This is a genomic window from Sorangium sp. So ce590 (assembly GCF_051521365.1).
Lineage (GTDB): Bacteria > Myxococcota_A > Polyangia > Polyangiales > Polyangiaceae > Sorangium.
The window spans coordinates 4,815,953-4,873,623 of sequence record NZ_CP150346.1; the positions used below are offsets into that span (position 1 = coordinate 4,815,953).

Below are 57,671 nucleotides of genomic sequence, written 5' to 3' on the forward strand. Positions count from 1 at the left end.
TGCTCGACGTGGGCGCGGGCGACGGGACGGTCGCGCTCGAGGTCGCGCGCCGGGTGGGCGCGCAGCGCGTCGTCGGCGTGGACGTGAAGGCGCGCCCCGGGGCGGCGCTGCCGGTCGTCGCGTACGATGGCGAGCGCCTCCCCTTCCCCGACGGGGCGTTCGATGCGGTGCTCCTCTCCGACGTGCTGCACCACTGCGCGCGCCCCGGCGCGCTGCTCGCGGAGGCGCTCCGGGTCGCGTCGCGCGTCGTCGCGCTCAAGGATCACTTCCGGTTCGGCCCTGTCTCGGAGAAGGTCCTGCTCTGGATGGATCTCGTCGGGAACGCCGCGCCGGGCGTCGAGGTGCGCGGCACCTACTTCACGCCGGGCGAGCTCGCCGAGCTCGTGCGCGGCGCGGGCGGGCGCATCACCGGCCTCGAGTGGCCGCTCAGGATCCACGACATGCCGTTCCGTCTCGTGACGCAGGATCGCCTGCAGTTCGCGGCGCGGGTCGAGCGCCTGGCCGCGGGAGGCGGGCGATGACCGGGCTCAGGTCGTTCGTCGTCGGCGGCGCCGGGTTCATCGGGAGCCACCTCACGGATCGCCTTGTCGAGCGCGGCCCCGTGACGCTGTACGACAACCTCTCGGTCGGGCGCCGCGCGTTCGTCGCCCCGCACCTCGCCTCCGGGCGCGCGACGCTCGTCGAGGCGGACGCCCTCGATCTGGATCGCCTCACCGAGGCCATGGCGGGCCACGACCTCGTCGTGCACCTCGCGGCGAACCCGGAGGCGCGCTGGGGGCTCGCGCGGACGCGGCTCGACCTCGATCAGGGGACGATCGCGACGTACAACGTGCTCGAGGCGATGCGCCGCGCGGGGGTGGGCCGGCTGATCTTCTCGTCCTCCGGGACGGTCTACGGCGACACGGCGCGGCGGTGCGCGGAGGGCGATCTCGGCGCCTTGCCGATCTCGCTCTACGGCGCGAGCAAGCTCGCGGGCGAGGCGCTCATCAGCGCCTATGTCGAGTGCTTCGGCCTCACCGCGTGGATCTACCGCTTCGGCAACGTGGTCGGGCCGCGCGGGACGCACGGCGCGGCGCTCGATTTCCTGAAGAAGCTGCGCGCCCTTCGCACGGAGCTCGAGGTGCTCGGCGACGGGCGCCAGTCGAAGCCGTACCTCGATGTCCGGGACTGCGCGGAGGGCATCCTGTTCGGCTTCGACCGGGCCGGAGAGCGGTTGAACCTCTTCAACCTCGCGCCCGAGGACGCGACCCGCGTCTCCCGCATCGCGGAGCTGTGCGTGGCGGCGTCGCCCTATCCCGACGCGGTGATCCGGTATCAGGGCGGCGAGCGCGGGTGGCCCGGCGACGTGCCGGTATCGCGGATGGATCCGGGCAAGCTGGCGACGCTGGGCTTCCGGGTGCGGCACACGAGCGACGAGGCGGTGCGCATGGCGGTGGAGGCGCTGGCGAGCGAGGTGTTCGGGGGCGAGCCGGCGGGGTGAGGGGCCGGGCGCGCTGCCGCCCGGGGGGGGGCGACGGTGGCGGGCTCTGCACATGGCTGAGCGCACTCTCTACATTGGAAACAGGTCCTCTTCGTCGTGGTCGCTCCGGCCCTGGCTCGTCCTGAATCGCGCGGGCGGCGAGCGCCGAGATGGTGAGCGGCTTCGCCGCCCTCCGCACCGCGCTGCCGATGAACGTGCGGCGGAAGATCCAGGGCGTGGCGCTCACCGAGGCCGCGTCGCAGGACATCGCGCGCATTCAATCGACCTGGAACGACTGCCGATCTCGCTTCGGCCAGGGGGCGAGTTCCTGCTTGGCCGCTTCAGCGTCGCCGACGCGATGTACGCGCCGGTCGCGGCGCGGGCGCGGATCCGGGGCGCGCGCGGCGCGGCCGACGAGGTCGCACGTCCTTCGTCGCCCCGTCGCGCGGTAGCGGCTGCGGTCGGTGAAGAGAAGCGCTACTAGTGCCGAAATGCCGCACGACCTCGACCTCATCCTCACGCTCACGGGCGGCTTCACCGCTGCGCTCGCGTTCGGTTTCATCACCCAGCGCCTGAGGCTGTCGCCCATCGTCGGCTACCTGCTGGCCGGGATCCTCGTCGGACCGTTCACGCCGGGGTTCGTGGCGGACAAGGGGCTCGCCGACCAGCTCGCGGAGATCGGGGTCATCCTGCTGATGTTCGGGGTTGGCATGCAGTTCCACGTCCGCGAGCTCCTCGCCGTGCGGAAGATCGCCGTGCCAGGCGCCCTCGTCCAGATCGCCGTCGCCACCGCGCTCGGGGTCGTGGTCGGCCGCGCCGCGGGCTGGACGTGGGCCGCGTCGGCCGTCTTCGGCATCGCCATCTCGGTGGCGAGCACCGTCGTGCTCACGCGCGTCCTCAGCGACAGCCACGTCCTGCACACCCCCGCTGGCCACCTCGCCATCGGCTGGCTCGTGCTCGAGGACGTCTTCACCGTGCTGGTGCTCGTGCTGCTCCCCGCCCTGGTGGGCGGGGACGGCAGCGCGGGCGCGACGGGGATCGCCGTATCCGTGGGCCTCGCGGTCCTGAAGCTCGCCGGGCTCGTGGCCTTCGTGTTCATCGTCGGGCAGCGCGTCATCCCCGCGCTGCTCGGGTATGTGGCGAAGACCGGCTCGCGGGAGCTCTTCACGCTGACGGTGCTCGTCGTCGCGCTCGGCGTCGCCGTCGGCTCGGCGAAGCTCTTCGGCTCGTCGATGGCGCTCGGCGCCTTCCTGGGCGGCCTGGTCGTCGGCCAGTCCGACTTCAGCTCGCGCGCCGCCTCGGAGGCGCTCCCGATGCGCGACGCGTTCGCCGTGCTGTTCTTCGTCTCGGTCGGCATGCTCTTCGACCCGACGCAGTTCGTCGCGAGCTGGCCGGTCGCCGTGGCGACGCTCGCGGTCGTGCTGATCGGCAAGCCCCTCGCCGCGCTCCTCGTGGTGGTGATGCTCCGCCGCCCCTTCCAGACCGCCTTCGCCGTCGCGCTCTCGCTCGCGCAGATCGGGGAGTTCTCGTTCATCCTGGCGACGCTCGGCCGGCAGCTCGGGATCGTGCCGGACGAGGCCTCGCAGGCGCTCGTCGTCGCGTCGATCGTGTCGATCACCCTGAATCCCCTGCTCTTCAGCATCCGGGATCGCCTCGCGCGGTCGACGTCGGCGCTCTTCCTGCGGCGCGGCGCCGCGGCGGACGCCGTCGCCGAGGCCGCTCCGGTGGACGAGCCCGCCCACCGCACGGTCGTGGTGGGCTACGGCCCGGTCGGGCGGACGCTGACGCGGCTGCTCCGGGAGAACGGTATCGAGGTCACGGTCGTCGAGCTCAACCTCGACACGGTGAGGCAGCTGCATGACCAGGGCATCCACGCGATCTACGGCGACGCGACGCAGCGGGAGATCCTCGATCGCGCCGGGGTCGGGAAGGCCGACAGCCTGCTGTTCACGTCGGCGGGCGCGCCCGGAGACGGGGTCATCGAGCAGGCGAAGGGCATCAATCCGCGGCTGTTCGTCCTCGCCCGCGCCTTTTATCTGCGCGAGGTGGGCGCGCTGAAGAAGGCGGGCGCGGACGTCGTCGTGACCGGCGAGGCGGAGGTCGCGTTCTCGATGACCGAGCGCCTCCTCGTGCGGCTCGGCGCGACGGCCGAGCAGGTGGAGCGCGAGCGCGAGCGCGTCCGGGGCGAGTTCTTCGGCACCGGCGCGCCGGAGCCTCACCGCGCGACGTCGGCCGGGTGACCTCACGGGCGGGCGCCGAGCTCGATCTCAGCGCGATTTGCCGAGCCAGGTCACGCCGCCCACGACGAGCGCGAGCCCGACGACCTGCTGCCACGCGAACGGCTCCCCCAGGATGACCCATGAGAAGGCGATCGTGAGCACCGGGCCGAGCGTCGAGAACGTCGCGGCCCGGCCCGCGCCGAGCCGCCGGATCGCCTCTGCGAGCAGGACGATGGGGAGCACCGTGCTGATCGTCGCCATCGCCGCCGCGTACCCCCACACCGAGGCCGGGATCTCCCCCAGCCTGGCGGGGCTCCCCGTCGCCGCGTAGTGCGCCAGCACCATCAGGCACGAGGTCGCCCCGCAGTACGCGGCGAGGCGCGTCGAGCCGACCCTGGACGCGAGCTTGCCGACACCGATGTAGTAAAGCGCGTAGGTCACCGAGCTCGCGAACACCCACGCTCCGCCGACGGCGACGGTCCGCACGTCCCCGGTCTGCACGAGATCGTGCCAGACGGCCGCAGCGAGGCCGAGATAGCACACGGCGAGCGCGCCCCAGGCCTTGGCGCGCACCGGCTGCTTCAGCCACACCGCGCCGATCATGAGGACGAGCGTCGGATACACGAACAGGATCAGGCGCTCGAGGCCGGTGCTGATGTACGTGAGCCCGATGAAGTCGAACAGGCTGGACAGGTAGTACCCGAGGAACCCGACGAGCAGCACGCCCCCCCAGAGGCGGGGCGTCATGGGCTCGGCGGCCTCTCCGCGCTCCCTCCGGGCGAGCCACAGGAAGAACGGCAGCGCGATGCCCATCCGCAGCGCGAGCAGCGACACCGCGTCGATCGGGTGCGCGGCGTACGCGAGCTTCACGAAGATCGCCTTCAGCGCGAACGTCGCGGCGGAGAGGACGGCGAACGTCTGCCCATCGTCGAGCAGGCCAGTCGGGAGCCCGCCTGTCATGGCGCGCACGGGCGCGCGATGGGCCGTGGGATCCGCTTTTCTTTTCGTCACGGGCTCGATCCGCTGTCGACCGGACGTCGTCACCAGCGGCGCCCTCCCCGGCCGGCGCTCCTTCGGCGGCGTCCGGCGGCCTCCGGCGTGAGACGCGCCAGCATTACCTGTGGAAGTCCGCGTTTACCATCGCACAGGACGGCTTCGAAGCGAGGCATGCGCTTTTCAGATAGAGGACGATCTCCTGCTTGGGTAGCTGCCGGGGCCGCTGCGCACGCCGGATCGCAGCGGATCGGGCCGCGCTCCCCGGGAGCCTTGGGCTAAGCTCCCTGTTCCGATGACGTCTCCTGCTGGCCCAGGCACCGCCGCGCGCGTCCCGGGTGCGCTCCCCGCGCCCGGCGGGCCGCCCGCGCGGCGGCTGCGCGCGCCGATCGCGCAGGAGCCCACCGGGGTGCACCAGGTCGGCGCCACGTTCCTGCAGATCGCCGCCACGGTGGGCGGCATGGCCGTGCTCGCGGGGCAGATCGCGACGCGCGTGGCCACGCTCCGCGTCGACGGCGCCGAGTTCATGCGCAACCTCTACAAGATGGGCGTCAAGTCGATGCCCATCGTCGCCGTGACCGCGCTCTTCACCGGCGCGATCATGGTCATCCAGGCGGCGCCGCTGGTCGAGCGCTTCGGCGCGCACGGCCTGCTCGGCTGGGGCGCGGGCTTCGGCACGCTCCGCGAGATCGCCCCGCTGCTCACGGCGCTCATGATCAACGGCCGCGTCGGCGCCAACAACACCGCCGAGCTCGGCACCATGGTCGTCACCGAGCAGATCGACGCCCTCCGCGTCCTCGCGATCGACCCGGTGAGCTTCCTCATCGCCCCGCGCTTCCTCGCGATGGTGCTGACGCTGTTCCTCTCGGTGATCTTCGCCGACGCGCTCGCCCTGCTCGGCGCGGCCTTCACCGGCGATCTCCTGCTCGGCGTCGCCCCGGCGGTCTTCTACAACGGCCTCACGAGCGGGCTCCTCGGCATCGGCGACGTCATGAGCGGCCTCGTCAAGAGCGTCGTCTTCGGCGTCGTCCTCGCGCTCTCGAGCTGCCAGTACGGCCTCGGCGTGACCGGCGGCGCCCCCGGCGTCGGCCGCGCCGTCAACGCGACCGTCGTCGCCTCGGCCGCCGGCATCTTCATCCTCGACTACTTCGTCTCGTTCACGCTCGACTGATCGACGGCGCCGCGCATGCCCCCCTCCCACCCGAGCTTCCCGGACCGCGCGAGCGCGGGCCCCCCCTCGAGCGAGCTCCGGGATCTCGCGCCCGAGCAGTCCGGCGTCGCCGCGATCGGCAGCGCCGCGCTGTCCCTCTTCGCGTCGGCGCGCGAGCTCTACTCGCTATTTGTAAGGACGCTTTACTACTGCGCGAAGGGCCGCCACGAGCCGGGCGCCGTGCTCGTCCAGATGTACGAGATCGGCAACAAATCGCTGTTCTTCCTGACGGTCGTGATGGGCTTCATCGGGATGATCATGGTCTTCCAGGCCGGCCAGCAGGCGAAGCGGGTCATCCCGGATCTGACCATGCTGGGCGCGACCTACCTCGAGCTGCTCATCCGCGATCTCGCCGCCTCGATCGGCGCGCTGATGCTCGCCACGCGGGTCGGCGCGGGCATCGCCGCCGAGATCGGCTCGATGGTGGTGACCGAGCAGGTCGACGCGCTCCGCATGTGCGCGGCCGATCCGATCGACTACCTCATCAAGCCGCGGTTCATCGCGAGCCTCCTCATGACCACGTGCCTCATCGTCTGGAGCGCCGCGGTCGCGTTCACCACGGGGATGGTCACCGCCTACAGCATGTTCGACGTGAGCCCCGAGACGTTCATGAACGTGAGCCTCGTCGACGCCGGCGACCTCGCGACCGGCCTCGCCAAGTGCCTGGCTTACGGCGCCGCGATCCCGATCGTCTCCGGCCACTCCGGCCTCTCGACCTTCGGCGGCAGCGAGGGCGTGGGCTGGGCGACGACGCGCGCGGTCGTGAACTCCTCGCTCGCGGTCATCGTCCTCAACATGCTGATCTCGGCGGCTGCCTTCGTGATCTTCCGCTAGCCAGGCCGCCTGCCGCGTCGCCGCGCGCCGCGCGGCGCCTCACTCGATCGGCCCCTCGGCGCTCCCGGTGATGAACTGCTGGACGATCGCGTCCTGCGAGCCCTCGAACACCCCGCGATCTCCGAGCAGGCGGACGAGCCCTTGATAGAGCATGACGATGCGGTCGGCGATCGTGAAGATGCTCACGAGATCATGGCTCACGACGATGCTCGTCACGCCGAGCGTGTCGCTCAGCTCGCGGATCAGCTTGTCGACGCGCCGCGCGCTCACCGGGTCGAGGCTCGTGGTCGGCTCGTCGAAGAGCACGTAGCGCGGGTCGAGCGTGAGCGCGCGGGCGATGGCGACGCGCTTGCGCATCCCGTCGCCGAGCTCCGGCGGGAAGCGGTCCCCGAACTCGCGCATGTGCACCTGCTCGAGCCGCCGCCGCGCCTCCGCGAGCGCCTCCTTCGGCTTGAGCCCCTTGTGCTTGCGGAGCGGGAGCGCGACGTTCTCGGCGCACGTCATCGAGTCGAACAGCGTCGAGTGCTGGAACACCATCGCGCACTTCATCCGGACCGGGTACATCCGGGCCTCGTCGAAGCGGCTCACCTCCTCGCCGTCCAGCCAGATCTCCCCGCCGTCCGGGTAGAGCAGGCCGACGAGGTGCTTGATGAGCACGCTCTTCCCGACGCCCGACTGCCCGATGATGAAGAACACCTCGCCGTCCTCGACGTCGAACGAGACGTCCTTGAGGACCTCTTTGGGCCCAAAGGATTTTCTGACATTTCGGAACGAAATCATCGCGGCCTGGGAGGCAAGTACGGTTGCGTCAGGGCAAAGGCAGCGCGAAGCGTCACGACGCGCGCCGGAGACGATGCGTCAGGGCAGCTGGATCCTGGCCTATTTCCCTCACCTCCCCGCCGCCAGATCGGAGAAGATGAAGACCCCATGGCAAGCCCGCGATCGATCGAGGTCAAGGTCGGGATCCTCATACTCACGGCGCTCGGGCTCCTCGCCACGTTCATCCTCGTGATGGGCGGAGTCAACTTTCAGCCGAAGTACTCCATCTACGTCGAGTTCGATAACCCGGGCGGCCTGCAGACCGGGGCGCCGGTGAAGATCGCCGGGGTGGAGGTCGGCAAGCTCAGCGAGATCCACTTCCGCGGCGGCCAGGTCGGCAAGGACGGCAGGCGCGAGCCGCTCGTGCGGATCCAGCTGCGCGTCGAGGAGCGCTACCAGCAGAGCATCCATGACAATGCCACGTTCTACGTCACGACGCAGGGCGTGCTCGGCGAGCAGTTCCTCGCGATCGAGCCCGGCTCGACCGATCGGCCGGTGCTCCCCGCGAACGCGGTCGTCCGGGGGCTGGATCCGCCGCGCCTCGACATGCTCCTCGCCGAGGGCTACGAGCTCCTGCACGCGACCGTCACCGCGATGCGCGAGCACCGGGAGGAGGTCGGCGAGGCGTTCGACGGGCTCCGGAAGACGCTGAAGGGCACCGGCGAGTTCATGCACCGGAACCAGGACCGGCTCGATCGCATCGCCGAGAACGTCGAGCAGATGAGCCTCGACGGCACGGATCTCGTGAAGGACGCCCGGCAGAAGTACGTGAACAACCCGCAGATCGACCGGATCCTCGCGAACGCCGATCAGGTGAGCAGCACGGCCGCGCGCGATCTGCCGCCGCTCATGACGGACGCGCGCGAGACGCTGGCCAACGCGCGCCGGCTGTCGACCACGGTGGGCGGCGAGACGGAGCAGGCGAAGATCAAGAAGACGCTCGACGACATCGCCGAGATCGCGGGCAGGGCGAGGTCGGCGACCGCCGACGCCCAGGAGGTCCTCGCCCACGTCAAGCGCGGCAAGGGGACGGTGGGCGCGCTGGTGATGGACGAGCAGCTGTTCGACGACCTGCAGGAGCTCGCCCGCGACCTCAAGCACAACCCCTGGAAATTCTTCTGGCGCGAGTGATCGGCGCCGCGCCCTCGGGGGCGCGGCCGGGCCCCGCGGCCGTCCTGGCGGCGGCGCGTCGGCGCGGGGCGAGTCCGTGAAAGCGCGGACGCTGGCCGGCCCGGGCGGTCAGGCCAGCTTGATCAGCGGGGCGCCTTCGGTGACCGAGGCCCCCTCGGTGACGAGGATCTCCTCGACGATCCCCTCTTCCTCGGCCTCGACGGGCATCTCCATCTTCATGGACTCGAGAATGACGACCACGGTCCCCTCTTCGACCTTGTCGCCCGGCTTGACCTCGATCTTCCAGACCGTACCGGTGATGTGCGCCTTGATGACGTTTGCCATGGGCGCGCGAACCTACCGGAGAGCCACCGAGAATCCAACGGGAGCGTGGGGCGCGGCGCGGCCTCTGGCGGTCCGTGCTCGGGCGTCCCCCAGGCACCCTCTCCGGACGGTCGAGGTCGCCCGGTGGCGCGGGCACGCGGGACGGCGCGGCTGGGCAGGTGCGCGCGCAACGGACGAGGGGACGTGGGGACGTGGAACGGACGAGGGGACGTGGAGACGTGGAAGGGACGTGGAGACGTGGAAGGGACGGAGCGCTGCGATTTCCGCTGGTACCTGCGGTGCACCACGGCGATAATCTGGCTGACGGTTCCGCGGTTCCTCGACATCGCGAGGGTCGCGGTGATCGCGAATAATTGCGTGAAAGCCGCTCTGCGGGTCAGAATCGTCTTGCTCGGTGGCCCCACCCAGGGCGACCTGCAGGTTCTCCGCGCCGCCCCTTGGTAGCCCAACCGCACGCGCTCGATCGAAGGAGCCACGAGGTCATGTCGGAACAGAAGGAAAGCTCGGTCCTGTTCTCGCTCAAGGAGCTGATGAACCTCGAGGAGGATCGCATCAAGACCGAAGAGGCCCAGAAGGCCGCCGCCGCCGCCGCCGCCGAGAAGGCGCGCGTCGAGGCGGAGCGCGCCGCGCGCGAGGCCGAGGAGCTGCGCATCCGCACCGAGGAGGAGCGCCGTCGCAACGAGGAGCGACGCTCCCGCGAGGAGGCGGCGCGGCTCGAGGCGATCCGGCAGGCCGAGATCGAGAAGGCGCGCGTCGAGGCCGAGCAGAAGGCGCGGCTCGAGGCGATGGCCGCGCAGCAGCACCACGAGCGCTCGCTCGCGGCGCTGCAGCAGGACGAGTCGAAGAACAAGCTGCGCAAGCTCCTCATCGGCGGCGCCATCGCCAGCGCGCTGGTGATCGGCATCGTCACCGTCGCCGCCGTCAAGTCGTCCCAGGACAACGAGGCGCGCATCGCCGCCGAGGCCGCGCGGGCCCGCGATCTCGAGGAGGCGAACAAGCGGCTCGAGGCGCAGTTCAAGGAGTCCGAGTCCAAGATGTCCGGGCTGCGCGACCAGCTCGCGAGCGCCAAGGACGAGGCGACGCGCCTCGCCCTGCAGAAGCAGCTCGAGGCCGAGCAGCAGAAGCAGGAGCAGCTGCGCCGCGGCGGCGGCAGCGGGCGGCCGGCCGCCGGCGCCCACCCGGCGAGCGGCGGCGGCACCAAGGCCCCCTGCAACTGCGCCCCTGGCGATCCGCTCTGCAGCTGCCTCTGACGCGGAACGGGAACACCGAATGGCGAACACCGGCTCCGTCAGGCAGCGGACGAGCCTCGGCGGCAGCTCGCTCGACGAGGCGCGCCGCAGGCTCGTCTTCCCGCTCGATTTTGCGACCCTGGACGAGGCCAGGGCGGCGGCGACCCGCGTCGCTCCCTCGGTCGGCGTGCTCAAGGTCGGCCTGGAGCTGTTCGTCCGCGAGGGGCCGGCCGCGATCGAGATCGGCAGGTCGCTCGGCCTCGACGTCTTCCTCGATCTGAAGCTGCACGACATCCCCGAGACGGTGGCGCGGGCGGTGGCGAGCGCCGCCGCGCACGGGGTCCGTTACCTGACGGTGCACGCGGCCGGCGGCGCCGAGATGCTGACGCGCGCGGCCCAGGAGGCGGCGCGCTCCCAGGAGCTGATCCTCCTCGCCGTCACCGTGCTCACGTCGCTCGACGACGGCGATCTCGCCGCGCAGGGCGTCCAGGGGAGCGCTTCGGAGCACGTGGTCCGGCTGGCGCAGCTCGCGCGCGGCGCCGGCATCCACGGGTTCGTCGCCTCGCCGCAGGAGATGCCGGCGCTGCGGCAGGCGCTCGGGCAGGGCGAGCTCCTCGTGACGCCGGGCATCCGCCTCGGCCCCGGCCCGGCCGGCGCGCCCGCCGACGACCAGAAGCGCATCGCCACGCCGTCGGCCGCGATCTCGGCCGGCGCCGATCTCCTCGTCGTCGGCCGGCCGATCCGGGACGCCGCCGATCCACTCGCCACCGCGCGCTCCATCGTCCAGGAGATCGCGCACACACTCCACCCACCGCGCTGACCGTGAGCCGCCTCGTCTACGGTCTTCAGCCGGTCCGGGAGGCGATCCGCGCGCACGGCGCACGGGTCGCCTGGGCCCTCGTCCAGCGCGACGGCGGCCCGAAGCTCGACGCGCTCGCGCGCCTCGCGGAGGGCCAGGGCATCCCGACCGAGCGCGCGCCCCGCAGCGAGCTCGATCGCCGCAGCGCCGGCGGCCGCCACCAGGGCGCCGTCGCGTCGGCGCCCGAGCTCCAGATCGTCGGGGTCGACGCGATCCCGGTCGTCGAGGAGGGCGAGCCCGGCGCCGGCACGATCACGGTGGCGCTCGACGGCGTGATGGATCCGCAGAACTTCGGCGCGGTGATCCGCAGCGCCGTCGCCCTCGGCGCGGGGGCCATCCTGTGGCCCGAGCACAGCTCGGCGCCGCTCACGCCGGCGACGTTCCGCGCCTCCGCCGGCGCGATCGAGCACGCGAGGCTCTGCCGTGTCCGCTCCTTGCCCGACGCCCTGGAGTCCCTCGCCGCCCGCGGCGTCGCCGCGATCGCGCTCGACGCCCAGGGCCCGGCGGAGCTCGGCGATCTGCCCCTGACCGGCCCTGTCTGCATCGTCATCGGCGCCGAGGACAAGGGCACGCGCCGCTCGGTCCGCCGCGTCTGCCAGCACGTGGCCCGGCTCCCGATGACCGGCCCGATCTCCTCGCTGAACGCCTCGGTCGCCGGGGCGATCGCGCTCTACGAAGTCGTCCGGCAGCGCCGCACGTCGCGCGCGTAGTCCGGCAGCAGCCCCCGCGACACCAGCCGCCCGACGACCACGGCGATCCGCGCGCCGCGGGCCCGTCCAGCCAGCGCCGTAGGGCATGCCCGTAGCCTCCCGGGAACATCGCTCGCCGGATTGCGCGCAACAGGTCCGGGCTCGGCGCGACCGCGCGCTGCGAGGTCATCCGGGAACGCAGTAGGTCGAACCCTTAACCAAGCAAAATTAACAACAAATTTGCATAGATACGAACAACATGTGATGCAGATTCGAGCATCGCATCGATGGCTGAACAGGCTCGCAGGAAGATGGCCGATTCGATCCATTCAATGGATCGACAAAAAGAATCCACACCCCCCTCGAAAAGCTCAGTCATTGCGTATGGTTACCCCTGTGGACTCACCCTTCTCTGCGCGGTTATCCGGAATGGCTCGAGGGATGGTTCAAGAATCGGGGGGGTCCCGGTAAGCGGCTGGATCGGCTCAGCTTCGGGCTGGAAGTGACCGCAGCCGGGAGAGCACGCGGGCCATGCGGAGCGCGGCCTCGGTCAGGTCGGCCTCGGTCGTGTCCTCGCCGATCGAGAAGCGCACGGCGGAGGCCGCGCGCTCGGGGCCGAGCATCGCCGTGAGGACCGGGGACGGCTCGGCGGTCCCGGCGCTGCAGGCCGCGCCGCTGGACGCGGCGACGCCCTCCAGGTCGAGCGCTGCGCAGAGCTCGTCGCCGCGCCAGCCGGGCCAGGAGAGGTTCGTGACGTGGGGGGCGCGCGCGCCGTCCCCGTTGCGGAGGGGCGCGGCGCCGGCCGCGCGCCCAACCTGGGTGAGCGCGGCCTCGAGACGATCGCGGAGCGGGGCGAGCGCCGCGTACCGGGCGGGGGCGCCGATCGCTCGCCGGGCGGCCACGGCGAAGCCGGCCGCGGCGAGCGGGTCCTGTGTCCCGGGACGCATCCCGCGCTCCTGGGCGCCGCCGAGCAGGACGGGCCGGAGCCGGACGCCGGGCCGCACCGCGAGCGCTCCGATCCCCTTCGGGCCCCGGATCTTGTGGGCCGCGACCGACACGAGATCCGCCCCGGCCCACGCCTCCGGCGGGAGGCGTCCCACCGCCTGGACGGCGTCCACGTGGAGCCGCGCCCGGCGGGCATGGACGATCGCCGCCGCCTCGGCGACCGGCTGGACGACCCCCGTCTCGTGGTTGACCGCCTGGAGGCTCACGAGCCGCACGGGCGCGACCGCTGCCGCCCGATCGATGGCGGCGGCGATCGCCTCCGGCGCGACCCGGCCGGACGGCTCGGGATCGACCCAGGCGACGTGCACGCCGCGGCCGGCGAGCCCCTCCGCGGCGCGGGTCACCGAGGGGTGCTCGATCCGCGAGACAACGAGCGCGCCGGCCTCGTCCCCGAAGGCGTGCCAGAGCGCGAGGTTGTTGGCCTCGGTCCCGCCCGAGGTGAGGGTCACGTCGCGCGCGTCGAGCCCGGTCAACCGGGCGACCGCCTCCCGCGCCTGCTCGACGAACGCGCGCGCCCGCCGCCCCGGTCCGTGCACGCTCGCCGGGTTGGCCCAGGCCACCTCGGCGGCGGCCTGCATCGCCGCCAGGACCTCGGGGTGCGGCGGCGTCGTGGCGTTCCAGTCGAGATAGATGGCGCTGGAGGCAGGGCGCATCAGGACGACGACGGGGAGGCAGGGCGCATCAGGACGACGACGGCTCGGCGGGCGGCACCGAGGGCGGGCCGAGCCGGCCCGGCGAGCTGCCGTCGTCCTGGAGGGGCGCTCGCCGGGCGACGGTCAGAAAGAACGCCGATCCGGTGAGCGTCTCGCCCTCGATCACCTCGTTGCTGGGCGACACGACGCGCACGTCGCCGCCGAGCCCGCGGGCGGTGCGCCGGGCGATCGCGAGCCCGACGCCGACGCCGCCGTAGGCGCGCGTGGCCGAGCCGTCGACCTGGTAGAACGGCTCGAAGATGCGCTGCAGCCGGTCCGCCTTGACCCCGGGCCCCGTGTCGGCGACGCAGAGCTCGTAGTGCCCCGACTGGAGCACGCTGACCCGCACGCCCGCGGTGCCGCCGGCCGGCGTGAACTTCGCGGCGTTCTCGAACAGCTGGATCATCGCCCTCTGCAGCCGGCCCGCGTCGCCCCAGGCGGGGAGCGGGCCGCGCGGCAGGTCCTCGACGAGCTGCACCTTCCCCTCGGCGAAGCGGTCGGCCACCTGCGCGAGGGCGCGCCGCGTGGTGTCGAGGAAATCGTACTCCGAGTGCATGAAGCGCATCCGGCCCGTCTCGATGCCGGTCACGTCGAGCAGGTTGTCGATGAGCGACCGGAGCCTGCGAACGCAGTCCTCCATCGCGAGCAGCGCCTTCTTCTGCGCCTTGTTGAGCGGGCCGAGCTCCTCGTCGGCGAGCAGCTTCACGTACCCGACGATCGGGGTCATCGGGGTCGCGAGCTCGTGCGAGATGTTGCGGTAGAACTCGGTGCGCGCGGCGTCGAGCTCGCGGAGCCGGGCGTTGGCGCGCGAGAGCTCGGCCACCTTCTGCTCGAGGTGGGCGACGATGCGCTGGCTCTGCTCGCGCAGCCGGAGCGGCCCCTGCGACGCGGGGAGCTCCTCGCGCGCGCCGCTGAGGTAGCGGGCGATGACCGCCGAGAAGGAGCGCGCGTCGATCGGCTTCTGGAGAAAGCCGTCGCAGCCGACGGCGAGGCTCGTGTCCCGATCGCCCTCGGCGGTGATCGCGACGATGGGGACGCCGGCGAGCGACGCCTCGCCGCGCAGGCGCAGGGTGACCTCGAACCCGTCGAGGCCGGGGATGTTCAGATCGACGAGGACGAGGTCCGGGTGGAGCGTGCAGGCAAGACGCACCCCTTCGAGCCCGTCGGCGGCCTCGAGGACCTCGTAGCCGGCGCTCTGGAGCAGCTTGCGTACGAGCAGGCGGTTCGCGGGATCATCCTCGATGTGAAGTATCTTCGACATGGGCTCTGCGTGCGCATAGTAGTCGCGATCGACGGGGGCCAGGCACGTTCTGCGTTACTTTCCGCCGCCTGTTCGGGTCCGCCGGCCCGGCCGGGGCCCGGGTCGTCCGCTTGGGTCGCTTGCACCGCGCTTGTTCCTGCGGTCGTGCCGAGCTCGCCACCGCGCGCGCGCCGAGCGGGTTGCCAGGCGAGCGCCGAGCGGGTTGACGACCGGCGGCGCCCATCCAATACGGGGGCGCCATGCCCGGCCCCTTCAGGTTCCACCGCGCCGTCGCCGCGGCGCGCTGCTTCCCCTTCCCCCGGCGCTGCCGATGACGACCGCGCGCCAGCAAGAGAGCGAGGCCGCCGACGTCGGAGGCGGAGCGGCCGAACACCTCCCTCGGCCGGAAGCGCCGCGCAGCGCGAGCGCGGACGGCGCGGTGCGGCCGCTGCCCGCGCGCCTCTCCTACGGGCTCGCGGGGCTCTCCGGCTTCCTCTACTTCCTCGGGTTTCCGGGGATGGATCTCTGGCCGATCTCGTTCTTCGGCCTCGTCCCGCTGATCGTGGCGCTGCGCGGACAGACGCCGCGGCGCGCGGCGCTGCTCGGCTGGATCGCCGGCTTCGTCATGACGATGACCGGCTTCTACTGGCTGCTCGAGATGCTGCGGGTGTTCAGCGGCTTCCCCACGATCCTCTGCACGGTCTTCATGGCCATCCTCTGCGCCTACCAGGCCGGACGGATCGCCCTGTGCGGCTGGCTCTACGGGCGGGCCGAGGCGCGCGGCTGGCCGGGCGCCGTGGCGTTCGCGCTCGCGTTCGTGACGAGCGAGCTCGTCTATCCGCTGCTCTTTCCCTGGTACTACGGCGCCTCGGTCCACAACGCCCCGGTGATGGGCCAGGTCGCGGATCTCGGCGGCCCCTACCTCGTCGGGCTGGTGCTTGTCGCCGCGAACCTCGCGATCGCCGAGCTGGTCAAGCTCCGGCTGGATCGCGCGCCGCGCGCGGCGGGCGGCGGCGCCGGCCCGTCGCGGCCCGGCCGCCCGCTGAACCGCGCGGTCGTCGCGGTGGGCGTCGCGGCCCCCGCCCTCGCCGCCGTGTACGGCCTCGTCCGGATGCGCGCCGTGGACGCGGCCGCCGCCGCGGCCGAGCCGATCAAGATCGGGATCGTCCAGCCGAACCTCGCGCTCTTCGACCGCCGGAACGCGGTCAAGATCCACCTGAAGAGGACCCAGGAGCTCGCCAAGCAGGGCGCTGGGCTCGTCGTGTGGAGCGAGGCGGGCGTGCCGCAGGCGTTCCGCGAGTCGGCCTATAAGACCGAGGTCCAGCGGTCGCTCACGGGCCGCCTCGGCGTGCCCACCGTGGTCGGCACGGTCATCCACCGGCTCCCGGCCGACCGGAACGAGCGCGGCGTGAGCTTCAACACGGCGCTGATGGCCGGCAAGGACGGCGAGATCCTCGGGCGATACGACAAGCAGTACCTGCTCGCGTTCGGCGAGTACCTCCCGCTCGGCGACACGATCCCGTACCTCTACACGCTGTCGCCGAACTCGGGCCGGTTCAGCCCCGGCACGTCGCTCGCCCCGCTCGAGTGGGACGGCCACAGGATCGCGACGATGATCTGCTACGAGGACATCCTGCCGCACTTCGTGAACAAGCTGGTCGCCGAGGGCGACCCCGACCTCCTCGTCAACCTCACGAACGACGCCTGGTTCGGCGACTCGACGGAGCCGTGGATCCACCTCGCGCTCGCGAAGATGCGCGCCATCGAGCACCGCCGCTACCTCGTGCGCGCCACGAACAGCGGCGTCTCGGCGATCGTCGACCCGGTCGGCCGGGTCGTCGTGCAAAGCGACACCTTCAAGGAGCAATCGCTCCTCGGCGAGGCGCGGTTCATGCGCCCGCAGACCGTCTACGGGACCGTGAAGGACATCCCGTGGTACGTCGCCGCGGTCGCGAGCGTCGCCATGGCGCTGTTCACGCGGCCCGAGCGCCTGCGCCTCCGGAGCGCCGAGCGCTGAGCCACGCGGCCGGAGCGCCGGCTCCCCGGCGCGCCGGACCTCGCCGCCGGGGCGCGGCGCCCGCGCGGCGCGCCCGCGTCAGATCTTCATCGCCTTCTTGAAGCGCTTCGCGTCGGCGAACATGTCGACGTTCGTGAACACGTACGTCGCGTCGTCGTGCTTCGCGCCGCGCGCGATCTCCGCGAGCCGCTCGATCGCCGGGTCCTCGTAGCGCGACTTGTGCCCCGCCGGGCCGTGCAGGCGGTAGTAGGCGACCTTCAGCCGCGAGAGCCCCGTGGTCAGCGGATCGCGCGCGGCGAGGGCGCCGACCTCCTGGGTGAGCTCGTCGCTCTCGTCCGGATCCCACCCCGGCGGCGGCTCGAAGACGACGCGCTCGAAGCGCTTCTTCACGCTGGCAAGGAACTCGCGCAGGATGGCCTTGTTCGCGCGCGTCGGCGTGAACTCCGGGGGACCGACGAAGACGGCGCTCTTCGCCTCGAGCTCGTCGGCGACGGCCTCGATGCTCTTGAGCGCCGTCTCGATCACCTTTCCGTCCCGGAACCCCTCCTGCCCGATTTCACGCGGACCGAGCAGGGCAAATCGAAAGCCGACCGGAGCTTCGCGCCGCCAGCGCCGGATCGTTCCAGGTCCCGGAAGGGACACATGGGTCTCCTGCACCTCCACGAACATAAACTCGCGGAAATAGCGCGTCGCTGGGACGGGGAAACCGGCACAGCCGACGGTAATCATCGCCCCCACCCTAGCCCACGCACGCCCCGGCGAGAAGCCAGACGGATGGATTTCTCGATCGGCCCGCCCGGAGCCCTGAACCGCGGGACTGCGGGGTGCCCGCTCACTTTTCGCCCTTGCGTCGCAGCGCGGCGGCGGGCAGGGAGCACGGCCGCGCTCCGGCGGCGGCCTCGGCGCGCTCGAACGGCAGCGCGAGCGCGGCGCCGGCGGTGCTGCGATCGAGCTTGCGTCGCAGGCGGGCTCGGCGGCGAGCCAGCGCGGGCTCGGGCTCGGCGGTGCCCTGGTCGGCCAGGTCGAGGGCGCGGGCGAAGGCGCGGACGTGGTGCTCGTAGAGCTTCGCCAGCGCGAGGCGCACCGCGGGATCGTCGATCTCGGCGGCGAGCGCCTCGTAGTCCGAGAGCGCCCGCGCCTTGTCCCCGCGCGCCTTCGCGATGTCGCCGCGCGCGCGGCGCGCGACCGCGCCGCCGCCGCGCTCGACGGCCGCGTCCGCGAGCTCCGCCGCGCGCTCGAGCGCGCCCGCCCTGCGCAGCGTCGCCGCCGCCCCGGCGAGATCGCCTGCGGCCAGGCCGCCGAGCGGCTCGCCGTAGAGGCCGACCAGCGCGACCATCGCGAGCACGTCGGCCGCGTTGTGCTCGACGACGCCCAGCAGCGCGTCCTCGTCGCCGGTGCGCAGGAAGTGGGCGTAGCACGCGACGATCTCGCCGCCGGGCACGTCCCCGACGCGCACCCGGCCGAGCACGTCGTGCTCCAGGGCGATGAGCGTGCAGGTCTTGAGGCGCGCCTTGTGGATGCGGCGCGCGACGTGGACGAGATCGAGGTGCGGCAGCTCCGGCGGCGGCGGCAGGCGGTTCATCACGTAGCGCGTGCGCAGGAGCGGCATGTCGAACGCCTTGCCGTTGTACGTGACGATCATCGAGGCGTCGGCGAGGCGCTCGGCGAGCCGGCGCAGGATGGGCTCCTCCTCGCCGAGGCGGCGCAGGAGGAGCTGCTCCATGATGAAGGCGTCGGACGACGGCTCGCCGAGCGGCCCCGCGCCGGCGGCCCCGGGGTCGAACCAGGCGAGGCCGATCAGGAACGGCACGGTGCCCGTGCCGCCGGCGAGGCCCGTGGTCTCCGTGTCGAGGAACAGCGCCCTCCGCAGGTCGCAGCCGGCGAGCGCCGGGTCGAGCGCCAGGAGCGCGAGCATCGCCGGGTCGGCGTCGCGCGCGGCGACGAGCGGCGCGCGGCCGACGCGGGCCGCCGCGAGCGAGCGGGTGCGGCTCACGTAGAGCGGCCCCCCGGGCGTCTGCTCGACATGGAAGGGGAGCTCGCCGCGCGCCGGATCGGCCCTGGGGGTCGGCGGCGCGCCGCGGGCGACGATGCGAGAGATGCGCTCGCGCAGCTCGTCCAGCGACGGTCGAGCGCCGACCGCGGCGGGCGCTCCCGCCGCCGCGACCGGCGGCGGCGACGCCTCGCCTCGTGCGATCGCGCCCGGGACCGCGCCGGCGCGTCGCTCCGCCGGGAGCGGCCCGAGCCGCGCGAGCTTCGACTTGAACGACGTCATCGGCCGGCCGCGAGACTTCCACGCCGGGCACTGCGCATCAAGTCAGCGTCCCGCGCGTTCAGCGCCGCCGCCGAGCTTCGCCCGGATCGAGGCGAGCACCTCGTCCGCCTGGCGCTCGGTCGCGGCGCGATCGCCGGCGTTGTCGATGACGTGGTCGGCGACCGCGACCTTGCTCGCGAGCGGGAGCTGCGCGTCGAGCCGGGCGCGCACCTGCTCCGCGGTCGCGCCGTCCCGCGCCATCGCGCGCGCGATCTGGACCGCCTCGGGCACCGCGACGACCACGAGCGGACGGAACGCGTCGGCGACCCCGTTCTCGACGAGGAGCGCCGCCTCGTAGCAAGCCAGCGGCTCGCCCCGCGCCTCGAGCGCCGCGGCGCGCTCCAGCAGGAGCGCCGCGATGCGCGGGTGCACGATCGCGTTCAGCTGCCGGCGCTTGCCCGGGTCGTCGAACACCATCGCGGCGACGCGCGCGCGATCGAGCGAGCCGTCCGGCAGCAACACCTCCGGACCGAGGGCGCGGACCACCTCGCCGAGCCCCTCGGTCCCCTCCGCCACCACGTCGCGGGCGAGCGCGTCGGCGTCGATGACCGGAAGCCCCTGCGCGCGAAAGCGCGCCGCCACCGTGCTCTTGCCGGATCCCAGGCCGCCGGTGAGCCCGAACAGGACAAGCCCCATCGATGCCTCAGCCCGCACCGAGCGCGGTCCGCGCTCCCACACCGTCCCCCGATCCCGACACGTCACCACAACGCATCGCGTCAACGCCGCCCTGCGTGGGCCTGTGGCCAGGCGTTTCTTGCTGGAGCTCGACAAATCGCCGCGGCGCCGGCGAGAGGACGGCGGCGCTGGCGCCGAGCCCCGGCCGGGAGCGCCTGCTCTCCTCGTGACCACCCATGACCCGAGCCTACCCCAGCGGTGGGTCGTGGCCGTCGAGTTTCCTCGCCGCCGGCGCTTAAGAAGTCCGCTTCTCCGGGAATGCAACTACCATAACGGGGTGGTGGCAAAGATCGATGACCGGCCGGAGTCGAGCCTGCACGCCGCGTTCGATCGCTCGGACGCGCACCGTGGCTCGCCGGACAAACACCTCGCTGCGTGGCTGTCCGAGGTCGACGTCGGGCTGATCGAGATCGACGCCGAGCAGCGCGTGGTGCGCTGCAACGGCGCGGCCGAGCGGCTGACCGGCTGGTCGATCGTCGAGGCGCGCGGCGCGCTGCTCGATCGCGTGCTCCGCCTGATCCCGGCGGCGGGGACGACGAGCGGAGATCCGGACATCGACGTCGGAGAGATGAACGAGCTGTTCGACGAGGGCGCGCCCGCGAAGCCCACGCCGCCGCCGGCGCTCACGCCGCGGCGCGAGCCCGCGGTGCCGCTCTCGCCGGTGATCATCGACGAGGGCGCGCTGCGCACGCCGGGCGCGCCGCTCGCCGCCCCCGAGGCGACCCGGCCGCCGGCGCGGTACACAGCGCTGCTCGAGCGCCGCGACGGCTCCGTCATCCCGATCCTCCACACGATCGGCACGATCGCGGGGCGGCCCACGCGCGAAGGCCAGCGCGACTCGAAGCCGCCGCCTCCTCCCGGGCAGATCGTCCTCTTCCGCGAGCTCGGCGCGCCGGGGCCCCTGCCGATCCACCCGGCCAAGCCCCGCTACGACGCGCTGACGCGCCTCCTCGACCGGTACGCGATCATCGATCGCATCGAGGAGGCGCTGAACGACTGCAGGAAGACGGGGACGCCGTACGCGCTCTGTTACATCGACCTGGATCGCTTCCGTCTCGTCAACGCGACCTGCGGGCACGAGGCGGGGGACGATCTGCTCCAGTGGGTCGCGACGCGCGTGCACGAGATCGTCGGCCCGCAGGACGCGGCCGGGCGCATCGGCGGCGACGAGTTCGTGCTGCTGCTCGCGAACAAGAGCGAGCGAGAGGCGGAGCGGATCGCGCGCGATCTGCAGATCTGCTTGCTCGAGTTCCGGTTCGGGTGGGCGGAGAAGACGTTCTCGATCGGCGCCAGCATCGGCCTCGTGGTGCTGACGCCCCACTTCGAGCGGGCCGTCGACGTGCTCGGCGCCGCCGATCACGCGTGCCGGATCGCGAAGGAGAACGGGCGCGGGCGGCTGCAGGTCTACCTCGACGACCAGCAGATGACGACGAGCCGGCGCTCGATGCAGTGGGTCGCGAGCCTGCAGCGCCACCTCGCCGAGGGGCGGCTGCGGCTCTACTCGCAGGGCATCCACCCGCTCGTCATGCCGGGCGCGGCGCCCAGCCCCCACGGCGCGCACTTCGAGGTGCTCGTGCGGCAGCTCGGCGAGGACGGCCGGCTCTACTCGCCCGTGGGCATCATCCAGGCGGCGGAGCAGAGCGGCCTGATCCACGTCATCGATCGCTACGTCGCGCGGCAGGCGTTCCGGCTGATCGGCGCGATGCCGCAGCACGCGCTCCGGCGCCTCGACACGTGCTCGATCAACCTGTCGGGCGTGTCTCTCCTGCGCGAGGGCCTGCTCGACTTCCTCGTCGAGCAGCTGCACCGGGCGCAGGTGCCGCCGAGCAAGATCTGCTTCGAGATCACCGAGACGGCGGCGCTCGCCAACCTCGGCGAGGTGCTGTGGTTCATGCAGGAGCTCGGCGCCATGGGGTGCCGGTTCGCGATCGACGACTTCGGCAGCGGGCACGCGTCGTACGGCTACCTGGAGAGCCTGCCGGTCGACTACGTGAAGATCGACGGCATGTTCGTGCGCGATCTGCAGGACAACACGCTCCACCGCGCGATCGTCGAGTCGGTGCACAGGATCGGCGACACGCTCGGCATCAAGACCGTCGCCGAGCAGGTGGAGAACCAGGAGATCGCCGATCTGCTCACGTCGATGGGCATCCACTACGCGCAGGGGTGGCACTTCGACAAGCCGCAGCCGCTCGTCGACCTCTGCGCGTCGCTGCGCGTCCAGGGCGAACCGAGCGATCCCGGCGCGACGGGCTCTCCGGAGGGCCGCTGACGACGCCGTCGCGGGCGCGCCCGGGGGACCGCGCCGCGCGGGGACCCCGCCGGGCTCGCTAGCGAAGCAGGGCGGACGACGTGGTGAGCGTGACGCCGGCGGCCTGCATCCCGGAGAGCGCGGCGGCGACGCCGGCCTCGGTGATGCCGGCGACGGCGTCGGTCAGGAGCGTCGTGCGGTAGCCGCGCTGCGCCAGCCCGAGGGCGGCGGCGCGGACGCAGTAGTCGGTCGCCACGCCGTACACGACGAGCTCCGGCGCGCCGCCGAGCGCCGCGGCGAGATCGCGCAGGAACCCCTCGGCGAGGGGGTTCGCGAAGAGGCTGTAGACCTCCTTCTCGAAGTAGACCGCGTGGCTCGTGCTCGTCGCGAGCTCGCGCACCGCCTCGTCGATGGGCGCGCGCTCGACGTTCGGGAGAAAGCGGAAGCGCGGCGGCAGCGTCCCCTCGACCTTCAGCCAGCCCGGCGTCCCCTTCACGCAGTGGTCCGGGAAGCCCGGCTTGTCGCCCTCCGGGGCCGGGACGTCGTTCGACGCGAACTCCCACGCGTCCCACGCGTGCGAGTCGACCGAGCCGACGATCGGGATCCCGTGCGCGACGGCGTGCGCCGTGAGCCTCCGGAACAGCGCGTTCGGCGAGCCCTTCACGTAGAGCGCGCCCGCCTCCTCGCAGAAGTCTCGCTGCACGTCCACGTCGACGAACACCCTCGGGGGCGGAGCCTGCCGGGTCACGTTGCCACTCGCCATGTCCTCTCTCCTCACGTGCGGCGCGCCGCCGCGCCATCGCCGCCGCGCGCGCGGCGCCTCGCTCGATCTCGCTATCCTACGCCGGAGACGACGCGGGCGCGCACCGTCTCCACGAGCGCGCCGAGCTGCGGTGACACCTCGACCGGGAAGGGCGCGCCCGGCGAGGGGTCGTCGTCGATGCGCCGCAGCGCCTCCGGCAGCCCGGCGATCTCGGCGCGCACGCGCGCCCGGACCGCGTCGAGCCCCTCGGGCGGCGCGACGCGGGCGCCCTGCTTCATCACGGGCGCGAGCAGCGGCTCGGCCCCGGGGCTCGCGGGCTCGCCGTCGAGCGCGATGACGTCGCGGACGAGCCTCCCGGCCGGGTCGCGGAAGCGGTGCACCTGGTGCGCGCCGGGCAGCGTCGCCTTGCCTTCCGAGAACTTCGCGATGGGCGTGCGCTCCCCTCCAGCGCCCGGCTCGACGCCGCCGATCTCCACGAGCTTGTAGACGCCGCCCAGCGCGGGGGCGTCGATCGACGTCACGAGGTCCGTCCCGACGCCGTAGAGATCGATGGGCGCCCCGGCGCGCCTGAGCTCGGCGATCCGGTGCTCGTTGAGATCGCCCGAGGCGACGATCTTCGCCGACGCGCACCCGGCGGCGTCGAGGATCCTCCGCACGGCGACGCTGAGCGCGCCGAGGTCGCCGGAGTCGAGCCGGACCCCCTTCAGCTTGTCGCGCGCGATCGCCGCCGCGCGCGCGGCGCCGACGAGCGTGTCGTACGTGTCGATGAGCAGGATCGCCGCGCTCGGGAAGACGGCGACGTAGCCCTCGAACGCGGCCTCCTCCGACGGGTGGGCCATGGTCCACATGTGCGCGGCCGTCCCGAGCACCGGGATGCCGAAGCGCATGCCGGCCTCCACGTTGGAGGTGCCGACGCAGCCGACCGCGTACGCGGCCCGCGCCGCGTCGAGCGCCGCCTCCGGGTGAGCCCTCCGGGTGCCGAACTCCATGACCCCCGCGTCGCCGGCGGCCAGGACGATGCGCGCGGCCTTCGACGCGATCGTCGTGGCGTAGTTGACCGTGGACAGGGCGAACGTCTCGATGAGCTGCGCCTCGATGATCGGCGCGGTGACGCGCAGGAGCGGCTCGTTCGGGAAGAACACCGTCCCCTCGGGCACGGCCCAGACGTCGCCGTGAAAGCGGAAGTCCCGCAGGTAGCTGCAGAACGCCGGCGTCATCGCGTCCGCGAGGGCGGGGAGCGCGCTCAGGTAGGCGATCTGCTCGTCGGTGAAGCGGAGCTGCTCGAGGTAGCGCAGCACGCGCTCGAGGCCCATCGCGACGAGGAAGCGCCGGTGCCTGGGCAGCCGCCGCACGAAGAGCTCGCACGTCGCGACACGCGAGGCCATGCCGCGGTGGAAGTACCCCGCCGCCATCGTCAACTGGTAGAGATCGGTGTGCAGCGCGTCCACCGCTCATGGCTAGAGACGCTGGACGGAAGGGTCAACCCGAAGATCGCGCCCGGGACGTGGCGGTCGCCTCACGCCGCGGCCCGCGGCCGTTCGTCGCGGCCGGTCGCGGGTCGTCGCGGCCCCGGGCAGGCCGTGCGGGCCGCGCTCCCGCGACGGCCGCGGCTGGTCTAAGCTCCGCGGCCGTGGCAGCCAAGATCCTGGACGGCAAGGCGATCGCTCAGAAGGTCCGCGACGAGGTGCGGGAGGGGGTGGCGCGCTTCGCGGCCGCCCACGGCCGGCCCCCTGGCCTCGAGGTGGTGCTCGTCGGCGAGGACCCGGCCAGCGTGACCCACACGCGGAACAAGGAGCGGGTGTCGAACGAGGTCGGCATTCGGGGCCGGCTCCGCGCGCTCCCGGCCGGGACGACCGAGGCCGAGCTGCTCGCGCTCATCGCGGCGCTCAACGCGGACGACGCGGTCGACGGGATCCTCGTCCAGCTCCCGTTGCCGGGGCACATCCGGGAGCACGCCGTGCTCGACGCCATCGCTCCCGCGAAGGACGTCGACGGCCTCCACCCGGTGAACGCAGGCCTGCTCGCGCTGGGCCGCCCGGGCGGCCTCGCGCCGTGCACGCCGGTCGGCTGCATGCGCCTGCTCGCCGAGGCGGGCGTCGAGCTCGCCGGCGCCCGCGCGGTGGTCGTCGGGCGGAGCCACCTCGTCGGCAGGCCCATGGCGCAGCTGCTGCTCGCGCAGCACGCGACGGTCGCGATCGCCCACTCCCGCACGCGCGATCTGCGGGCGATCTGCCGCGAGGCCGACGTCCTCGTCGCCGCCGCGGGCAAGGCGAAGCTCATCGGGGGCGACTGGATCAAGGAAGGGGCCACGGTGATCGACGTCGGCATGAGCCGCGACGACGCGGGCAAGCTGGTGGGCGACGTCGATTTCGAGGCCGCCAGGGGGCGCGCTGCCTGGATCACGCCGGTGCCGGGCGGCGTCGGCCCCATGACGATCGCCTCGCTGCTCGAGGCGACGCTGCGCGCGGCGGAAGCGCGGGTCGCGAAGCAGCGGCCGTGATCGCTCGGGCGCCGGAGCCCCGCGGGCCCGTCGCGGCCCTCGCCCCTGCCGCGAGCGCCGCGGCGTTCGTGGCGCGCGAGACCGCCGTGGCCAGCCCGCCGCTCGTCCCCGAGGTGAGGCTCCACCTCGCGACCGAGGTCACGCCGCTCTGGCACGCGACCGAGGCGGCGCTCGCGCGCGCGGGCGTGCCGCCGCCGTACTGGGCGTTCGCGTGGGCCGGCGGGCAGGCGCTCGCGCGGTACCTGCTCGATCACCCCGCCGCGGTCTCGGGCAAGCGCGTGCTCGACCTCGCCGCCGGCGGCGGCGTCGTCGCGATCGCCGCGGTCCGCGCCGGCGCCGCGCACGTCAGCGCCGCCGACATCGATCCGTTCGCCGCCGCCGCGCTCCAGCTGAACGCGGCCCTCAACGGCGTCGCCGTCGATGTCATCACGGACGATCTCACGGCGAGCGCCGCGCGCGGCGCGTGGGACGTCATCGTGGCGGGCGACATCTTCTACGAGCGCGCGATGGTCGACCGGGTGCTCCCCTGGCTGCGGCGTCAGGCCGCGGGGCCCACGGCGGTGCTCGTCGGGGATCCGGGGCGCGCCTACTGCCCCTCGGAAGGCGTCGAGGAGCTCGCGCGTTGCCTCGTCCCCACGTCGCTCGACCTCGAGGGGCGCGAGGTGCGCGATGCGCGGGTGCTGCGGCTGCTGCCGTTCCCCCGTTGCGCCGAGGTGGATGCAACCCAGGATGGAGAATAGGGGCGTTTCATGGGTCGATTGACGTTCGTCTTCACGGGCGTCCTGCTCGTCACCGGCTGCGGGCGCGGCGACGTGGCCCCCGTCTCCTCCTCATCGAGGACAGCTGCGGTGTCCCGCGGCGAGAACGGAGCTCAGCCGCCCCCGGCCGCCGCCCCAGCCTCCGGCCAGCCTGCGCCGCGCACGCCGGCCCCCGACGCAGCGGCCGCCGCCGGAAGCCCCGGGGCCGACGGGGAGGCGCCGGGCGACCCTCGCATCGATGAAATCCGGAAGAAATACGAGGAGATCCAGGCGGACAAGGGGCTCAGCACGAGCGATGTCCGCATGGCGTGCCCGGGTGGCGAGGGGAGCGCCGAGGTCCAGCTGCACCGGAAGAACAACACGGTCTCGAGGGTGGAGCTGAAGGACCACGCCGCGGGAGACGCCGGGTCCACCTACCTCTTCTATTACGACAACGGACAGCTCATCTTCGCCCTGAACGACGCCGAGCCCTTCGGCGGGCTCACGGAGCTCCGCCTTCTGCAGCGCCGGTACTACTACCACCAGGGCAGCCCGATCCTCTGCATGAAGAAGAGCGTGCAGGGGCCCCCCGACGAGGTCGAATCCCTCCTGCACAAGGCGCCGAATGAGCGCGTCGACTGCTCCTTCGCGCCCAAGGTCCAGCGCATCGCTTCGGTCGCGCTGCGGGGCGCAGAGGCGATCGACGAGATGAAGAAGCTGCTCTGCCCGCAGCCGCCCAGGTAGACCGGCGGGTAGGCCGCGTCCGGCGGCGCGGGCCCTCAGAGGCGCTGCCGCCAGAACGACCCCGCGCCGATCGCCCGGGGCCGGGCCGCCGCGCCGCACGCGTCGAGGAGCCACGCGATCCCCACCCCGGCGAGGCCCAGCCCCATGTACAGCGGCATGGCGCGGGCGAATGCGTCCTTGCCGGCCGTCGAGACCAGGACGCGCAGGACGAGGGCGAAGCGGCGCAGCACGTCGGGTGCATGGAACAACCGCGGCGGGCCGGCTCTTCCCACCGCAAACGCTGCCGGGGCCGCGCCGCGCACGATCGCAGCGAGGGGTTCAGGGCCCCCTCGCTGCGACGATGTTCTACCGGGATGGGTTCGGATCGGAGGCGTTTGTCGTGCCGGCGGGCCGGCGGGGGCCGCGTGGCGACCCCGGACGCGACCTCACCGGCGGGCGGGCTCGCGCGCGAGCGCGGCCGCCGTGGAGTCGAACGAGCAGGTCAGGCCGCAGACGTTGTTCGCCGTGCCGACGCAGCGGTCGTCCCACGCGTTGGTGCAGCAGTACGGATCCTGCGCGCAGACCTCGGAGGCGCACCAGTCGCACCCGGCGTCGAGGGCCACGCCTGTGTCGCATACGTCGTGGCTGCAACCGCAGGACAGACCGCACGCCGCCGCCGCCTGGTCCACGCAGCGCGCGTCCCACGCGTTGTTGCAGCAGTAAGGATCCGCCGCGCACACCGCCTGAGCGCACGGATCGCACGCCGGATCGAGCACGTCGCCGGCCGTGCACAGGTCGTGGCTGCACGCCTGCGTGCAGGTCAGCCCGCAGGTGCTCGCGGCCTGCTCGACGCACGAGCGATCCCACGAGTTGTTGCAGCAGTAAGGATCCGCCGCGCACACCGCCTGAGCGCACGGGTCGCACTGCGCGTCGAGCGGGCCCCCGGGCGAGCACAGGTCGTGCCCGCAGGCGTCCTGGCACACGGCCCCGCAGGTCTGCTCGGCGGCCTCGACGCACACGCGATCCCACTCGCTGGTGCAGCAGTACGGATCCGCCGCGCACACGGCGCTCACGCACGGATCACCGCACGCCGGATCGAGCGGCGTGCCCGGATCGCAGACCTCATGATCGCAGGTCGGACACGACCCGCAGTCCTGCGGGCAGCTGCCGCAGTCCTCGCCCGGCTCGCACACGCCGTCGCCGCACGTCTCGGTCGAGCAGGTCTCGCCGCACACCGTGGTGACCTCGTTCACGCACGCGAGATCCCAGGCGCTCTCGCAGCAGAACGAATCCATCGCGCAGATCGCCGCGACGCACGGGTCGCAGGCCGGATCGAGCGGGCCGCCCTCCACGCACTTGCCGTGCGCGCAGGAGCTCGCCTCCTCGGCGATGATGCGCACGTTGTCGATGTACCAGCCCTCGAGGTCGTTCGCGATCTCGTCGATCGTGTTGAAGCTGAACGCGATGGTGATGCGCCGGTCGGCGAAGCCCGCCAGCGACTCGAGGCGCGGCTCGAACGCGCCGTTGGTCCACGAGGTGGTCCTCGGGAACACCGCCACGTTGGCCGGGTCGTCCACGTCGGTCACGATGACGTCCGCCGTGTCGAAGAACGCGCCGTCCTCGACCTGGATGAACTGATCGACGACGAGGAACGGGCTCGCCACGCCGGTGAGATCGAGGATCGGCAGCGTGAGCGTGCCCCAGCTCGCCGAGCCCGTGTCGTAGTTGCCTGTCTCCTCCTGGCCGTACCAGAACGAGCGCTCGCCCTCGGACGCGCGGCGCGTGGTGATGTGCCACAGGCCCTCGGCGCTCCAGCCGCCCGAGTCGCTCTCGAAGCCCTCCGCGAACACCACGAGGCCGGCCTCGGTGGTGACCTGGACGTTGTTCGACACGGGCCCGGAATTGCCCGCCTCGTCGATGGCGCGCATCGCGACGTACACGGTCGAGGAGGGCGGCAGGCCCTCGATCTGCGCCTGCACAAGCCAGCCGCTCGGCTGCGCAGGAGGCGCCGACGTCAGCTTGGCGCCGGCGAAGTTGCTGTCGTCGAGGGGGGACAGCGACCAGCCGATCTCGTACGCCGTCGGCGTGCCCTCGAGCCCGTCGTCGCCGGGCGAGGTGAACTGGACGAGCGCCGACGTGGCCCCGACGTCCACCACGACCAGGTCCGTGACCTGCCCCGGCAGCATGACGTCCGTGGTGAGCGCGAAGGCGAGCCCGTGGATCTCGGCTGCAGCCCAGAGAGGACCCCAGTGAACCGTCCCGTTCTCCAGGTCGCCGTCGTCGTCGTCGCGCAGGAACACCTCGCGCACGGCCGTCGGGATGTCAGGGGCGTTCGACGGGAAGGAGGGCAGCACCAGGGCGCGCGTGAGCGCGTCGCCGGCCTCCTCGCCGAGCTCGCCGATCAGGTTGGCGCGGGCGTGCCACACGAAGCCGGCCCACGCCTGCGCGAGGTTGTGCGACTCGTCGAAGCCGCCCGGCGGATACACATACTCGTTATCGCACGTGCGGATCAGCTGGCCGTCATCGGTGATGCCCCTGCCGACGGCCGCGTCCTTGAGCAGCAAGCAAGCCAGCGTGTCGCCCCACCCCTCCGACAGACCACCATCGAAGATCCCGCCGAACCGATCATCGACGAAATGGCCGTACTCGTGAGCGATCACGCTGTCGATCGCGGAGTTGTTGCAGCCGCCGCCCGACAGGAAGAAGTTGATGCTGATCGCGCCAGGGTCGTAGAACGCGTTGCAGAAGTCGTCCAGGTTGACGTGGGTCGGCAGCGGCTCGCCGAGCGCGTCCGGCGCGAGGCCGTTCGCCTCGAGGAACGAGCGCGCCGCGTCCACGTAACGATAGGCCGTGGCCTGCGCGATCTCCTGCTCGCCCCCGCCCGGCGACGAGAACACGAGGCCGACGCCTGAGGCCGCCGCGCCGGTGGCCACGAGGTTCGGCCCCGACGCGTTCTGCACCGCCGCCGCGCGGCCGTTCAGGGTCCCCTGGAGGGTCGAGCCGAGCGGCACGTCGATGCTGAAGGCGCCTGCGGCGTCGGCGTGGGCGCTGATTCCGGGGCCCGAGACGCGCGTGTGAGGGAGGCTCGTCTGCGCGACCGTGCCGCCGGACGCGCCCGGGGCGCCGCCGCTCACCGTGAAGCCGGACACCGAGCCGGGGACGACCTCGAACACGCGGTCGTCCAGGGTGAGGCTCCGGCCGGTGGACGGGCCGTTGGCGATCACGAGCACGCGCTCGTAACGGCCGGTGAGGCTGATGTCCCAGACCATCTGGAGCGCATTGGCGATCGGGCGGATCACCTTCTCGGCCTTCGCGACGGGCGCGTCCGGCTGCGCGCGCAGGGCCCTCCGGGCGAGCGCGTGCGCGCGCTCTTCGCCGACGTGATCCCGCGCGTCGACGATGGCCTCCTGGTAGAGATGGTGGCTCGACGCCAAGAGCTTGCTCCCGCCGCTCGCCTCGGCGCGGAGGGTCAGGTTCAGGTACGTGCCGTGGATCGGCACGCCGTCGCGGACCTGACGGTAGCTCACATGGTGGAGGGTGGCGCGGGCCGGGGTGCGCTCGACATGCTGGCTCGCGGTCGCGAAGTCGCTCGCCGTGAGCGGGCCGAGCGCGCCATTCAGCTCGTCCTTGACCAGCGGCAGCACGTCGACGGCGTTGAGCGAGCGCGCGGGCGAGATCGAGGTGCTCCTGCCCTGGTGCACACGGCCGCCCTTCACCTCGCGGCCATAGGTCCTGGCCGCCTGAGGGGGATTGCTGGCCGGAGGCGTGATGGCGGAGGTGGCGTCGTCACCGCCACAGCCGACCCCCATACCGAGCCCCAAAAGAACGAGAGACATCAGTCCACGATAGCTACGCATGCATCTCTCCGATCGTACTTGATCAGGTTCGAGTTAGGACAATTGACCGCATGGCAGCAACGGGCCGGTCCGTCGCCGCGTTGACTCGTGAGCTCGCCATCCGCGCGCCCGGCATCAGCCAGGCGATCGCGCTACCTGCAGGCGGCGGCGAGCTGCCGTTTCAGAAGAAGGCGGCAACGCCATCGCCTGCGGTCTGCGATCTTCGCGGCTCCCTGCGCGCGTAACCTGCGCGCGTAAGAAGAGCGGCGTCGCTCAGGTGAGCTCCGCCCCAGTCTTCACATCCGAGCTCTCCACATCCGAGCTCTTCGCATCAAAGTCGTTGCACACGATGTACCAACGACATCGCTCGCTCTCCGGCGCCGTGGCCTTCATGAGGTAGAGCCCAAATGACAACGTTCCTTGGACCAGGCGCGCGGGTCACGCGCTGGCCGGCCAGCTGGCCGGCCGAACAGCGACATTGCTCCTTGCGTACTTGAGCAAGAACTTGCGGCAGTTCTTGGAGAAACCGCACCTCCCGCCGCGCATCGCCTTGCGCCCCGGGCAGCGCCGGCCCGCGCAGCCGGTGTCGCGGAGCGCGCCGGAAGCGGTACACTCGCCCGGGTGAGCCGGTCTCCCGGGCGCCGTGGCCCCGCCCCCTCGCAGCTCTCGCTGTTCGCTCCAGCGCCGGAGCCCGCCGCCGCCGAGGCGCCCGAGCTCGACGCGATGGCGGCGGTCCACGACGACGCCGCCCGCCTCGCGGCGCGGCTGCCGGCAGGGCTGCACCTCGGCACGAGCTCGTGGAGCTTCCCGGGCTGGCAGGGCCTCGTCTACGCCCGGCGGCGGAGCACGGAGGAGCTCGCGCGCGACGGCCTCGCCGAGTACGCGCGGCACCCGCTGCTCACGACCGTCGGCATCGACAGGAGCTTCTACGCCCCCATCCCCGACAGCGACTTCCTTCGTTATCGAGCGCAGCTGCCGGACGGCTTCCGCTGCGTGTCCAAGGCGCTGCACGCCGTCGTGTCCCAGACGCTCCAGCGCGCACAGACGCCGCCGGACGAGGGCGAAGGCCGCGGCGCGCACCGCGCGCGCGTCGAGCCGAACCCGGACTTCCTGTCGGTCCCGCTCTTCCTGTCGCGCGTCGCCGCGCCGCTGCTCTCGGTCTTCCGGGCGCACGCGGGGCCGGTGCTGCTCGAGCTGCCCCCGGTCGGCCCGCCCCACCGGCTCCCGCCGCGCGCCTTCCTCGAGCGGCTCGACGCCTTCCTCGGCGCGCTGCCGCGCGAGCTCGCCTACGCCGTCGAGCTCAGGGAGCGCGCCTATTTCACCGGCGAGTACCGGGAGATCCTCGGCGCGCACGGCGTCGCCCACGCCTACAGCTACTGGCGCGACATGCCGTCTCCCGGCGCCCAGGCGGACGTGGTGCCCGTCTCGAACGCGCCGTTCGCGCTCGTCCGGCTCTCGCTCAAGCCCGGTCACCGCTACGAGGCAGAGAAGCGGCGGTTCCACCCGTTCAACCGGATCGTCGAGCCCGATCCCGCCATGCGCGCGGAGGTCGCGCGGATCCTGTGCGAGGCCGCGGCGCTGCGCGTCGAGAGCTTCGTGCTGGTGAACAACAAGGCCGAGGGCTCTGCCCCCTTGACCGCGCGCGCCATCGCCGAGGAGGTCGCCGCGGCGTGGCAGGGGCCCACCGCGCGCGCGACGCGGTGAGGACAGGCTGGAAAGGGCCCCCGTGCGGGGGGCCTCGAGGCCGGCGCGGCGCGCTCCTCCCGATTCAAGGGCCCGAAAAGGCCTCTCCTCGCCGCGCCATCCGTGCAACACCTCGCGCGCGGCGGCCCCAGCGCCGGCCGCGGCAGCGGACGCGCACAGCGCTTGGAGGTGCCCAGTGAAACGCAGTGAAGCTCCGGCCCGAGCCGACGTCGTCATCGTCGGCGCCGGCCACAACGGTCTCGTCGCCGCCGTCCTCCTCGCCCGCCGCGGGCTAGACGTGGTGGTGCTCGAGGAGAAGGACGCCGTGGGCGGCGCGGTGAAGACCGAGCACCCCTTCAAGAAGGCGCCGTCCCTCGGCGTCTCGAGCGGCGCCTACCTGCTCGGGCTCGCCCCGCCCGAGCTGCTCCGCGAGGTCGGCGTCACCCTCCCCCTGAGAAGGCGCGATCCGCACTACTTCCTCCCGACGACCGACAGGCGCTACCTGCTCTTCGGCTCGGACCAGGCCGCGATGAAGCGGCAGTTCCTCGAGTTCTTCTCCCAGGAAGACTGGGACGCGAACAGCGCCCTCCAGGCCGAGCTCGCCGCGCTCCGGGACGACATCGCCCCGACGTGGCTCGAGGAGCCGCTCTCCATCGAGGAGACCGCGGAGCGCTACGTGCGGCCCGCCCTCCGGCAGACGTTCGTGGCGCTCTGCCGGGGCACGATCTCGGACTACCTCGCGCGGTTCCCCTGGAAGAGCGATCTCCTCCAGGCGATGTACGCCGCGACCGACGCCTTCTCGGGGCTCGCGGGCGGCTTCGACACGCCCGGCACCGGGATGAACTTCCTCGTCCACAACATGTGCCGCCTCCCCGGCGCCGACGGGACCTGGATGATCGTCGAGGGCGGCATGGGCACGGTCACCCGCCTCTTCGCCGAGAAGGCGCGGGCCGAGGGCGCGACGATCGTGACCGGCGCCCGCGTCGCGCAGATCGAGTCGTCGGGGGGCGCCGTCTCCGGCGTGCTCCTCGAGGACGGCGCGCGGATCGCCGCCGGGGCGGTCGTCTCGAACGCCGATCCGTTCCGCACCCGCGCGCTGGCCGGCAGCGCGGCGATCGGGGCGGCGCTGTCGGCGCGGCTCGACGCGCTCGCGAGGGACGGCTCGACGCTCAAGGTCAACATGGCGCTGACCGGCCTGCCCAGGTTCACGTGCCTCCCGGAGGATCGCGGGCAGTTCGGTCCGACCATCCACCTCCTGCCGGACGAGGACGTCGTGATGGACACGCTGCGCCAGGCCCACCGCGACGCCATGAGCGGTCGTCTCCCCGAGTTCCCCGCGATCGAGTGGTACTTCCACACGCCGATCGACCCGAGCCTGCGCGACGCCGAGGGGCACCACAACGCCGCGCTCTTCGTGCAGTGGGTGCCCTACGCGCTCGCGGACGGCGAGGCGTGGGGCGAGGCCGCGCCGCGCTACGTGAAGCACCTCCTCTCGATCTGCGATCGCTTCGCGCCGGGGATGAGCGACCTCGTGCTGGACACGTTCACGCTGGCGCCGCCGGACATCGAGCGGCACTTCGGGATCACGCGGGGGCACATCCACCACATCGACAACGGCTTCGGCTTCGCCGATCGCGTGCCCTACCGGTTCGGGCTCGCCGGGCTCTACTCGTGCAGCGCCGGCACGCACCCGGCCGGGTCGGTGATCGGCGCGGCCGGGCACAACGCCGCCAGGGCCGCCCTCGCCGACCTCGGCAAGTAGCTCGAGAAGCAATTCGAGCGGCGCGCCCGCGAGCGCTCCCGGTCGTGGGCCGCCCCCGGCCGGGCGATCACCCGGCCGCGCGCACGACGCGTCCCTGCGTCGTCACCACCGCGCGCTCGCACGGCGCGCCGACGTCCACGCCGACGGCGACCCGCGCCCCCGGCCATACCACGCACCCGCGCAGCGCCCCGGCCCCCTCGACCCGCGCTCCGGCGCCGACGACGCTGCCCGTCACGTCCACGCCCTCGGCCACCGACGCCCCCGGGCCGACGTGGCTCGGCAGGCCGCGCTGCGAGAGCCAGCGCGCGCTGGCCGCGAGGTAGGCGGCGATCGTGCCGATGTCATGCCACACGGCGGGCGCCGCGAACGTCGCGAGCGCGCGCCCCTCGCGCAGCCACGGCAGGTACACGTCCCCGACCATGCAGCCGCGCGGCGGCAGCCGCCGCCGGAGCGCCTCGCCGACCACCTGCACGCCCACGAAATCGCCGCCCGCGACCTCCTCGCCGAAGCGCTCCCCGCGCAGCCGGACCACCTCGCCCCGCGCCCCGACGCCCACCGTCCCCTCCCCGACCGGCCGCGGCGCCACGGCGAGCGTCGCGGCCGCGCCGCGCCCGGCGTGCGCCGCGTGGAGCGCCGCCACGTCGAGGTCGATCAGGATGTCGCCGTTCCACAGGACCACGTCCCCGTCGCCGAGCGCGCCCGCCGCGTTCGCGAGGCCCCCCGCGGTGCCGAGCGGCTCCGGCTCGTGCAGGACCTCGACCGGCACCGGGAACGCCGCGAGGAGATCGCGCGAGAAGCGCTCCGCGAGGTGGGACTTGTTCAGCGCGGCGCGAAGGACGCCGCCCGCGGCGAGCTGATCGACGATGTGCGCGATGAGCGGACGATCGCCGAGCCACAGGAGCGGCTTCGGCAGCTCGTCGGTGAGCGGGCGGAGCCGGGTCCCGAGCCCCGCTGCCAGGATCATGGCAGAGACCATGCGCCGAGGATCGCCCCTCCGCGAGGAACGTCCAAGAAGCTCGAGCGCGTGATCGCAGGCCGAGGCCGGAAGCCGCCGAGGGGCCCGGACTTGAACGTGAAGGCGGAAAGGCGGGAAGAAAAAGATCAACGATCTTCATGCCTTCTCGCCTTCATGGGAATCACTGCGGGGCCCGCTCGGACACCACGCGCGACACGCCCGGGCGCTGCGGCTGCGCCGGCCCGGTTGCGCCTTGGACGCGCGCCGGCGTGCGGGCGGCGGCTTCGGTGTGGGCGCGCCGGTCGCCCTCCCTGCGAGGTGGTGGGCGGCTGAAAATTCGACGCCCTCGGCGGCCACGTGGTAGCTCCGCCGGGTGGGTTCGTCTGCGCTCGCCGTCCTTTCCGCCGCGAGGCGGAGCTCCGCAACCTGGGCCGTGGCCGGGGTGCTCGGCCTCGGGGCCGTGACCCTCGCAACGCAGAGCTGCGGCAACGACGCCGTGGGCGTCGACGCCTGCCGGCAGATCGAGGCGGCCCGGTGCGAGGCCGCCGCCGCGTGCCCCGAGTGGGTCGGCTCGGCCGACGCCGACGAGCGGGTGAAGACCTGCGTCGAGTTCTACTGGGATCAGTGCCTCCACGGCATCGAGAACGACGGCACCGGCGGCGACAATCGCGCCGCGGCGGAGCCGACGGACGGCCAGGTGAAGGCGTGTGTCGACGCCGTCGGCGCGGCGCGCAAGTGCGCCGGCGACAAGGTCGCCTCCATGGCGGAGTGCCCCGCTGCGCCGCTCGCGGAGGGCGTCGATGGCGCGATCAGCCCCTGCGAGGTGATCACCGAGAAGGCGCATGAGCTCGCGGCCTGCGCGTTCGTTGTCGCCCCGACCGGTGGGAGCGGCGGCGCTGGTGAGGGCGGCGGCGGAAGCGCCAGCGGTACCGGCGGCGCCAGCGGTACCAGCGGCGCTGGTACCGGCGGCGCTGGTGAGGGCGGCGCTGGTGAGGGCGGCGGCGGCGGAAGCGCCGGCGGTACCGGCGGCGCTGACGGCAGCGGCGGCGCTGGTGAGGGTGGCGGCACCGCCGGCGGTACCGGCGGCGCTGACGGCAGCGGCGGCGCTGGTGAGGGTGGCGGCACCGCCGGCGGCGCTGGCGGCTGATCCCTGGATCTTCGGGCCTGCATCGCTCGTCTCGCTCGAGGATCTCCTCGAGTCGCCCGTTTCAAGCGTTGAAACGGCCCACTCGTCTCCCGAGTCGCCCGTTTCAAGGCTTGAAATGCCCTCCTGGGGACCCGAGCCGGCGCTCTCGACGCTTGCGATCGCCGCCTCGACCACCGAGTCGGCCATCTCAAGCCTTGAAACGGCCCACTGGCCTCCCGAGTCGACGGCTTCAACGCTTGCTTCAAGCCTTGCAACGGCCAGGGCGCCACCTCCACGCATGGCCACGACGCCGCCGGCGGCGCGACGTCGACCCTGGCTCGCTCGAGCGGGCCGGATCGGGCCGCGTTTCATGTGGCGCCGTTCCCCGGCTTGGACTAGTGCCCCCTGCCGATGGGCCGAGCTCGATCTAGTTGTGGAACCTCGTTCGGTGCGGATCGCGGCGCCGGGCTCCCCCCGCGGCTTCGGTCCGTCCGGTATGCCCTGGCGCTCGCCGTGCTCGCGCTCGCGGCCTGCACCAGCGCGAGCGGCGACGACGACGACGACGACGGGCGGCTCCAGACGTCGCTCACCATCGACCCGCTCGCCTTCCTGGGCGACGTGCGGTGCTCGAGCGAGCCGGGGGCGATCCGCAGCTACGTCGCCACGCTCACGGACGAGAGCGCGGAGGGCGGGCCGTTCACCCTCGCCTCGTCGCCGCCGATCCCCTGCTCGTCGCGCGTGTCGTTCACCTACGTCGTCGAGGGGCACGAGTACACGGCGAGGATCGACGGCTACACGCAGCACGCCGAGGAGCTCGCGCCCGTCGGCGACGAGACCTCCGGGAGCCCCCACATGCTCGTCGACGGAGCCCCTGTCGCGCCGCGCTGGACGTGGGCCTGCCCCGGCCCCGACGCCATGGACGACGCCGGCAAGCTCGTGGCGAAGACGGGCGTGAACGTCGTCGTCCAGGGGTGCGCCTCGGTCGCCGCCCCCGACGACGCGCCGCGCGCGGCCATCCTGCTCGACCCGGCGAGCGCGCTCGGCGCGCTGCGCTGCGGGGCCGACGACCGGGAGGTCGCGTCGTTCGATGTCCTCCCCGAAGACAGCGCGCTCGCGCCGGTGCTCGGCGTCGGCTGTCCGCCGGCCGAGCCGGTCGTCTACGACCTCGGCGCCGCCCCGGGCCGAGCCCACTTCTTCCGCCTGGAGGCGAGGAACGCCGCGGGCGACCGCCTGTTCGGTTCGAGCTGCTTCGCGACGGCGAGCGCGGGCATCACGGTGACGGCGACCTGCGCCCCCCTGTCCGACACAGGAGCGCTCGAGCTCGACCTCGACGCCTTCCTCGCGGCGGAACAGCTCGCCTGCGGGGCGGGCGCGTCGAGCTACACGGCGGCCGAGCCGCGGCCCGACAGCGGGCAGCCCGGGACGGAGGTGCCCCACGTGCCCTACGTCGGCCCCGTGCCTTGCGGCAAACGCGCGCTCCTGTCGGCCCTCTCCCCGGGCACGTACACGACGTCCGTCGAGGTGCTCGACGCGAAGGGAACGCCGGTGCGCTCGGCCAGCTGCGCCGGTGAGGTCCGCCCCGGCGCGACCACCCGCGCCACGTGCGCCCCCAGCGCGTCCCGCGCGCCCCGCTGACCCCTTCCGCGGCGCCTCCCAGCGCTGTCCGGCGAGCCTGACGTCACGACGTCTTCAGGCCGGCAAACCCTTTGCGCCGGCCCGCCCCTTGGAGTACCTGAACGCATCCGTCGCATCCCCTGAACAGCGCGGGTCAAGGGCGCTCGGCGGAGGCCGGACTCGACCTCATCGATCGTCGATCGAGGCCGAGAGATGCCTCCACCGACCCGCTCGACGCTCGAGCCGCGCTGGGATGGGCCTCTACGACGGGGTCGTGCGCGCAGCGCCCGCCCCCGTGCCTCGGGTGCAGATCCCATGGAAGAGACGTCGAACATCCAGCAGAAGGTCCCGGTCAGCATCCAGGACGAGCTCCGGACGAGCTACCTCGACTACGCGATGAGCGTGATCATCGGCCGCGCGATCCCGGACGTGCGCGACGGCCTGAAGCCGGTGCACCGCCGGATCCTCTACTCGATGAACGAGCAGAAGATCGGCCCCGGCGGCTCGCACAAGAAGTGCGCGCGCGTCGTCGGAGACGTCCTCGGCAAGTACCACCCCCACGGCGATCTCGCGGTCTACGACGCGCTCGTCCGCATGGGGCAGACCTTCAGCCTGCGCTACCCGCTCATCGACGGGCAGGGCAACTACGGCTCGGTCGACGGCGACTCGCCCGCGGCCATGCGGTACACGGAGTCGCGCCTGTCCCGGATGGCGGTCGAGCTGCTCGCCGACCTCGACAAGGACACGGTCGACTTCGTCCCGAACTACGACGACTCGGAGCTCGAGCCGAGCGTCCTGCCGGCGAAGTTCCCGCAGCTGCTCGTCAACGGCTCCGGCGGCATCGCCGTCGGCATGGCGACGAACATCCCGCCGCACAACCTCGGCGAGATCATCGACGCGACGATCGCCATCATCCGCAACCCCGACATCACGCTGGAGGAGCTGCTCCTCCTGGTCCCGGGCCCCGATTTCCCCACCGGCGGCCTCATCTACGGCAAGAGCGGGATCGTGCAGGCGTACACGACCGGCCGCGGCTCGATCACGATGCGCGGGCGCAGCCAGGTCGAGAAGACGATGAAGGGCGACCGCGAGCAGCTCGTGATCACCGAGATCCCCTACCAGGTGAACAAGGCCCGGATGGTCGCGAAGATCGCCGAGTGCATGAAGGAGAAGCGCATCGAGGGGATCAGCGAGGTGCGCGACGAGAGCGACCGCGAGGGGATGCGCGTCGTCGTCGAGCTGAAGAAGGACATCTTCCCGCAGGTGGTCCTGAACCAGCTCTACCGGCTGACGGATCTCCAGGCGACGTTCGGCGTCATCAACCTGTCGATCGCGAACGGGCGCCCGGCGGTGCTGAGCCTGAAGGACACGCTCGCGCACTTCATCGAGCACCGGCGCGAGGTCGTGACGCGGCGCTGTCGCTTCGAGCTCCGGCAGGCCGAGTCGCAGCGCGAGCTCATCGAGGGGCTCGGGATGGCGACGAGCGACATCGATCGCATCGTCGCGACGATCCGGGCCTCGAGCGACCCGGAGGAGGCGCGGGAGAACCTGCAGAAGCTGCCGCTCCGCGGGCTCGGCGAGTTCCTCCGGCGCGCCGGCCGGCCGGAGCCCGAGTGCGCCGAGGCCGACGGGCGCGGCGACTACTTCCTGTCCGAGCGGCAGGCCAAGGCGATCCTCGAGATGCGGCTGTCGCGCCTGACCGGCCTCGAGCGGGAGAAGCTCGCGAAGGAGTACGGCGAGCTGTCGCAGACGATCGAGCGGCTCCGGGCGATCCTCGCGGACATGGAGCTGCTCATGAACGTGATCGTGATGGAGCTCGAGGAGATCAAGGCGCGCTTCAACGACAAGCGGCGCACCGAGATCGTGCCGGCCGAGGCCGAGATCCAGATGGAGGACCTGATCCAGGAAGAGGACATGGTCGTGACCATCTCGCACGCCGGCTACCTGAAGCGGACGCCGACCTCGACCTACCGGGCGCAGCGCCGCGGCGGCAAGGGGATGGTGGGGATGGAGGCGCGCGAGGAGGACTGGGTGAGCCAGCTCTTCGTGGCGTCGACGCACTCGTACGTCTTCTTCTTCAGCGACAAGGGCAAGGTCTTCGTCAAGAAGGTCTACGAGATCCCGCAGGCGCCGCGGAACGCGAAGGGCCGGGCGATCGTGAACTTCGTCGGGATGGAGCCGGGCGAGAAGGTCGCGGCGATCACGCCGGTGCCGAGCTTCGACGGCGAGACGTTCGTGGTGACCTTGACCCGCCGCGGGCAGATCAAGAAGACGGCGCTCAACGAGTACGAGAACTACCGGGACAAGGGGATCATCGGGGTCCGGATCGAGGAGAGCGATCAGCTTTTCACGGCGGCGCTCACCGACGGCAAGCGCGAGCTCGTGATCGCGACGCGGAGCGGGATGAGCATCCGCTTCCCCGAGGATCAGGTGCGCCCGACCGGCCGCGCGACGATGGGCGTGAAGGGCATCGAGCTCGACGACGGCGACGTCGTGGTGGGCCTCGGCGTGAGCGGCGACGGGCGCGACCGGGTGCTCGCCGTGTGCGAGCGCGGGTACGGCAAGCAGACGCCGCTCGAGGAGTTCCGGCTCCAGAGCCGCGGCGGCAAGGGCGTGATCCTGATCGACGCGAGCGAGCGGAACGGGCCGGTGGTGGGCGTCGCCATGGTGAGCCCGAGCGACGAGGTGCTGATCGTGACCGACCGCGGGCAGATGATCCGCACGAAGGCGAGCGAGATCCGCGAGACGGGGCGCAACGCGCAGGGCGTGCGGATCATGCACGTCGGCCAGGACGAGCGGGTGGTCGCGGTCGAGGCGTTCGCGGCGGACGCGGCCGCGGCCGAGGCCGAGGAGAGCGGCGGGTCGACGCCGCCGGCGGCGGGGGCGGCCGGGACCAACGGGGTCGCGGATCACACAGGCGGGGACGGCGGCAGCGAGGTCAACTAGCGGCTGACCGAGCAGGGGGCCGAGGCCGGCGCGGGGGATCCCGGGCGGCCCGGCCCGAGGGGGGGTTCCGGGGGTCGACCGCCACGAGGAACGCCGGCTACCGGATGTTGCCCATGGTGCGCAGGATGAGCTGCTCCAGCGCCTCCCTGCTGCGGCGCTCGTGCTCGGCCGCCTCCCTGGCCCGCCGCTCCTCGGCGCTGGCCCGGGCCTCGGCGTCGCGGGCCCCGGTCTCGGACGCCCGCGCCATGTAGCGCGCCGCCCGGGCGTCCCGGGCCGCCTTGCGTGCTCGCTCGGCCGCGTCCTCGGCCCTGTACCGCGCCTCCTCGGCCTCCTTCTGCAGGAGCTCGGCCCGCAGCCGCTCGTCCTCCGTGTTCTTCCGGGCCCGCTCGGCCGCCTCGCGGGCCGCGCGCTCGTTGGCGAGCGCCTGCTCGAGGTTGTACTCGGTCAGGCGGATCTCCTCGAGCTGCGCGGTGATGACCTGGTTCTGACGGACCACCTTGATGATCCCCAGGGCGGCCAGGGCGACCAGCAGGGAGAGCCCCGTCATGATGCCGATGATCAGCGTGCGCCGCCTGCGCTGCGCCTGGCTCGCCAGCCGGAGCACCGCGTCGAGATACCGCTGCTCCCGCTCGGGCAACTGGCCTTGATAATAGACCCTCTCGCAAAAGAGGCGCGCCTCCTGGGCGATCTTGCCGCGCCAGAGGGTGTCGTCGCCGCAGCCGCTCGACTCCCACTGCCTCGCCGCCACGCGCAGCTTGTCGAGGAACGCCGCGTCCTTCTGGTTCTCGTCGAGCCAGCGCAGCAGCGTCGGCCAGCGCTCGATGAGCGACTCGTGCACGATCTCGACCCGGTTGCCGGCGTCGTCGCGGCCCGTCTCGACGGCGAGCAGCCGCGCATCCGAGAGGACGTGGACGACCCCCTCGAGCTCGTCCGGCTCCCCCGGCAGCTCGCGGATCTCCCGCAGGCTGGCGATGGCCCTCGTGCGCTCGGGCGTGACAAGGCGCTCGAACACGGCCCGGCAGAGCTTCGCCTGGCGCCCGCTCATCCCGGCCAGCACCGTGTCGGCGTGGCTCGCGAGCGTGCCGGCCACGCCGCCGATCGCCTCGTAGCTCGCCCGCGTCAGGAGCCGGCGCTTGCGATCGCGCAGATCCCACCACCGCGCCGCCATGAACTGCAAGAGCGGCAGCGCGCCGCGGGTGGTCTCCAGCACGTCGAGGATCTCCTCGACCAGCGCCGGATCGTCGATCTCGTACCGCGCCGCCTGGACAGGCCTGGTCAGCGCCTCGCGCAGCCCGGCGCGGCCGATGGGCGGCAGGACCACGAGCCCGCGGGTCACCGCCGTCATGAAATGCCTGTCCTCGGCCACCCGCTCGATGAAGTCCGACCGGATCGACAGGATGACGCGCAGGGGCGACGAGGCGTCGTCCGCGACGCCCCCGAGGCACGAGAGGAACGCGGCGCGCTCTCCGGCGTCGCACGAGAGCGTGTAGAGCTCCTCGAACTGATCGACGAAGAGCGCGACGCGGCGCTGCTTCCGGGCCGACCACGCGCGCAGCTCGGCCCCGAGGTAGCCCGGCTCGGCGCGCAGCCTCTCGAGCAGCAAGCGCCCGCGCGATGACTCGATGTCGAGCGACTCCGGCCGCTCCGAGCCGCCCCTCGACAGCAAGGAGGGATGGTTGAGCAGCTCGGCGAGCGCCGCCATGGGCTCGCGCCCGGGCCGGAGGATGAGCGACTCCCACCCTCCTCCCGATCGCTTGAGCGCCGGGACGATCCCCGCCCGGACGAGCGACGACTTGCCGACGCCCGACGCGCCGACGATGGCGAGGAGCGGCTCGCTGCGGAGGCGCGTCACCATCCTGGCGACGTCCTCCGCGCGGCCGAAGAAGCGGTCCGCGTCGGCCTCCTGGAACGCCGACAGGCCCGCGAACGGGCTCTCGTCGGCCCCGAGGACGATCTCGTGACGCCCGGGCAAGAGCGGCAGGAGCTCGGAGAGGAGCTGCTGCGCCGAGGCGGTGCGCTCGGCCTTCCGCTTGCGCAGGCAGCGATCGATGATCGCGCCGAGCGCGCCGAGCTCCGGGCGCTCGCCGTCGAGCTCGGGCATGGGCTGGTCGAGCAGGGCGACCTGCATGAGGCTGTGCACCGTCACCGGCGCGAGCGGGTGCGCGCCGGTGACGAGCTCGTAGAGCATGATGCCCACGGCCCAGATGTCGCTCTGGTGATCGATCCCCTCCCCGAGCCACTGCTCCGGGGACATGTACGGTATCGTCCCCATCATCGCGCCTTCGCGCGTCAAGGTCGTCCGGAGCGAGATAGGAGGCCGATCGATCGAGCCGGCGACGTCCGTGTCGAGCAGCTTGGCGATGCCGAAGTCGAGCACCTTGAGGGCGCCGGACGCCTCCAGCATGATGTTCTCGGGCTTGAGATCGCGGTGGACGATGCCGAGCTTGTGGGCGCAGGAGAGGGCGCGCACCACCGGCACCATCATCTCCACGGCCGCGCTCGCGGACACCGGCGCGGTCGCGACCGCCTCGTCCGCGCCGGCCGGCCTGCGCTGATCCATCCAGGCGCGGAGGCTCTGGCCCTCGATGTATTCGAGCACCATGTACGGGTATCCGTCGTGCTCGTTCACATCGTGGATCGTCACGATGTTCTCGTGCTTGCAGAGCGCGGTGGCGCGGGCCTCGACAAGGAACCGCTGGAGCCTGACGCCGGTCAGGGTGGTGACGACCTTGATGCCCACCAGGCGCCCCAGGCGCACGTCGCGGGCGAGGAAGACGGTGCCCATGCCCCCTCGGCCGAGCTCGCGGATGAGCTCGTAATGTCCGATGAGGGTCCCGGCGCGGATGGCCGGACCGGCGTGCCGGCTCGACGTGGGCGATCCGAAGGGCTCCTGGGCCACCGAGGATCGCCGCAGAGGGGCCGTCCTGCTCGCGGAGCTCTCCTCCGGGCGCCGCGCGGGGTCGGTCGACGCGATGGCCAACGCGGACTCCGCCGTCAAGGTGCTCGTCAGGCCACCGCTGCCGGCTACGAGCCCCGGCGACAGGGGCATCGCCGTCTCCTCCCCGCCAAGGCGGGTCTCCTCCGTGCCGGTCACTTTCCCCGAGGATACTCCAGGGACTCAGCCTTTCACAATGTCAGATGGTGGGGTCATTTGAACATGAAGGTGGGAAGAAAATCTCAATGACCTTCTCGCCTTCATGTGACCTCTCTCCGGGCCAATGCCCCCACCACCCCGAGATGGGCAGTGCGGCCTGGTACGCTGGGAGTGGCCCCCGTCTTCAACGGATCACCGCCGCCGCTCACCCCTCGAGCAGCTCGAACCGGATCCCCGCCGCCTGCAGCCGCTCGATGAGCCGCTCCCCCATCGCGACGGCCGGCGTGAGGACCCCGGCGCGCGCCGGCAGCCGCTCGCGGTCGAACGCCATGCAGAGCGCCGACTCCGCGACCATCTTCGCCGTCTCCGAGTAGCCCGGATCGCCGCCGCTCACCCGCGTCACCACCCTGCGCGACGCGCTCTTGCCCTGGAAGGTGACCTGGAACCAGCTGCGCGCCCGCTCCTCGGCGCTCGGCCCCTCCCCCGGGCTGCGCACCTTGCGGAGCAGCTCCCGCGCCGGCCCCACCTTGGCGAGCGCCGCGACGGCGCCGAAGCCGGCGATCCCGACCACGAGCTGCAGCCCGGACTTGACCTGCATGTAGTGCCCGTACTGGAAGTCGGGGCCGTAGACGTCGAGCTCCCGCGCGCTCCGCAGCACGACCTGCGGATCGATGCTCGGCATCGGACAGACCCAGGCGCGCAGCCCCTTCTCGTAGCGGATGCGCGCCTTGACCCCCTGCACCTTCCGCGCGCCGGGCGCCCCCTCGGGGCGCGCTTCGCGCTTCCGGCTGCCGCCGCGCGCCATGATCTCGAGCAGCGACTGCCAGGTGCCGCCGGAGAAGCTGGCGTGCGCGCGCACGATGCCCTCCACCACGATCGGCTCGCCCGCGGGGAGCCTCGTCACCGTGAAGAGCGCCCCGAGGTCGTGCGGGATGCTGTCGAAGCCGCAGCAGTTGACGATCCGCACGCCGCGCGCGCGGGCGGCCTCGTGGTGGCGCTCGACGAGGCGGTCGACGAACTCGGGCTCGCCGGTGAGATCCGCGTAGTCGGTGCCCGCGCGGATGCACGCCTCGACCAGCGGCTCGCCGCGGGTCGAGTACGGGCCGACCGTCGTGATGACCACGCGCGCCTGGCTGGCCATGCGATCGAGCGACGCCGCGTCCTCCGACGTCGCCTCGACGACGCCGACCGAGGAGCAGGCCGGATCGATCGCCTCCAGCGCCGCCTTCACCTCGGCGAGGCGCCCCGCGTTCCGGCCGGCGATCGCCCAGCGGATGGATCGTCCTGCAGCGTCGTCCCGGGCAGAGGCCTCCTTGCCCTTGGTGGCGAGATACTCGGCGACGAGGCGACCGGTGAAGCCGGTCGCGCCGAAGACGATCACGTCGTACGTGCGGTCGATGGTCATGGGGGGAGCCTTGATACCACGACCGCGGGCGGGAACGTCACCGTCGGCACCACGACAGAGACGGCGGGACCCAGCCGCCGAACGAGCGCTCCAGGTGCTGCGCCACGGCGATCGTCACGTGATCGTTGCCGTGGATCGCCGCCACCTGGACGCCGAGCGGCAGCCCCTCGGCGTTGAGGCCCAGCGGGACCTGCGTTGCCGGCATCTCCATGACGTTGAGCACCGCCGTGTACGTCCACTGGAAGGGCGGCAAGAGAGGCGCGTAGTGCCGCGGCGCGGGCGTCGGATACGACGGGTAGAGCATCACGCCCCGCTCGCCGATGCGCGACACGAGCTCGGCGCGGAGCGCCTCGCCGAGCTCCAGGGCGCGCGCGATGCGCGAGGGGACCATCCTGCCGACGTCCTCCAGCAAGGTGAGCCCGAGCGCGGGCAGCGTGTGCGGCGAGCGGCGGATCGACCAGCGCGCGAGCTCGCGCGGCAGGCTGACCGGGCGGCCGCCCCCGAGCAGCGCCCGGAACGTGACGCCACCGGTCACGCCCAGCATCGCCGTCCAGATGTCGAGCGCCCGCGCGAGGAGCGCGATGCGCGCCTTGCGGACCGTCGCCCCGCGCGCGGCGAGCGCCTCCTCCGCCATCCGCTGCGCGGCCACGAGATCGCCGCTCACCCGGTGCACGCCGTCGTCCTCGACCGAGAGCACCGTCAGCCCGCCGAGGTCGACCGAGGCCGGGTCTCCGAGGGGCAGCGGCGCGCAGCTCGGATCGCCCGCGTCGGGGCCCGCGAGGACGCGGAGCACCGGCATGAGATCCTCGGCGCGCCGCGCGATCGGACCGGTCGTCATGAAGCGGAGCCCTCGCTCGCCGGGCAGCGGAAACTGGCCCGAGGTCGGCACGAGCCCGCCGGTCGGCTTGTGGCCGAAGACGCCGTTGAAGAAGGCGGGCATCCGGATGGATCCGCCGATGTCCGAGCCGAGCCCGATCGGCGCGCCGCCCGCGCCGACCACCGCGGCCTCGCCGCCCGAGCTGCCGCCCGCGGTGCGCGTCGGGTCGTAGGGGTTGTTCGTCCGGCCGTAGAGCCGGTTGTTCGTCTCCATCCACATGCACAGCTCCGAGACGTTCGTGACGCCGAGCGGGATGAAGCCGGCGGCGCGCATGCGCGCGACCGTCACCGCGTCCGCCTTCGCGCGCACGCCGGCGCGGGCGACGAGCCCCGCGGAGTTCGGCATGCCCGAGACGGCGAAGCTCTCCTTGATGGAGCACGGGACTCCGAGGAACGGCGGCGCGCCGGCGGCCTCGCCGCGCTCGAGGAGCCCGTCGGCGGCGCGCGCCTCGGCGCGGGCGGCGTCGAATCGGTTCGCCACCATGGCGTTGAGCGTCGGGTTCACGCGCTCGATGTGCCGGATATGGACCTCCACGACCTCGGCCGACGTCACGGCTCGGGCGCGGATCAGCGCAGCCAGCCGCGTGGCAGAGAGCAGGAGCAGCGGATCTCGTGAAAGCATGGGTGGGGTGGGATAAGGGATCAGGCTCGGGACGGCGGCCCAGGTCAAGGGTCTGCCACCTGGAGCCCGACAATGGCTCACCCACCCTGCCGAGCGCCAGCCGCGCGTGGGCCCTCCCGGGGCGCAGCCCCGGCGCCCCCCTCGCCTGGGGCAGCCCCGCGCCCCCCTCGCCTGGGGCAGCCCCGCGGCCGGCGCGCGCGGACGACCGCCGCCCGCCTACTCGCCCGCGGCGGTCCCCGCTGCGGCCGCGCCCTGCGCCGGCGCGGACGCGACCGCGTGTCCCCGCGCCCGCTGCGGGAAGGCCCACCGCACGGCCCCGGTCACCAGCCAGCCGACCGCGCCGCGGCTGTCGATCTGGATGCCCGGATCGACGTACACCTGCACGCGCTCGCTGAGCTCTGCGCCGACCTCCAGCACGCTCGTCGACACGACGCGGGGCGCGCCGCGGTGGTTGAAATGGAAGCTCTGGTCCGGCCCCACCCAGAACCCGCGCGGCAGCTCGATGATCGCGAAGGGCCGCACCACCGACGTCTGGATGTCGTCCCGCCGCGGATCGCCGCCGAACGACACCGCGTGCTGCAGCTGCAGCCCCAGCCGCGCGGGCCGCGCCACGCGGACGTACGCCTGGACGAGGGGCGCGACCTGGTTCTTGCCCGCGCCCAGCGCGCGGCGCGTCGCCGAGTCGAGGACGAGATCCGAGCCGAGGACGAGCGCGAACCGCGGTGTGGCGATCGCGCGGACGAGCGGCCGGATCAGGACGTCGCCGAGCCCCACGTCGCGCTGTCCCTCGAGCCCGCCCGCGTACGCGAGCGGCACGTCCGCGCGCAGCGAGAAGCTCCTGTTGAAGGCGTAATCGCCCCGCAGCACCGCGGCGTTGAAGAAGCCGCTGCTGCCGCGCGAGACGTAATCGTTCCGGAGCTCGATGAACGTGCCGAGGTTGGCGGCCGCCGTCGCTTGCGCCCGTGGCGCCGCGGCGCCACGGCGCTCCGGCCCGCGGTGCGGGGGCGCAGGCGCCACCGGCCGCGTGGGCTGCGCGGGCCGCGCGGACTGCGCGCTCGCGAGCGCCGCGACGTCCGCTCGTCGCACGGCGTCGACGCGATCCTCGGCGGCGCCGGTCGAGGCGCTGCACAGCGCGAGGAGCCCGACCGCGGCGGAAGAGCCCGCGCGTCGGCGCCGGCGGCAGCAGGGCGAGATCGTTCGACTGGCAGGGCACGCCTGCGCAACGCGATGCGCTTGCATGGCGGATCCATGGTGGCGTCGCGCGATCCGTCGGCAGTCGGTTCAAGGCAGCACTCCGCACCGCGGGCGCGCACGAGCCGAGGTCCGGCGTTTGCGCACACCTCCCCCCGGCGCTCCGGCCTCCGCTCGCCTCTGCGCGCTCCGCGCGATGCGCCCGATGCGCACGGTGCGCCTCGCGCGACCCGCTCGGCGTCGCGATCGAGCGACGCTTCCCTGCACACCGCGCGCGTCTCCGTCGCGGACATCGCCGCTCGAGAGACGCGGCGATGAGCGACTGAACGAAACTGAGCGAAACGGAACGAGCCGGAACGAGATCGAACGACCCGGACGGCGACCGTTCGCGCGGAACATCGCGCGCTTCTTGCAGGCATTGCTCGAACAAAAAACGTCTCGAAATGCCGCCGAAACAAGCGATCTGTAAAGAAACAGCTTGACGCGACGCAGCAGCTCTGCAAGGTAGAGACACTCACGCTATGCAGAAGTCGACATGCACCGCCAGCGCCCGCGCCTCCGGCGATGGGATCCCCGCTGTGAAGCTGGTGCACCGCGCTTCGACGGCGTCCTCGGCGGCCCGTTCGCTCGTCGTCGAGGGCGGCGTGTCCGTCGGGCTCCTAGCGGGCCTAACCATTCCTGCGCTCGTCAGCCTAACCGACATCGTCGGGCTGATTCGCGTCGGGAACGGGTGCGGGCCGCCGCTCTGAGCTGAAGCAGCATGGAGATAGGCCCCCGCACCGAGAAGGTCCGGGGGCTTTCCTTTTTCTGGCCTGTGGGTTCACGAAGAGCAGCCGTCGTCAAGGAGGATCAGGTGAGCAAGGAACATTCGAGGAAGAATCGCGAGGACGCCTCGAGCGAGGCCGTTGGCCAGCGCATCGCGGAGCTCGCGGAGCTCGTCGCCGCGGGCTGTGGGATGCCCGTCGCGTCGGGCGCCGTGCGCGAGGAGCTCGAGGCGCTCGTCGACGGGATCCGCGCGCGCGCCGGCGGCGGCGCCGCCCGGGCGCCCCAGCGCTCCTCGACGCACCTGAAGGGCGCGCGCCCGGACGGCGCGGCCGAGGCCTCGTTCGAGTTCCACTCCGACCCGCCCTCCACGCGATCCGGCTCGGACCTCCACGCGGGCGCCCCGGGCTTCTCGCGCGTCGTGTCGCTCGACGACGCGCGCAGGGTGCTCGAGGCCATCCGCCGCGAGGAGACGAGCGGCGACGGCCCCCGGGAGGACCTGCAGCGCGCGATCGCCTAACTCGCCGGGCCTCTTAAGAGACGGCAGAACCCCGCGGCCAAGGCGCCCCCGGGCGCCACCTTCACCAGCGTGACTCGATCGGAGTCAGGAATATGAAACGAACCGGTGCACAGATTATCTGGGAAGTCCTCGTCCGCGAAGGCGTGGACGTGGTCTTTGGTTATCCGGGCGGCGCGATCATGCCCGCCTACGACACGATCCTCGGCTACCCGATCCGCCATGTGCTCGTCCGGCACGAGCAGGGCGCGGCGCACATGGCGGACGGCTACGCCCGCGCCTCGGGCAAGGTCGGCGTGGCGATCGCCACCTCGGGGCCCGGCGCGACGAACCTCGTCACCGGGATCGCGACGGCGATGCTCGACTCCTCGCCGATCGTCTGTATCACCGGGCAGGTCCCCTCGAAGCTGCTCGGGACCGACGCCTTCCAGGAGACCGACATCACGGGCGTCACCCTCCCGATCACCAAGCACAACTACCTCGTGACCGAGGTCCAGGACATCGCCCCCGCCATCCGCGAGGCGTTCTACATCGCGCGCTCGGGCCGCCCGGGCCCGGTGCTCGTCGACATCACCAAGGACGCCCAGCAGGCGTCGATGGACTTCGAGCCGCCGAAGGACGAGGTCCGCCTGCCCGGCTACCGCCCCTCGCAGCAAGCCGTCCAGACGGAGATCGAGAAGGCGATCGAGCTCATCGACGACGCCGAGCGGCCGCTCATCCTGGCCGGTCAGGGCATCGTCAGGGCGGAGGCGACGCGCGAGCTGCTCTCCTTCGTGGAGAAGGCGGGCATCCCCGTCGCGTCCACGCTGCTCGGCCTCGGCGGCTTCCCGGCGACGCACCCCCTCAGCCTCGGCATGATGGGGATGCACGGCGAGGCGTGGGTGAACAACGCCATCCAGGAGGCCGACCTCCTCATCGCGCTCGGGATGCGCTTCGACGACCGCGTGACCGGCAACCTCAAGACCTACGCCGTGAAGGCGAAGAAGATCCACGTCGAGATCGACCGGTCCGAGATCAACAAGAATGTCAAGGTCGACGTCGGCCTCGTCGGCGACGTCCGGGACACGCTCCTGTCGCTCATCCCCGGGTGCAAGCAGCGCAACCGGAGCGAGTGGATCGAGCGCATCAGCGTGCTGAAGGGCGACTCGGCGGTCCGTGACATTCAACAATTGCCGTACCACGACAAACTGTACGCAGCGCACGTGCTGCACGACCTCTGGCGGCTCACCGACGGCAAGGCGCTTGTGGTAACCGACGTCGGCCAGCACCAGATGTGGGAAGCGCAGTACTACAAGCACGATCACCCGCGGAAGCTCATCACCTCCGGCGGGCTCGGCACGATGGGCTTCGCCCTGCCGGCGGCGATCGGCGCGCGCTTCGCGAAGTCGGACGACGAGATCTGGGTGGTCGTGGGCGACGGCGGCTTCCAGATGACCGCGTGCGAGCTCTCGACCTGTGCGCAGGAGGGCATCAAGGTCCACGTGGCCATCATCAACAACGGCTACCTCGGCATGGTGCGCCAGTGGCAGGAGTTCTTCTACAACCGGCGCTACTCGGCGACCCCGATGCGCAGCCCGGACTTCGTGAAGCTCGCCGAGGCCCACGGGCTGACCGGCATCCGCGTCACGAAGCGCGAGGAGATCGCGGGCGCGGTGGAGCGCGCCCGGGCGACGCCGGGCACCGTGGTCGTCGACTTCCGCGTCGAGCAGGAGGACAGCGTCTATCCGATGGTGCCCGCCGGCGCCGACCTGAACGACATGATCCGTCGCCCGAGCCCCATCGTGGAGACCGGGGAGGACCCGTGAACGCACCGGTAGAGGCGCGCGCCCCGAGCGCCCGTCCGGCGCCCCCGTCGCCCACGTCGGACGGGCGGCGCGCGTCCGAACGCGCTGCGGCCTTGGCTGCGCGCACCACTGACAAGAGGGACTTTCGAGAGGCATCCATGGATCGACCCATCCTGCGCACGTTCATCGCTTACGTCGAAGACCGCCCCGGCGTGCTCAACCGAGTGGCGTCCCTCTTCCGGCGCCGCGCCTACAACATCGAGTCGCTGAGCGTCGGGCGCACCCACATCGCCGGGATCTCGCGCCTGACCCTCGTCCTCGAGGCGGACGGGGACGGGGCGCGCCGCATCGAGGCGAACCTGTACAAGCTGGTCAACACCCTCTGGGTCCGGGACGTCACCCACACCGCCTCGGTCGCGCGCGATCTGGCGCTGATCAAGGTGAAGGCGAACGCGACGACCCGGGCGCAGGTGCTCCAGCTCTGCGAGGTGTTCCGCGCGCGCACCGTCGATGTCGCCCCCGAGGCGCTGACCATCGAGATCACCGGGACCGGCGACAAGATCGAGGGCCTGCTCGACGTGCTCCGCCCGTTCGGGATCATCGAGATGGTGCGGACGGGGATGATCGTGATGACCCGCGGCGCAGAGGAGGCGGAGGCCAGGTTCGACTCGATCCCTGCGCGCTCGGCCGACAGCGGCGCCGCCTGACGACGTGAAGGAAGGGAGCCGCGAGGTGCGGTCCCTGTTGAAGGAGATTGCGATGGCTAAAATTTTCTATGATAACGACGCAGATCTATCGCTCATCCAGAGCAAGAAGATCGCGATCGTAGGCTATGGCTCCCAGGGGCACGCGCACGCGCTGAACCTGCACGACAGCGGCGCCACGGTGATCGTCGCCCTGCCCGAGGGCAGCAAGAGCCGGCCCAAGGCGCAGGCCGCGGGGCTGCAGGTGGCCACGGTGTCCGAGGCCGCGAAGGCCGCCGACATCATCATGATCCTCGCGCCCGACACGTCGCAGGCGCGCATCTACAACGAGCAGATCGCGCCGCACCTCGGCCCGGGCAAGACGCTCATGTTCGCGCACGGGTTCAACATCCGCTTCAACACGATCACGCCCCCCGCGTCGGTCGACGTCTCGATGATCGCCCCGAAGGGCCCCGGGCACCGGGTGCGCGAGACGTACGAGGCCGGCGGCGGCGTCCCCGCCCTGCTCGCCGTCCACCAGGACGCGAGCGGCAAGGCGGAGGCGCAGGCGCTCGCCTACGCGAAGGGCATCGGCGCGACGCGCGCCGGGGTGCTCTGCACGACGTTCGCGGAGGAGACCGAGACCGACCTCTTCGGCGAGCAGGCGGTGCTCTGCGGCGGCGCGAGCGAGCTCGTGAAGGCCGGGTTCGAGACGCTCGTGAACGCCGGTTACCAGCCGGAGATCGCGTACTTCGAGTGTCTGCACGAGCTCAAGCTGATCGTCGACCTCATGTACCGCGGCGGCCTCAACTACATGCGGTACTCGATCAGCGACACCGCCGAGCAGGGCGACTACGTCTCCGGCCCGCGCGTCATCACCGACAAGACGCGCGAGGAGATGAAGCGCATCCTCGCCGAGATCCAGAGCGGCGAGTTCGCCCGCAAGTGGATCGCGGAGAACGAGGAGGGCCGGCCGAACTTCGAGGCGACGCGGGCCAAGGAGCGGGAGCAGCGGCTCGAGGTCGTGGGGGCCAACCTGCGCAAGATGATGCCGTTCATCGACCCCGTCACCATCAAGCCCGGCGACTGAGCCTCTCCACTCGTGGGAGGCGGCGGAGGACACCATGCCTGAGATGATTGCGAATCAAGCGATGCCCCAGTCCGATTACGTGCGCATCTTCGACACCACGCTGCGAGACGGCGAGCAGTCGCCGGGCGCGACGATGACGTCCTCGGAGAAGCTCGAGATCGCGCTCGCGCTGGCGAAGCTCGGCGTCGACGTCATCGAGACGGGCTTCCCCGCCGCTTCCCCCGACGACCTGCTCGCCGTCCAGACGATCGCCGAGCGCGTGGGCGCGGCCGCGCTCCCCGGCCGGCCCGCCGCGACCCCGCCGACCATCTGCGCGCTCGCCCGCGCCACGAAGGTCGACATCGACAAGGCGTGGGAGGGCGTCAAGCGAGCCGCGCACCCGCGGATCCACACCTTCCTCGCCACGAGCGACATCCACCTCAAGCACAAGCTCCGGATGAGCCGGGTCGAGGTGCTCGACCGCGTGCGGGCCATGGTCGCGTACGCGCGCGACCTCTGCGCCGACGTGGAGTTCAGCCCCGAGGACGCCGGCCGGAGCGAGCCCGAGTTCCTCTACCAGGTGCTCGAGGCCGCGATCGCCGCGGGGGCCACCACGCTCAACATCCCGGACACGGTCGGCTACACCATGCCGAGCGAGTTCGGCGCGCTCATCGCCGGGATCCGCAAGAACGTTCCGGGCATCGAGCGCGCCATCATCTCGGTGCACTGCCACAACGACCTCGGGCTCGCGACGGCCAACGCGCTGGAGGGCATCCGCGCGGGCGCGCGCCAGGCCGAGGTGACCATCAACGGCATCGGCGAACGCGCGGGCAACACCGCGCTCGAGGAGGTCGTCATGGCGCTCGCGACGCGCCGGGCCATCTTCGGGCTGCGCACCGGCATCGACACGACCCAGATCGCCACCGTGAGCCGGCTCGTCAGCGCGGCCACGGGCTTCAACGTCCAGCCGAACAAGGCGATCGTCGGCGCCAACGCCTTCGCGCACGAGTCGGGCATCCACCAGGACGGGATGCTGAAGCACCAGGAGACCTACGAGATCATGCGGCCGGAGATGGTCGGGGTGACGCAGACCCGGCTCGTCCTCGGCAAGCACTCGGGCAGGCACGCGCTCAGGAACCGGCTCGAGGAGCTCGGCTACCACCTGGACGAGGCCCAGCTCGCGGCGGCGTTCGCCAGCTTCAAGGCGCTCGCCGACAAGAAGAAGCACGTCACCGATCCCGACATCGAGGCGATCGTCTCGACCACGCGGGCGCAGGGCCCCGAGCTCTACACGCTCGACGCGCTCCAGGTCGCCTGCGGGACGACCGGGATGCCCACGGCCACGGTCCGCCTCCGCGGGCCGGACGGGGCGCTGCACGTCCGCGCCGCGATCGGCACCGGGCCGGTGGACGCCGCCTACCGGGCGATCGACGAGATCGTCCGCGTGCCGAGCAGCCTCCTCGAGTTCTCCGTGCACGCGGTGACCGAGGGGATCGACGCGCTCGGCGAGGTGAGCGTCCGGGTCCGGGCGGACGCGACGTCGGGCAAGCGGCACCCGCAGCACGACGCCGCGCCGCGGGTCTTCCACGGCCACGGCGCCGACACCGACATCCTTGTCGCGAGCGCGACGGCGTACCTCACCGCCCTGAACCGGCTGCTCGCGACCTACGGCGTCGAGCCCAGGGACGACGCGGCGGCGTCCGAGAGCAACGAGAGCAACCAGAGCGGCCACGGCGCCGCCGTCGAGAGCGCGAGGTAGGTCGATGAGCGGAGCGCGGAGGGCCCCCGCGAGGGCCCGACGAGCTCGGCGACCTGCTCTCGCTGCACAAGGAAGTTGAACCTTATGAATCCGCCTCTCAACGGCGCGGAGCAGGGCGCCCGCCCCACGGACCGCGTCGACATCTACGATACCACCCTACGGGACGGCACCCAGCGCGAGGGCATCTCGCTCGCGTGCGAGGACAAGCTGCAGATCGCGCGCCACCTCGACGCGTTCGGCCTGACCTTCATCGAGGGCGGCTGGCCCGGCTCGAACCCGAAGGACGCGCAGTTCTTCGAGCAGGCGAAGGACATCGAGTGGAAGCACGCGAAGATCGCCGCGTTCGGCTCGACGCGCCGGGCATCGCTCGCGCCCGAGGACGACGCCGGGCTGCGCGCGCTCCTCGCCGCCGGGACGAGCGTCTGCACGATCTTCGGCAAGAGCTCGACCCAGCACGTGACGGGGGTGCTGCGCACGACGCTCGACGAGAACCTCCGGATGATCGAGGAGACCGTCGCCTTCCTGCGGGCGCACGGCCGCCGCGTGATCTACGACGCCGAGCACTTCTTCGACGGGTTCGCGCTCGACCGGTCGTACGCGACCGAGACGCTGCGCGCCGCGGTGCGCGGCGGGGCCGAGGTGCTCACGCTCTGCGACACGAACGGCGGCTCGATGCCGTGGCAGATCGAGGCGGTGGTCGCCGAGATCAAGGCGCTGCTCGACCACCCGCTCGGCGTCCACGCGCACAACGACGGTGAGTGCGCGGTCGCCAACTCGCTCGCCGCCGTGCGGGCGGGCGCCCGCCACGTCCAGGGCACGATCAACGGCTACGGCGAGCGCTGCGGGAACGCGAACCTCTGCGCGATCATCCCGAACGTCGAGCTGAAGCTCGGCCTCCGGGCGCTGCCGGAGGGGGCGCTCGGCGGGATCACCGAGCTCTCGCACTACGTCGCCGAGGTGGCGAACCTCGCCCCCGACGATCACATGGCCTACGTCGGCCGGAGCGCCTTCGCGCACAAGGGCGGCGTGCACGTCGCGGCCATGCGGCGCGAGCCCGCGTCCTACCAGCACGTCGACCCCGCGCTCGTCGGCAACGCGATGCGCACCGTGGTGAGCGAGCTGTCGGGCCGCGGCAACCTCCTCAGCAAGGCCGAGGAGTTCGGGCTCCAGGTGCCGATCGGCGCCGAGGTGGAGGTGCTCGAGCAGATCAAGGAGCGCGAGGCGCGCGGCTCCTCGTTCGAGGCGGCCGAGGCGTCGGTCGCGCTCCTGCTCCACCGGAGCTCGCCCGGCTACAAGCCGCCGTTCCGGCTGCTCGATTTCAAGGTCACCGCGGGCCAGCGCGAGGGCGTCGGCACCTTCGCCGAGGCCATGATCAAGATCGCGGTCGGCGACGAGGTGGTGATCACGGCGGCCGAGGGGTCCGGCCCCGTCAACGCGCTCGACGGCGCGCTCCGCAAGGCGCTCGCGCCCGTGTTCCCGGCCGTGCGCGACATCCAGCTCGTCGACTACAAGGTCCGCATCCTCGACGGGCGCGACGGCACCTCGGCGACGACGCGCGTGCTCATCGACAGCCGCGACGCGCAGCGCCAGTGGAGCACCGTCGGCGCCTCGATGAACATCATCGACGCTTCCTGGCATGCGCTCGCGGACGGGATCGAGTATGGGCTCACGCTCGCAGCGAGAGAGCCAGAGCAGTACACATCCACGTTGCCTGCCAGCGAGGTCGCATGAAGGCCAATATCGTTCTTTTGCCCGGCGACGGCATCGGCACCGAAGTGGTCGCCGAAGCCCGCGCCACCCTCGATGCTGTCGCCTCCCAGTTCGGCCACAGCTTCACCTACTCGGAGCACCTCATCGGCGGGTGCGCCATCGACGCCACCGGCACCGCGCTCACGCCGGAGACGCTCGACGCGTGCCGCGCGGCGGATGCCGTCCTCCTCGGCGCGGTCGGCGGCCCCAAGTGGGACAACCCGAGCGCGAGCGTCCGCCCCGAGCAGGGGCTGCTCGCGCTGCGCCAGGGCCTCGGTCTGTACGCGAACCTGCGGCCGATCCGCCTGTTCCCGGAGCTCATCCAGGCCTCCCCGCTCAAGGCGGAGCGGCTCGCGGACGTCGACATCCTGGTCGTCCGGGAGCTCACGGGCGGGCTCTACTTCGGCAAGCCGCGCCTCCGCGAGGAGGTGAACGGGCGCAGGCGCGCGGTCGACACGCTCGAGTACACGGACGAGGAGATCCAGCGCGTCGTCGAGCTCGCCTTCCGCCTCGCGTCGTCGCGCAGGCGCCTCGTCACGTCGGTCGACAAGGCGAACGTCCTCGAGTCGTCGCGGCTCTGGCGCACGGTCGCGACCGAGGTCGCCGCGCGTCACCCGGAGATCCGCATCGAGCACCAGCTCGTCGACTCGTGCGCGATGCGGCTCATCACGTCCGCGTCGGCGTTCGACGTCATCGTCACCGAGAACATGTTCGGCGACATCCTGACCGACGAGGCCGCCGTGCTGGCCGGCTCGCTGGGGCTCTGTCCGAGCGCGTCGCTGGGCGACGGCACGCGCGGCGTCTACGAGCCGATCCATGGCTCGGCGCCCGACATCGCCGGCAAGGGGCTCGCCAACCCGATCGGCACGATCCTGAGCGCCGCGATGCTGCTCCGGCACTCGCTGCGGCTCGACAAGGAGGCAGCCGCGCTGGAGCGCGCCGTGGCGCAGGCCATCGCCGGCGGCGCCAGGACGGCGGACCTCGGCGGCAAGCTGTCGACCCAGGCGATGGGCGGCGCGGTGCGGGCGAAGCTCGCTGCCTGAACGCCCGCGCGGGGCGGCCTGGCAGCCCGGGGCCGGGGTCCACCGCCGGCCCCGGGGACCGGTTCACCACCGGCCCTCCGGGGCCTCGCGTTGCCGACGTCCGGCGCGCCGCTGGCAATCCGCCCTGTTCATCGTCGTCAATACCATCACCGCCCCCGGTCCGGCGCTTCAGGCCCTGTGATCCGGTTCGTCCGCCGCTGGCGCGCGATCACCGAGGACGCCGTGTCCTCCACGGGCGCCCGTTCGACCGGCGGCTCCAGGATCTCGCCCCTCGCGTAGCCTAGGAGCTCCAGGGCCGCGCGGTGCGCGCGCTCGATCGACCCGTCCATCTGGAGCACGAGGAGCGCGTCGGGATCGCGGAGAGGATGTTCCGCGCGCCGCGCTTGCCGCGCAGCGCTCGCTCAGGGGCCGGAGCCTCGGGGAGCGCCGCGCCACCTCGGTTGACCGAGATGCTCGTATTTCAGGGCGCCACCAGGGCCGCCTTCGAGCATGGGCCGCGGAGGATGTCGCCGAAA

45 protein-coding genes (1 of these 45 cut by a window edge) are annotated in these 57,671 nt (G+C 72.3%); 27 read left to right on the top strand and 18 right to left on the bottom strand.

What is annotated here, in order from left to right; translation table 11 throughout:
- From WMF28_RS18090 to WMF28_RS18100, 3 genes are all read left to right on the top strand, one after another.
- Positions 1–521, top strand: the 3' portion of a protein-coding gene (locus WMF28_RS18090) for a class I SAM-dependent methyltransferase (protein WP_437603488.1). Its footprint begins 112 nt before the window's first position; the window shows 521 of its 633 coding nt (coding positions 113–633); its start codon lies beyond the left edge, outside the window; it ends in the stop codon at positions 519–521.
- On the top strand, positions 518–1,480 hold the full coding sequence (locus tag WMF28_RS18095) for an NAD-dependent epimerase/dehydratase family protein (protein ID WP_437603489.1): 963 nt from the start codon (positions 518–520) through the stop codon (positions 1,478–1,480). Before WMF28_RS18090 ends, WMF28_RS18095 begins: the two co-directional genes overlap by 4 nt.
- A gap of 470 nt (positions 1,481–1,950) precedes the next feature.
- Positions 1,951–3,699, top strand: a complete 1,749-nt coding sequence (locus WMF28_RS18100) for a cation:proton antiporter (protein WP_437603490.1) — start codon at positions 1,951–1,953, stop codon at positions 3,697–3,699.
- 27 nt (positions 3,700–3,726) lie between these two features.
- Here WMF28_RS18100 and WMF28_RS18105 read toward each other — a convergent pair whose 3' ends face one another.
- Positions 3,727–4,638, bottom strand: coding sequence for a DMT family transporter (locus WMF28_RS18105; protein ID WP_437604277.1), 912 nt, complete (start codon positions 4,636–4,638; stop codon positions 3,727–3,729).
- Between the two features lie 328 nt (positions 4,639–4,966).
- Here WMF28_RS18105 and WMF28_RS18110 point away from each other — a divergent pair, with 328 nt between their 5' ends.
- Together WMF28_RS18110 and WMF28_RS18115 are read left to right on the top strand one after the other, a co-directional pair.
- Positions 4,967–5,842: an MlaE family ABC transporter permease gene (locus WMF28_RS18110; protein ID WP_437603491.1), complete on the top strand. Its 876-nt coding sequence runs from the start codon at positions 4,967–4,969 to the stop codon at positions 5,840–5,842.
- A gap of 15 nt (positions 5,843–5,857) precedes the next feature.
- Positions 5,858–6,715, top strand: a complete 858-nt coding sequence (locus WMF28_RS18115; RefSeq protein WP_437603492.1) for an MlaE family ABC transporter permease — start codon at positions 5,858–5,860, stop codon at positions 6,713–6,715.
- 39 nt (positions 6,716–6,754) lie between these two features.
- Here WMF28_RS18115 and WMF28_RS18120 read toward each other — a convergent pair whose 3' ends face one another.
- Positions 6,755–7,495 carry an ABC transporter ATP-binding protein gene (locus WMF28_RS18120; RefSeq protein ID WP_437603493.1) on the bottom strand — a complete coding sequence of 247 codons (741 nt, stop codon included), beginning with the start codon at positions 7,493–7,495 and terminating at the stop codon, positions 6,755–6,757.
- Between the two features lie 147 nt (positions 7,496–7,642).
- On the opposite strand from WMF28_RS18120, the gene WMF28_RS18125 reads away from it, so the two are divergent.
- Positions 7,643–8,665, top strand: a complete 1,023-nt coding sequence (locus tag WMF28_RS18125) for an MlaD family protein (protein ID WP_437603494.1) — start codon at positions 7,643–7,645, stop codon at positions 8,663–8,665.
- A gap of 108 nt (positions 8,666–8,773) precedes the next feature.
- Here WMF28_RS18125 and WMF28_RS18130 read toward each other — a convergent pair whose 3' ends face one another.
- Positions 8,774–8,989, bottom strand: coding sequence for an acetyl-CoA carboxylase biotin carboxyl carrier protein subunit (locus tag WMF28_RS18130; RefSeq protein WP_437603495.1), 216 nt, complete (start codon positions 8,987–8,989; stop codon positions 8,774–8,776).
- 482 nt (positions 8,990–9,471) lie between these two features.
- Between WMF28_RS18130 and WMF28_RS18135 the strand changes: the two genes are divergently transcribed.
- Genes WMF28_RS18135 through WMF28_RS18145 form a run of 3 tightly spaced genes read left to right on the top strand, consistent with a single transcriptional unit; the run spans position 9,472 to position 11,787 of the window.
- The gene (locus tag WMF28_RS18135; protein WP_437603496.1) at positions 9,472–10,239 is read left to right on the top strand and encodes a hypothetical protein; all 768 of its coding nucleotides are present in this window, start codon (positions 9,472–9,474) and stop codon (positions 10,237–10,239) included.
- Between the two features lie 19 nt (positions 10,240–10,258).
- Positions 10,259–11,038: an orotidine-5'-phosphate decarboxylase gene (gene pyrF / locus WMF28_RS18140; RefSeq protein ID WP_437603497.1), complete on the top strand. Its 780-nt coding sequence runs from the start codon at positions 10,259–10,261 to the stop codon at positions 11,036–11,038.
- A 2-nt stretch (positions 11,039–11,040) separates the two neighbouring features.
- The gene (locus WMF28_RS18145) at positions 11,041–11,787 is read left to right on the top strand and encodes a TrmH family RNA methyltransferase (protein ID WP_437603498.1); all 747 of its coding nucleotides are present in this window, start codon (positions 11,041–11,043) and stop codon (positions 11,785–11,787) included.
- Positions 11,788–12,251: 464 nt separating this feature from the next.
- Here the strand turns inward: WMF28_RS18145 and WMF28_RS18150 are convergent, their stop codons facing one another.
- Positions 12,252–13,424, bottom strand: coding sequence for a cysteine desulfurase family protein (locus WMF28_RS18150; RefSeq protein WP_437603499.1), 1,173 nt, complete (start codon positions 13,422–13,424; stop codon positions 12,252–12,254).
- A 28-nt stretch (positions 13,425–13,452) separates the two neighbouring features.
- Positions 13,453–14,724: a hybrid sensor histidine kinase/response regulator gene (locus WMF28_RS18155; RefSeq protein WP_437603500.1), complete on the bottom strand. Its 1,272-nt coding sequence runs from the start codon at positions 14,722–14,724 to the stop codon at positions 13,453–13,455.
- Between the two features lie 310 nt (positions 14,725–15,034).
- Here WMF28_RS18155 and lnt point away from each other — a divergent pair, with 310 nt between their 5' ends.
- Positions 15,035–16,720 (top strand): apolipoprotein N-acyltransferase, encoded by a 1,686-nt coding sequence (gene lnt / locus WMF28_RS18160; RefSeq protein WP_437603501.1) that lies wholly within the window; start codon positions 15,035–15,037, stop codon positions 16,718–16,720.
- A 78-nt stretch (positions 16,721–16,798) separates the two neighbouring features.
- Here lnt and WMF28_RS18165 read toward each other — a convergent pair whose 3' ends face one another.
- The 3 genes from WMF28_RS18165 to coaE form a co-directional block, all read right to left on the bottom strand.
- Positions 16,799–17,449 carry a DUF72 domain-containing protein gene (locus WMF28_RS18165; protein WP_437603502.1) on the bottom strand — a complete coding sequence of 217 codons (651 nt, stop codon included), beginning with the start codon at positions 17,447–17,449 and terminating at the stop codon, positions 16,799–16,801.
- A gap of 103 nt (positions 17,450–17,552) precedes the next feature.
- Positions 17,553–18,992: a ribonuclease H-like domain-containing protein gene (locus WMF28_RS18170; protein ID WP_437603503.1), complete on the bottom strand. Its 1,440-nt coding sequence runs from the start codon at positions 18,990–18,992 to the stop codon at positions 17,553–17,555.
- A gap of 42 nt (positions 18,993–19,034) precedes the next feature.
- Positions 19,035–19,667 (bottom strand): dephospho-CoA kinase, encoded by a 633-nt coding sequence (gene coaE, locus WMF28_RS18175; RefSeq protein WP_437603504.1) that lies wholly within the window; start codon positions 19,665–19,667, stop codon positions 19,035–19,037.
- Between the two features lie 319 nt (positions 19,668–19,986).
- Here coaE and WMF28_RS18180 point away from each other — a divergent pair, with 319 nt between their 5' ends.
- Positions 19,987–21,978, top strand: coding sequence for an EAL domain-containing protein (locus tag WMF28_RS18180; protein ID WP_437603505.1), 1,992 nt, complete (start codon positions 19,987–19,989; stop codon positions 21,976–21,978).
- Positions 21,979–22,036: 58 nt separating this feature from the next.
- Here the strand turns inward: WMF28_RS18180 and WMF28_RS18185 are convergent, their stop codons facing one another.
- Together WMF28_RS18185 and WMF28_RS18190 are read right to left on the bottom strand one after the other, a co-directional pair.
- Entirely contained in the window at positions 22,037–22,720 is a 684-nt protein-coding gene (locus WMF28_RS18185; RefSeq protein WP_437603506.1) for a cysteine hydrolase family protein, read from the bottom strand.
- 71 nt (positions 22,721–22,791) lie between these two features.
- Positions 22,792–24,168: a nicotinate phosphoribosyltransferase gene (locus tag WMF28_RS18190; RefSeq protein ID WP_437603507.1), complete on the bottom strand. Its 1,377-nt coding sequence runs from the start codon at positions 24,166–24,168 to the stop codon at positions 22,792–22,794.
- Positions 24,169–24,350: 182 nt separating this feature from the next.
- On the opposite strand from WMF28_RS18190, the gene folD reads away from it, so the two are divergent.
- From folD to WMF28_RS18205, 3 genes are read left to right on the top strand one after another with little or no spacing between them, the layout of a single operon-like run.
- Positions 24,351–25,220, top strand: a complete 870-nt coding sequence (gene folD / locus WMF28_RS18195; protein ID WP_437603508.1) for a bifunctional methylenetetrahydrofolate dehydrogenase/methenyltetrahydrofolate cyclohydrolase FolD — start codon at positions 24,351–24,353, stop codon at positions 25,218–25,220.
- A complete protein-coding gene (locus tag WMF28_RS18200) occupies positions 25,217–25,960 on the top strand; it encodes a class I SAM-dependent methyltransferase (protein WP_437603509.1) in 744 nt (247 codons plus the stop codon). The genes folD and WMF28_RS18200 overlap by 4 nt, the downstream gene beginning before the upstream one ends.
- A gap of 9 nt (positions 25,961–25,969) precedes the next feature.
- Positions 25,970–26,701 (top strand): hypothetical protein, encoded by a 732-nt coding sequence (locus tag WMF28_RS18205; protein WP_437603510.1) that lies wholly within the window; start codon positions 25,970–25,972, stop codon positions 26,699–26,701.
- A 35-nt stretch (positions 26,702–26,736) separates the two neighbouring features.
- Here WMF28_RS18205 and WMF28_RS18210 read toward each other — a convergent pair whose 3' ends face one another.
- Both WMF28_RS18210 and WMF28_RS18215 read right to left on the bottom strand, forming a co-directional pair.
- A complete protein-coding gene (locus WMF28_RS18210; RefSeq protein ID WP_437603511.1) occupies positions 26,737–26,949 on the bottom strand; it encodes a hypothetical protein in 213 nt (70 codons plus the stop codon).
- Positions 26,950–27,126: 177 nt separating this feature from the next.
- Positions 27,127–30,516: a hypothetical protein gene (locus WMF28_RS18215; RefSeq protein ID WP_437603512.1), complete on the bottom strand. Its 3,390-nt coding sequence runs from the start codon at positions 30,514–30,516 to the stop codon at positions 27,127–27,129.
- Positions 30,517–30,587: 71 nt separating this feature from the next.
- Between WMF28_RS18215 and WMF28_RS18220 the strand changes: the two genes are divergently transcribed.
- From WMF28_RS18220 to WMF28_RS18230, 3 genes are all read left to right on the top strand, one after another.
- On the top strand, positions 30,588–30,761 hold the full coding sequence (locus WMF28_RS18220) for a hypothetical protein (RefSeq protein WP_437603513.1): 174 nt from the start codon (positions 30,588–30,590) through the stop codon (positions 30,759–30,761).
- A 376-nt stretch (positions 30,762–31,137) separates the two neighbouring features.
- Positions 31,138–32,220, top strand: a complete 1,083-nt coding sequence (locus WMF28_RS18225; protein ID WP_437603514.1) for a DUF72 domain-containing protein — start codon at positions 31,138–31,140, stop codon at positions 32,218–32,220.
- Between the two features lie 175 nt (positions 32,221–32,395).
- Positions 32,396–33,961, top strand: a complete 1,566-nt coding sequence (locus WMF28_RS18230) for a phytoene desaturase family protein (protein WP_437603515.1) — start codon at positions 32,396–32,398, stop codon at positions 33,959–33,961.
- Positions 33,962–34,028: 67 nt separating this feature from the next.
- On the opposite strand, the gene WMF28_RS18235 is transcribed toward WMF28_RS18230, so the two are convergent.
- Positions 34,029–34,937: a sugar phosphate nucleotidyltransferase gene (locus tag WMF28_RS18235; protein ID WP_437603516.1), complete on the bottom strand. Its 909-nt coding sequence runs from the start codon at positions 34,935–34,937 to the stop codon at positions 34,029–34,031.
- Between the two features lie 352 nt (positions 34,938–35,289).
- Between WMF28_RS18235 and WMF28_RS18240 the strand changes: the two genes are divergently transcribed.
- From WMF28_RS18240 to gyrA, 3 genes are all read left to right on the top strand, one after another.
- Positions 35,290–36,063, top strand: a complete 774-nt coding sequence (locus WMF28_RS18240; protein ID WP_437603517.1) for a hypothetical protein — start codon at positions 35,290–35,292, stop codon at positions 36,061–36,063.
- Positions 36,064–36,555: 492 nt separating this feature from the next.
- A complete protein-coding gene (locus tag WMF28_RS18245) occupies positions 36,556–37,677 on the top strand; it encodes a hypothetical protein (RefSeq protein ID WP_437603518.1) in 1,122 nt (373 codons plus the stop codon).
- A 294-nt stretch (positions 37,678–37,971) separates the two neighbouring features.
- Entirely contained in the window at positions 37,972–40,602 is a 2,631-nt protein-coding gene (gene gyrA / locus WMF28_RS18250; RefSeq protein ID WP_437603519.1) for a DNA gyrase subunit A, read from the top strand.
- Between the two features lie 97 nt (positions 40,603–40,699).
- Here gyrA and WMF28_RS18255 read toward each other — a convergent pair whose 3' ends face one another.
- The 4 genes from WMF28_RS18255 to WMF28_RS18270 form a co-directional block, all read right to left on the bottom strand.
- Positions 40,700–43,651 (bottom strand): serine/threonine-protein kinase, encoded by a 2,952-nt coding sequence (locus WMF28_RS18255; protein ID WP_437603520.1) that lies wholly within the window; start codon positions 43,649–43,651, stop codon positions 40,700–40,702.
- A gap of 250 nt (positions 43,652–43,901) precedes the next feature.
- Entirely contained in the window at positions 43,902–45,101 is a 1,200-nt protein-coding gene (locus WMF28_RS18260; protein ID WP_437603521.1) for a saccharopine dehydrogenase family protein, read from the bottom strand.
- A gap of 37 nt (positions 45,102–45,138) precedes the next feature.
- Complete coding sequence (locus WMF28_RS18265; protein ID WP_437603522.1) at positions 45,139–46,599, bottom strand: amidase; 1,461 nt, start codon at positions 46,597–46,599, stop codon at positions 45,139–45,141.
- A gap of 216 nt (positions 46,600–46,815) precedes the next feature.
- A complete protein-coding gene (locus tag WMF28_RS18270) occupies positions 46,816–47,838 on the bottom strand; it encodes a hypothetical protein (RefSeq protein WP_437603523.1) in 1,023 nt (340 codons plus the stop codon).
- Between the two features lie 805 nt (positions 47,839–48,643).
- Between WMF28_RS18270 and WMF28_RS18275 the strand changes: the two genes are divergently transcribed.
- From WMF28_RS18275 to leuB, 7 genes are all read left to right on the top strand, one after another.
- Positions 48,644–49,072 carry a hypothetical protein gene (locus tag WMF28_RS18275; protein WP_437603524.1) on the top strand — a complete coding sequence of 143 codons (429 nt, stop codon included), beginning with the start codon at positions 48,644–48,646 and terminating at the stop codon, positions 49,070–49,072.
- 92 nt (positions 49,073–49,164) lie between these two features.
- Positions 49,165–50,874, top strand: a complete 1,710-nt coding sequence (gene ilvB / locus WMF28_RS18280) for a biosynthetic-type acetolactate synthase large subunit (RefSeq protein ID WP_437603525.1) — start codon at positions 49,165–49,167, stop codon at positions 50,872–50,874.
- A 137-nt stretch (positions 50,875–51,011) separates the two neighbouring features.
- Complete coding sequence (gene ilvN, locus WMF28_RS18285) at positions 51,012–51,560, top strand: acetolactate synthase small subunit (protein ID WP_437603526.1); 549 nt, start codon at positions 51,012–51,014, stop codon at positions 51,558–51,560.
- A gap of 52 nt (positions 51,561–51,612) precedes the next feature.
- Complete coding sequence (gene ilvC, locus WMF28_RS18290; RefSeq protein WP_437603527.1) at positions 51,613–52,626, top strand: ketol-acid reductoisomerase; 1,014 nt, start codon at positions 51,613–51,615, stop codon at positions 52,624–52,626.
- Positions 52,627–52,660: 34 nt separating this feature from the next.
- Entirely contained in the window at positions 52,661–54,364 is a 1,704-nt protein-coding gene (locus WMF28_RS18295) for a 2-isopropylmalate synthase (protein WP_437603528.1), read from the top strand.
- Positions 54,365–54,448: 84 nt separating this feature from the next.
- Positions 54,449–56,095: a citramalate synthase gene (gene cimA, locus WMF28_RS18300; RefSeq protein ID WP_437603529.1), complete on the top strand. Its 1,647-nt coding sequence runs from the start codon at positions 54,449–54,451 to the stop codon at positions 56,093–56,095.
- Positions 56,092–57,156, top strand: a complete 1,065-nt coding sequence (leuB, locus tag WMF28_RS18305) for a 3-isopropylmalate dehydrogenase (RefSeq protein ID WP_437603530.1) — start codon at positions 56,092–56,094, stop codon at positions 57,154–57,156. Before cimA ends, leuB begins: the two co-directional genes overlap by 4 nt.
- Positions 57,157–57,302: 146 nt before the next feature.
- On the opposite strand, the gene WMF28_RS18310 is transcribed toward leuB, so the two are convergent.
- The gene (locus WMF28_RS18310; RefSeq protein ID WP_437603531.1) at positions 57,303–57,494 is read right to left on the bottom strand and encodes a hypothetical protein; all 192 of its coding nucleotides are present in this window, start codon (positions 57,492–57,494) and stop codon (positions 57,303–57,305) included.
- Positions 57,495–57,671 lie beyond the last annotated feature (177 nt).

Excerpts from the sequence above, each read along its gene's own strand:
- WMF28_RS18120 (WP_437603493.1), bottom strand. The coding sequence starts at position 7,495 with ATGATTTCGTTCCGAAATGTCAGAAAATCCTTTGGGCCCAAAGAGGTC.
- ilvN (WP_437603526.1), top strand. The coding sequence starts at position 51,012 with ATGGATCGACCCATCCTGCGCACGTTCATCGCTTACGTCGAAGACCGC.
- WMF28_RS18135 (WP_437603496.1), top strand. The coding sequence starts at position 9,472 with ATGTCGGAACAGAAGGAAAGCTCGGTCCTGTTCTCGCTCAAGGAGCTG.
- WMF28_RS18125 (WP_437603494.1), top strand. The coding sequence starts at position 7,643 with ATGGCAAGCCCGCGATCGATCGAGGTCAAGGTCGGGATCCTCATACTC.
- WMF28_RS18215 (WP_437603512.1), bottom strand. The coding sequence starts at position 30,516 with ATGTCTCTCGTTCTTTTGGGGCTCGGTATGGGGGTCGGCTGTGGCGGT.
- ilvB (WP_437603525.1), top strand. The coding sequence starts at position 49,165 with ATGAAACGAACCGGTGCACAGATTATCTGGGAAGTCCTCGTCCGCGAA.
- WMF28_RS18255 (WP_437603520.1), bottom strand. The coding sequence starts at position 43,651 with ATGCCCCTGTCGCCGGGGCTCGTAGCCGGCAGCGGTGGCCTGACGAGC.
- WMF28_RS18220 (WP_437603513.1), top strand. The coding sequence starts at position 30,588 with ATGGCAGCAACGGGCCGGTCCGTCGCCGCGTTGACTCGTGAGCTCGCC.
- WMF28_RS18205 (WP_437603510.1), top strand. The coding sequence starts at position 25,970 with ATGGGTCGATTGACGTTCGTCTTCACGGGCGTCCTGCTCGTCACCGGC.
- WMF28_RS18150 (WP_437603499.1), bottom strand. The coding sequence starts at position 13,424 with ATGCGCCCTGCCTCCAGCGCCATCTATCTCGACTGGAACGCCACGACG.
- WMF28_RS18170 (WP_437603503.1), bottom strand. The coding sequence starts at position 18,992 with ATGACGTCGTTCAAGTCGAAGCTCGCGCGGCTCGGGCCGCTCCCGGCG.
- coaE (WP_437603504.1), bottom strand. The coding sequence starts at position 19,667 with ATGGGGCTTGTCCTGTTCGGGCTCACCGGCGGCCTGGGATCCGGCAAG.
- WMF28_RS18155 (WP_437603500.1), bottom strand. The coding sequence starts at position 14,724 with ATGTCGAAGATACTTCACATCGAGGATGATCCCGCGAACCGCCTGCTC.
- WMF28_RS18100 (WP_437603490.1), top strand. The coding sequence starts at position 1,951 with ATGCCGCACGACCTCGACCTCATCCTCACGCTCACGGGCGGCTTCACC.
- WMF28_RS18110 (WP_437603491.1), top strand. The coding sequence starts at position 4,967 with ATGACGTCTCCTGCTGGCCCAGGCACCGCCGCGCGCGTCCCGGGTGCG.
- WMF28_RS18260 (WP_437603521.1), bottom strand. The coding sequence starts at position 45,101 with ATGACCATCGACCGCACGTACGACGTGATCGTCTTCGGCGCGACCGGC.
- leuB (WP_437603530.1), top strand. The coding sequence starts at position 56,092 with ATGAAGGCCAATATCGTTCTTTTGCCCGGCGACGGCATCGGCACCGAA.
- ilvC (WP_437603527.1), top strand. The coding sequence starts at position 51,613 with ATGGCTAAAATTTTCTATGATAACGACGCAGATCTATCGCTCATCCAG.
- WMF28_RS18095 (WP_437603489.1), top strand. The coding sequence starts at position 518 with ATGACCGGGCTCAGGTCGTTCGTCGTCGGCGGCGCCGGGTTCATCGGG.
- lnt (WP_437603501.1), top strand. The coding sequence starts at position 15,035 with ATGACGACCGCGCGCCAGCAAGAGAGCGAGGCCGCCGACGTCGGAGGC.
- WMF28_RS18130 (WP_437603495.1), bottom strand. The coding sequence starts at position 8,989 with ATGGCAAACGTCATCAAGGCGCACATCACCGGTACGGTCTGGAAGATC.
- WMF28_RS18105 (WP_437604277.1), bottom strand. The coding sequence starts at position 4,638 with ATGACAGGCGGGCTCCCGACTGGCCTGCTCGACGATGGGCAGACGTTC.
- WMF28_RS18115 (WP_437603492.1), top strand. The coding sequence starts at position 5,858 with ATGCCCCCCTCCCACCCGAGCTTCCCGGACCGCGCGAGCGCGGGCCCC.
- gyrA (WP_437603519.1), top strand. The coding sequence starts at position 37,972 with ATGGAAGAGACGTCGAACATCCAGCAGAAGGTCCCGGTCAGCATCCAG.
- WMF28_RS18265 (WP_437603522.1), bottom strand. The coding sequence starts at position 46,599 with ATGCTTTCACGAGATCCGCTGCTCCTGCTCTCTGCCACGCGGCTGGCT.
- WMF28_RS18235 (WP_437603516.1), bottom strand. The coding sequence starts at position 34,937 with ATGGTCTCTGCCATGATCCTGGCAGCGGGGCTCGGGACCCGGCTCCGC.
- WMF28_RS18185 (WP_437603506.1), bottom strand. The coding sequence starts at position 22,720 with ATGGCGAGTGGCAACGTGACCCGGCAGGCTCCGCCCCCGAGGGTGTTC.
- WMF28_RS18165 (WP_437603502.1), bottom strand. The coding sequence starts at position 17,449 with ATGATTACCGTCGGCTGTGCCGGTTTCCCCGTCCCAGCGACGCGCTAT.
- cimA (WP_437603529.1), top strand. The coding sequence starts at position 54,449 with ATGAATCCGCCTCTCAACGGCGCGGAGCAGGGCGCCCGCCCCACGGAC.
- WMF28_RS18295 (WP_437603528.1), top strand. The coding sequence starts at position 52,661 with ATGCCTGAGATGATTGCGAATCAAGCGATGCCCCAGTCCGATTACGTG.
- WMF28_RS18270 (WP_437603523.1), bottom strand. The coding sequence starts at position 47,838 with ATGCAAGCGCATCGCGTTGCGCAGGCGTGCCCTGCCAGTCGAACGATC.
- pyrF (WP_437603497.1), top strand. The coding sequence starts at position 10,259 with ATGGCGAACACCGGCTCCGTCAGGCAGCGGACGAGCCTCGGCGGCAGC.